The organism is Azotobacter armeniacus, assembly GCF_054779355.1.
Genome location: NZ_BAAGYK010000046.1, coordinates 1 through 46,206, shown reverse-complemented (window position 1 = coordinate 46,206; position 46,206 = coordinate 1). Strand labels below are relative to the sequence as shown.

66 protein-coding genes, 1 pseudogene and 1 riboswitch are annotated in these 46,206 nt (G+C 64.6%); of the genes and pseudogenes, 10 read left to right on the top strand and 57 right to left on the bottom strand.

All coding sequences use genetic code 11. The features are described from left to right. Positions 1-269 precede the first annotated feature (269 nt). From ACYVD0_RS10375 to nrdR, 12 genes are all read right to left on the bottom strand, one after another. A complete protein-coding gene (locus ACYVD0_RS10375; protein ID WP_460426752.1) occupies positions 270-1,067 on the bottom strand; it encodes a cobalamin-binding protein in 798 nt (265 codons plus the stop codon). A gap of 41 nt (positions 1,068-1,108) precedes the next feature. Then, positions 1,109-1,735: a GTP cyclohydrolase II gene (gene ribA, locus ACYVD0_RS10370; RefSeq protein ID WP_460426747.1), complete on the bottom strand. Its 627-nt coding sequence runs from the start codon at positions 1,733-1,735 to the stop codon at positions 1,109-1,111. A 123-nt stretch (positions 1,736-1,858) separates the two neighbouring features. Further along, on the bottom strand, positions 1,859-2,512 hold the full coding sequence (locus ACYVD0_RS10365; RefSeq protein WP_460426746.1) for a retropepsin-like aspartic protease family protein: 654 nt from the start codon (positions 2,510-2,512) through the stop codon (positions 1,859-1,861). Positions 2,513-2,530: 18 nt separating this feature from the next. Further along, the gene (locus ACYVD0_RS10360; RefSeq protein ID WP_460426745.1) at positions 2,531-3,277 is read right to left on the bottom strand and encodes a substrate-binding periplasmic protein; all 747 of its coding nucleotides are present in this window, start codon (positions 3,275-3,277) and stop codon (positions 2,531-2,533) included. Continuing rightward, positions 3,274-3,753: a phosphatidylglycerophosphatase A family protein gene (locus ACYVD0_RS10355; RefSeq protein WP_460426751.1), complete on the bottom strand. Its 480-nt coding sequence runs from the start codon at positions 3,751-3,753 to the stop codon at positions 3,274-3,276. The genes ACYVD0_RS10360 and ACYVD0_RS10355 overlap by 4 nt, the downstream gene beginning before the upstream one ends. A gap of 4 nt (positions 3,754-3,757) precedes the next feature. After that, positions 3,758-4,723 carry a thiamine-monophosphate kinase gene (gene thiL / locus ACYVD0_RS10350; RefSeq protein ID WP_460426744.1) on the bottom strand — a complete coding sequence of 322 codons (966 nt, stop codon included), beginning with the start codon at positions 4,721-4,723 and terminating at the stop codon, positions 3,758-3,760. A 10-nt stretch (positions 4,724-4,733) separates the two neighbouring features. Then, positions 4,734-5,222 (bottom strand): transcription antitermination protein NusB, encoded by a 489-nt coding sequence (gene nusB, locus ACYVD0_RS10345; protein WP_460426743.1) that lies wholly within the window; start codon positions 5,220-5,222, stop codon positions 4,734-4,736. Further along, the gene (gene ribH, locus ACYVD0_RS10340) at positions 5,219-5,695 is read right to left on the bottom strand and encodes a 6,7-dimethyl-8-ribityllumazine synthase (protein ID WP_460426742.1); all 477 of its coding nucleotides are present in this window, start codon (positions 5,693-5,695) and stop codon (positions 5,219-5,221) included. The genes nusB and ribH overlap by 4 nt, the downstream gene beginning before the upstream one ends. A 132-nt stretch (positions 5,696-5,827) precedes the next feature. After that, positions 5,828-6,907 (bottom strand): bifunctional 3,4-dihydroxy-2-butanone-4-phosphate synthase/GTP cyclohydrolase II, encoded by a 1,080-nt coding sequence (gene ribBA, locus ACYVD0_RS10335; protein WP_460426741.1) that lies wholly within the window; start codon positions 6,905-6,907, stop codon positions 5,828-5,830. Between the two features lie 15 nt (positions 6,908-6,922). Continuing rightward, positions 6,923-7,582 carry a riboflavin synthase gene (locus tag ACYVD0_RS10330; protein ID WP_460426740.1) on the bottom strand — a complete coding sequence of 220 codons (660 nt, stop codon included), beginning with the start codon at positions 7,580-7,582 and terminating at the stop codon, positions 6,923-6,925. Positions 7,583-7,698: 116 nt separating this feature from the next. Then, positions 7,699-7,853, bottom strand: a riboswitch (FMN riboswitch). A 75-nt stretch (positions 7,854-7,928) separates the two neighbouring features. After that, entirely contained in the window at positions 7,929-9,032 is a 1,104-nt protein-coding gene (ribD, locus tag ACYVD0_RS10325; RefSeq protein ID WP_460426739.1) for a bifunctional diaminohydroxyphosphoribosylaminopyrimidine deaminase/5-amino-6-(5-phosphoribosylamino)uracil reductase RibD, read from the bottom strand. Next, on the bottom strand, positions 9,029-9,493 hold the full coding sequence (nrdR, locus tag ACYVD0_RS10320) for a transcriptional regulator NrdR (protein ID WP_460426750.1): 465 nt from the start codon (positions 9,491-9,493) through the stop codon (positions 9,029-9,031). Before nrdR ends, ribD begins: the two co-directional genes overlap by 4 nt. 115 nt (positions 9,494-9,608) lie before the next feature. Here nrdR and ACYVD0_RS10315 point away from each other — a divergent pair, with 115 nt between their 5' ends. From ACYVD0_RS10315 to trxA, 3 genes are all read left to right on the top strand, one after another. Continuing rightward, positions 9,609-10,046 (top strand): hypothetical protein, encoded by a 438-nt coding sequence (locus tag ACYVD0_RS10315; protein WP_460426738.1) that lies wholly within the window; start codon positions 9,609-9,611, stop codon positions 10,044-10,046. After that, entirely contained in the window at positions 10,043-10,702 is a 660-nt protein-coding gene (locus ACYVD0_RS10310; protein WP_460426737.1) for a class I SAM-dependent methyltransferase, read from the top strand. Before ACYVD0_RS10315 ends, ACYVD0_RS10310 begins: the two co-directional genes overlap by 4 nt. Positions 10,703-10,793: 91 nt before the next feature. Continuing rightward, on the top strand, positions 10,794-11,663 hold the full coding sequence (trxA, locus tag ACYVD0_RS10305; RefSeq protein ID WP_460426736.1) for a thioredoxin: 870 nt from the start codon (positions 10,794-10,796) through the stop codon (positions 11,661-11,663). A 19-nt stretch (positions 11,664-11,682) separates the two neighbouring features. Here trxA and ACYVD0_RS10300 read toward each other — a convergent pair whose 3' ends face one another. Next, complete coding sequence (locus tag ACYVD0_RS10300) at positions 11,683-12,018, bottom strand: hypothetical protein (protein ID WP_460426735.1); 336 nt, start codon at positions 12,016-12,018, stop codon at positions 11,683-11,685. A 136-nt stretch (positions 12,019-12,154) separates the two neighbouring features. On the opposite strand from ACYVD0_RS10300, the gene ACYVD0_RS10295 reads away from it, so the two are divergent. Genes ACYVD0_RS10295 through ACYVD0_RS10280 form a run of 4 tightly spaced genes read left to right on the top strand, consistent with a single transcriptional unit; the run spans position 12,155 to position 15,271 of the window. Then, complete coding sequence (locus ACYVD0_RS10295; RefSeq protein WP_460426734.1) at positions 12,155-12,727, top strand: DUF2796 domain-containing protein; 573 nt, start codon at positions 12,155-12,157, stop codon at positions 12,725-12,727. 44 nt (positions 12,728-12,771) lie between these two features. Continuing rightward, positions 12,772-13,479: an ABC transporter ATP-binding protein gene (locus ACYVD0_RS10290; RefSeq protein ID WP_460426733.1), complete on the top strand. Its 708-nt coding sequence runs from the start codon at positions 12,772-12,774 to the stop codon at positions 13,477-13,479. Position 13,480: 1 nt separating this feature from the next. After that, the gene (locus tag ACYVD0_RS10285) at positions 13,481-14,746 is read left to right on the top strand and encodes an ABC transporter permease (RefSeq protein ID WP_460426732.1); all 1,266 of its coding nucleotides are present in this window, start codon (positions 13,481-13,483) and stop codon (positions 14,744-14,746) included. A 9-nt stretch (positions 14,747-14,755) separates the two neighbouring features. Next, on the top strand, positions 14,756-15,271 hold the full coding sequence (locus ACYVD0_RS10280; protein WP_460426731.1) for a DUF3299 domain-containing protein: 516 nt from the start codon (positions 14,756-14,758) through the stop codon (positions 15,269-15,271). A 92-nt stretch (positions 15,272-15,363) separates the two neighbouring features. Here ACYVD0_RS10280 and ACYVD0_RS10275 read toward each other — a convergent pair whose 3' ends face one another. Genes ACYVD0_RS10275 through ACYVD0_RS10250 form a run of 6 tightly spaced genes read right to left on the bottom strand, consistent with a single transcriptional unit; the run spans position 15,364 to position 20,304 of the window. Beyond that, positions 15,364-16,455, bottom strand: coding sequence for a tetratricopeptide repeat protein (locus ACYVD0_RS10275; RefSeq protein ID WP_460426730.1), 1,092 nt, complete (start codon positions 16,453-16,455; stop codon positions 15,364-15,366). A gap of 1 nt (position 16,456) precedes the next feature. After that, positions 16,457-17,209, bottom strand: a complete 753-nt coding sequence (locus ACYVD0_RS10270) for an energy transducer TonB (RefSeq protein ID WP_460426729.1) — start codon at positions 17,207-17,209, stop codon at positions 16,457-16,459. Continuing rightward, on the bottom strand, positions 17,209-17,622 hold the full coding sequence (locus ACYVD0_RS10265) for an ExbD/TolR family protein (RefSeq protein ID WP_460426728.1): 414 nt from the start codon (positions 17,620-17,622) through the stop codon (positions 17,209-17,211). Before ACYVD0_RS10265 ends, ACYVD0_RS10270 begins: the two co-directional genes overlap by 1 nt. Positions 17,623-17,649: 27 nt before the next feature. Beyond that, positions 17,650-18,195 (bottom strand): MotA/TolQ/ExbB proton channel family protein, encoded by a 546-nt coding sequence (locus ACYVD0_RS10260; RefSeq protein ID WP_460426727.1) that lies wholly within the window; start codon positions 18,193-18,195, stop codon positions 17,650-17,652. Further along, positions 18,188-19,537, bottom strand: a complete 1,350-nt coding sequence (locus tag ACYVD0_RS10255) for a MotA/TolQ/ExbB proton channel family protein (RefSeq protein ID WP_460426726.1) — start codon at positions 19,535-19,537, stop codon at positions 18,188-18,190. The genes ACYVD0_RS10260 and ACYVD0_RS10255 overlap by 8 nt, the downstream gene beginning before the upstream one ends. After that, complete coding sequence (locus ACYVD0_RS10250; RefSeq protein ID WP_460426725.1) at positions 19,534-20,304, bottom strand: DUF3450 domain-containing protein; 771 nt, start codon at positions 20,302-20,304, stop codon at positions 19,534-19,536. Before ACYVD0_RS10250 ends, ACYVD0_RS10255 begins: the two co-directional genes overlap by 4 nt. A gap of 607 nt (positions 20,305-20,911) precedes the next feature. On the opposite strand from ACYVD0_RS10250, the gene ACYVD0_RS10245 reads away from it, so the two are divergent. After that, entirely contained in the window at positions 20,912-21,592 is a 681-nt protein-coding gene (locus ACYVD0_RS10245) for an OmpW/AlkL family protein (RefSeq protein WP_460426724.1), read from the top strand. A 95-nt stretch (positions 21,593-21,687) separates the two neighbouring features. Here the strand turns inward: ACYVD0_RS10245 and ACYVD0_RS10240 are convergent, their stop codons facing one another. The 6 genes from ACYVD0_RS10240 to ACYVD0_RS10215 all read right to left on the bottom strand — a co-directional run bounded on the left by ACYVD0_RS10240 (position 21,688) and on the right by ACYVD0_RS10215 (position 25,814). Then, the gene (locus tag ACYVD0_RS10240; protein ID WP_460426749.1) at positions 21,688-22,626 is read right to left on the bottom strand and encodes a Rossmann-fold NAD(P)-binding domain-containing protein; all 939 of its coding nucleotides are present in this window, start codon (positions 22,624-22,626) and stop codon (positions 21,688-21,690) included. Continuing rightward, complete coding sequence (locus tag ACYVD0_RS10235; RefSeq protein ID WP_460426723.1) at positions 22,619-23,503, bottom strand: dTDP-4-dehydrorhamnose reductase family protein; 885 nt, start codon at positions 23,501-23,503, stop codon at positions 22,619-22,621. The genes ACYVD0_RS10240 and ACYVD0_RS10235 overlap by 8 nt, the downstream gene beginning before the upstream one ends. Before the next feature lie 412 nt (positions 23,504-23,915). Continuing rightward, positions 23,916-24,158, bottom strand: coding sequence for a hypothetical protein (locus tag ACYVD0_RS10230; protein WP_460426722.1), 243 nt, complete (start codon positions 24,156-24,158; stop codon positions 23,916-23,918). Between the two features lie 47 nt (positions 24,159-24,205). Continuing rightward, entirely contained in the window at positions 24,206-24,538 is a 333-nt protein-coding gene (locus ACYVD0_RS10225) for a DUF3500 domain-containing protein (RefSeq protein WP_460426721.1), read from the bottom strand. Next, on the bottom strand, positions 24,535-25,038 hold the full coding sequence (locus ACYVD0_RS10220) for a DUF1097 domain-containing protein (RefSeq protein ID WP_460426720.1): 504 nt from the start codon (positions 25,036-25,038) through the stop codon (positions 24,535-24,537). The genes ACYVD0_RS10225 and ACYVD0_RS10220 overlap by 4 nt, the downstream gene beginning before the upstream one ends. Before the next feature lie 38 nt (positions 25,039-25,076). Next, positions 25,077-25,814 carry an SDR family oxidoreductase gene (locus ACYVD0_RS10215; RefSeq protein ID WP_460426719.1) on the bottom strand — a complete coding sequence of 246 codons (738 nt, stop codon included), beginning with the start codon at positions 25,812-25,814 and terminating at the stop codon, positions 25,077-25,079. 132 nt (positions 25,815-25,946) lie between these two features. Here ACYVD0_RS10215 and ACYVD0_RS10210 point away from each other — a divergent pair, with 132 nt between their 5' ends. Beyond that, positions 25,947-26,888 (top strand): LysR family transcriptional regulator, encoded by a 942-nt coding sequence (locus ACYVD0_RS10210; protein ID WP_460426718.1) that lies wholly within the window; start codon positions 25,947-25,949, stop codon positions 26,886-26,888. A 34-nt stretch (positions 26,889-26,922) separates the two neighbouring features. Here the strand turns inward: ACYVD0_RS10210 and ssb are convergent, their stop codons facing one another. Beyond that, complete coding sequence (gene ssb, locus ACYVD0_RS10205; RefSeq protein ID WP_460426717.1) at positions 26,923-27,420, bottom strand: single stranded DNA-binding domain-containing protein; 498 nt, start codon at positions 27,418-27,420, stop codon at positions 26,923-26,925. A 9-nt stretch (positions 27,421-27,429) separates the two neighbouring features. After that, positions 27,430-28,818 carry an MFS transporter gene (locus ACYVD0_RS10200; protein WP_460426716.1) on the bottom strand — a complete coding sequence of 463 codons (1,389 nt, stop codon included), beginning with the start codon at positions 28,816-28,818 and terminating at the stop codon, positions 27,430-27,432. 145 nt (positions 28,819-28,963) lie between these two features. Here ACYVD0_RS10200 and uvrA point away from each other — a divergent pair, with 145 nt between their 5' ends. Beyond that, entirely contained in the window at positions 28,964-31,798 is a 2,835-nt protein-coding gene (uvrA, locus tag ACYVD0_RS10195) for an excinuclease ABC subunit UvrA (protein ID WP_460426715.1), read from the top strand. Positions 31,799-31,934: 136 nt separating this feature from the next. On the opposite strand, the pseudogene ACYVD0_RS10190 reads toward uvrA, so the two are convergent. The 30 genes and pseudogenes from ACYVD0_RS10190 to ACYVD0_RS10045 form a co-directional block, all read right to left on the bottom strand. Next, positions 31,935-32,113: pseudogene (locus ACYVD0_RS10190) on the bottom strand (catalase); the annotation flags it as partial. A 152-nt stretch (positions 32,114-32,265) separates the two neighbouring features. Then, the gene (gene rplQ, locus ACYVD0_RS10185) at positions 32,266-32,652 is read right to left on the bottom strand and encodes a bL17 family ribosomal protein (protein WP_460426714.1); all 387 of its coding nucleotides are present in this window, start codon (positions 32,650-32,652) and stop codon (positions 32,266-32,268) included. A 44-nt stretch (positions 32,653-32,696) separates the two neighbouring features. Next, the gene (locus ACYVD0_RS10180) at positions 32,697-33,698 is read right to left on the bottom strand and encodes a DNA-directed RNA polymerase subunit alpha (RefSeq protein WP_460426713.1); all 1,002 of its coding nucleotides are present in this window, start codon (positions 33,696-33,698) and stop codon (positions 32,697-32,699) included. A 22-nt stretch (positions 33,699-33,720) separates the two neighbouring features. Then, the gene (gene rpsD, locus ACYVD0_RS10175) at positions 33,721-34,341 is read right to left on the bottom strand and encodes a 30S ribosomal protein S4 (protein WP_460426712.1); all 621 of its coding nucleotides are present in this window, start codon (positions 34,339-34,341) and stop codon (positions 33,721-33,723) included. Positions 34,342-34,358: 17 nt separating this feature from the next. Beyond that, positions 34,359-34,748 carry a 30S ribosomal protein S11 gene (rpsK, locus tag ACYVD0_RS10170; RefSeq protein ID WP_003093689.1) on the bottom strand — a complete coding sequence of 130 codons (390 nt, stop codon included), beginning with the start codon at positions 34,746-34,748 and terminating at the stop codon, positions 34,359-34,361. A 30-nt stretch (positions 34,749-34,778) separates the two neighbouring features. Continuing rightward, entirely contained in the window at positions 34,779-35,135 is a 357-nt protein-coding gene (gene rpsM / locus ACYVD0_RS10165; protein ID WP_460426711.1) for a 30S ribosomal protein S13, read from the bottom strand. A 133-nt stretch (positions 35,136-35,268) separates the two neighbouring features. After that, on the bottom strand, positions 35,269-35,385 hold the full coding sequence (rpmJ, locus tag ACYVD0_RS10160; RefSeq protein WP_003281814.1) for a 50S ribosomal protein L36: 117 nt from the start codon (positions 35,383-35,385) through the stop codon (positions 35,269-35,271). Between the two features lie 28 nt (positions 35,386-35,413). Continuing rightward, positions 35,414-36,742, bottom strand: coding sequence for a preprotein translocase subunit SecY (gene secY, locus ACYVD0_RS10155; protein ID WP_460426710.1), 1,329 nt, complete (start codon positions 36,740-36,742; stop codon positions 35,414-35,416). Next, the gene (gene rplO / locus ACYVD0_RS10150) at positions 36,743-37,177 is read right to left on the bottom strand and encodes a large ribosomal subunit protein uL15 (protein WP_460426709.1); all 435 of its coding nucleotides are present in this window, start codon (positions 37,175-37,177) and stop codon (positions 36,743-36,745) included. A gap of 3 nt (positions 37,178-37,180) precedes the next feature. After that, positions 37,181-37,357 carry an uL30 family ribosomal protein gene (rpmD, locus tag ACYVD0_RS10145; protein WP_460426708.1) on the bottom strand — a complete coding sequence of 59 codons (177 nt, stop codon included), beginning with the start codon at positions 37,355-37,357 and terminating at the stop codon, positions 37,181-37,183. Positions 37,358-37,359: 2 nt separating this feature from the next. Next, the gene (rpsE, locus tag ACYVD0_RS10140; protein WP_012699319.1) at positions 37,360-37,860 is read right to left on the bottom strand and encodes a 30S ribosomal protein S5; all 501 of its coding nucleotides are present in this window, start codon (positions 37,858-37,860) and stop codon (positions 37,360-37,362) included. Positions 37,861-37,863: 3 nt separating this feature from the next. Further along, entirely contained in the window at positions 37,864-38,214 is a 351-nt protein-coding gene (gene rplR / locus ACYVD0_RS10135; protein ID WP_039806123.1) for a 50S ribosomal protein L18, read from the bottom strand. A gap of 10 nt (positions 38,215-38,224) precedes the next feature. Beyond that, a complete protein-coding gene (rplF, locus tag ACYVD0_RS10130) occupies positions 38,225-38,758 on the bottom strand; it encodes a 50S ribosomal protein L6 (protein ID WP_460426707.1) in 534 nt (177 codons plus the stop codon). A 12-nt stretch (positions 38,759-38,770) separates the two neighbouring features. Continuing rightward, positions 38,771-39,163 carry a 30S ribosomal protein S8 gene (rpsH, locus tag ACYVD0_RS10125; protein WP_460426706.1) on the bottom strand — a complete coding sequence of 131 codons (393 nt, stop codon included), beginning with the start codon at positions 39,161-39,163 and terminating at the stop codon, positions 38,771-38,773. 185 nt (positions 39,164-39,348) lie between these two features. Continuing rightward, positions 39,349-39,654, bottom strand: coding sequence for a 30S ribosomal protein S14 (gene rpsN / locus ACYVD0_RS10120; RefSeq protein ID WP_039806130.1), 306 nt, complete (start codon positions 39,652-39,654; stop codon positions 39,349-39,351). 12 nt (positions 39,655-39,666) lie between these two features. Continuing rightward, entirely contained in the window at positions 39,667-40,206 is a 540-nt protein-coding gene (rplE, locus tag ACYVD0_RS10115; protein WP_460426705.1) for a large ribosomal subunit protein uL5, read from the bottom strand. A gap of 20 nt (positions 40,207-40,226) precedes the next feature. Continuing rightward, the gene (rplX, locus tag ACYVD0_RS10110) at positions 40,227-40,541 is read right to left on the bottom strand and encodes a 50S ribosomal protein L24 (RefSeq protein WP_460426704.1); all 315 of its coding nucleotides are present in this window, start codon (positions 40,539-40,541) and stop codon (positions 40,227-40,229) included. A gap of 12 nt (positions 40,542-40,553) precedes the next feature. Further along, the gene (rplN, locus tag ACYVD0_RS10105; protein ID WP_460426703.1) at positions 40,554-40,922 is read right to left on the bottom strand and encodes a large ribosomal subunit protein uL14; all 369 of its coding nucleotides are present in this window, start codon (positions 40,920-40,922) and stop codon (positions 40,554-40,556) included. A gap of 23 nt (positions 40,923-40,945) precedes the next feature. Continuing rightward, the gene (rpsQ, locus tag ACYVD0_RS10100) at positions 40,946-41,212 is read right to left on the bottom strand and encodes a 30S ribosomal protein S17 (protein WP_012699311.1); all 267 of its coding nucleotides are present in this window, start codon (positions 41,210-41,212) and stop codon (positions 40,946-40,948) included. A gap of 2 nt (positions 41,213-41,214) precedes the next feature. Further along, positions 41,215-41,406, bottom strand: coding sequence for a large ribosomal subunit protein uL29 (gene rpmC / locus ACYVD0_RS10095; protein WP_460426702.1), 192 nt, complete (start codon positions 41,404-41,406; stop codon positions 41,215-41,217). Then, positions 41,406-41,819: a 50S ribosomal protein L16 gene (gene rplP, locus ACYVD0_RS10090; RefSeq protein ID WP_012699309.1), complete on the bottom strand. Its 414-nt coding sequence runs from the start codon at positions 41,817-41,819 to the stop codon at positions 41,406-41,408. Before rplP ends, rpmC begins: the two co-directional genes overlap by 1 nt. A gap of 14 nt (positions 41,820-41,833) precedes the next feature. After that, positions 41,834-42,520 (bottom strand): 30S ribosomal protein S3, encoded by a 687-nt coding sequence (gene rpsC / locus ACYVD0_RS10085; protein WP_039806143.1) that lies wholly within the window; start codon positions 42,518-42,520, stop codon positions 41,834-41,836. Between the two features lie 13 nt (positions 42,521-42,533). Beyond that, a complete protein-coding gene (gene rplV / locus ACYVD0_RS10080; protein ID WP_003304070.1) occupies positions 42,534-42,866 on the bottom strand; it encodes a 50S ribosomal protein L22 in 333 nt (110 codons plus the stop codon). 13 nt (positions 42,867-42,879) lie between these two features. Continuing rightward, on the bottom strand, positions 42,880-43,155 hold the full coding sequence (rpsS, locus tag ACYVD0_RS10075; protein ID WP_460426701.1) for a 30S ribosomal protein S19: 276 nt from the start codon (positions 43,153-43,155) through the stop codon (positions 42,880-42,882). A gap of 16 nt (positions 43,156-43,171) precedes the next feature. Next, entirely contained in the window at positions 43,172-43,993 is an 822-nt protein-coding gene (gene rplB / locus ACYVD0_RS10070) for a large ribosomal subunit protein uL2 (RefSeq protein ID WP_460426700.1), read from the bottom strand. A gap of 11 nt (positions 43,994-44,004) precedes the next feature. Further along, positions 44,005-44,304 (bottom strand): uL23 family ribosomal protein, encoded by a 300-nt coding sequence (gene rplW, locus ACYVD0_RS10065; protein WP_460426699.1) that lies wholly within the window; start codon positions 44,302-44,304, stop codon positions 44,005-44,007. Further along, entirely contained in the window at positions 44,301-44,903 is a 603-nt protein-coding gene (rplD, locus tag ACYVD0_RS10060; RefSeq protein WP_460426698.1) for a 50S ribosomal protein L4, read from the bottom strand. Before rplD ends, rplW begins: the two co-directional genes overlap by 4 nt. Before the next feature lie 14 nt (positions 44,904-44,917). After that, the gene (gene rplC, locus ACYVD0_RS10055; protein WP_460426697.1) at positions 44,918-45,556 is read right to left on the bottom strand and encodes a large ribosomal subunit protein uL3; all 639 of its coding nucleotides are present in this window, start codon (positions 45,554-45,556) and stop codon (positions 44,918-44,920) included. Positions 45,557-45,640: 84 nt separating this feature from the next. Then, complete coding sequence (gene rpsJ, locus ACYVD0_RS10050) at positions 45,641-45,952, bottom strand: 30S ribosomal protein S10 (protein WP_003243886.1); 312 nt, start codon at positions 45,950-45,952, stop codon at positions 45,641-45,643. Positions 45,953-46,101: 149 nt separating this feature from the next. Continuing rightward, positions 46,102-46,206: EF-Tu C-terminal domain-related protein (locus tag ACYVD0_RS10045; RefSeq protein WP_460426748.1), on the bottom strand; the 105-nt coding region annotated here is incomplete at its 5' end.

The following is a 46,206-nucleotide window of genomic DNA, read 5'->3' as shown; positions in this document are numbered from 1 at the left end:
CGCCTGATCGATCCGGCACAGATCATTGCCTGGTCATGTTGGCGAAGGGCTCATCAGGCCGGGGCCAGGCGGGCTCATCTCACTTCCAAAATGCAACTGTAGTGGTAGGTCGGGTTAGCCGCAGGGCGTAACCCGACGCGACGGGCAATGCCGGGCAGGCTGTCGGGTTACGCTACGCTAACCCGACCTACGGAGCGGCCATCCACGTATATCGTTATCCTGATCGCCCCCAAAAGGCGGACTCGAATAAGGTGAAACTGCTCTAGCGCTCAGGGACGGGCCTGACGCAGCAGCTCGCATAGCTTGCGGGTGGCCTCCAACATCTGCAGGCTGGGCCGCTCGAGGCCGCGGTCAGGTATCGCCCAGATCTGCCCGCTGCGCACCGCGTCCAACTGCGGCCAGGCCTGCCACGCGTCGCGCTGCTCCGGCTGGCTGACCAGGATCACTTCGGGATCGCGCGCCAGCACCGCTTCCAGGGAGAGTTGCGGAGCCGCCAGGTCGAGGTCGGCGAAGACGTTCACCGCACCGCAGATCTGCAAGGCGTCGCTGATGATCTGCGAACCGCCAATGCTATACAGCGGCTGGTCCCAGACTTGGTAGAAGACCCGCAGTGGCACCTCGCGGTGATAGTGGCGGCGCAGCTCGGCGAGCTGCAGACGCAACCGCGCCGCCAGTCGCTGGCCCCGTTCGGCGCGGCCGACCTGTGCGCCGAGCGCTTCGAGCTGCCCGGCAATGTCCTCCAGGCGCCGGGGCTGTGCCTCGAAAACGGGAATGCCGAAGCCACGCAGCTGCTCACGCTGGGCCGCACCGATGCTGTCCGGCCAGAGCAGGATCAGGTCCGGGTACAAGGCGAGCAGGCCTTCCATTTCCAGCCGCCCCCAGCGCCCCAGCGAAGGCAGACCGGCCAGCGCCGCCGGCCGCTCGCCGCCGTCGAGCACACCGACCAGACGGTCGCCAGCATCCAGCTCCAGCATCAGTTCAGTGAGCGACGGCGCCAGGCTGACCACCCGCTCGGCGGCCGCCAGTGGCAGGGCGAGACAAAGCAAACTGGCGAGCCACAGGCGCATCGCGCGGGACGGGCGCAACCGGGGACGCGGGAAAGCCAGCCTCAGCCCTCGGTCTCCGCCTCCACCTCGCCCTGGTGCAGGCTGCCGAGCAGATGGCCGAGCTTGCCGGCCTTGGCCTGCAGGTATTTCTGGTTGTGCGGGTTCAGCCCGGTCTGCAGCGGCACCCGCTCGGTCACCTGGATGCCGAACCCCTCCAGCGCTTTGACCTTGCGCGGGTTGTTGGTCATCAGCTTGATCGCGGCGATGCCCAGATGTTCCAGCATCGGCCTGCAGATCCCGTAGTCGCGCTGATCGGCGCGAAAGCCCAGACGCTCGTTGGCCTCGACGGTGTCGGCCCCGGCATCCTGCAGCTTGTAGGCTCGGATCTTGTTCAGCAGCCCGATGCCGCGCCCTTCCTGGCGCAGGTAGAGCAGTACACCGCGGCCCTCGGCGGCGATGGCGCGCAGCGCCGCCTCCAGCTGGAAGCCACAGTCACAGCGCAGGCTGAACAGCGCGTCGCCGGTCAGGCACTCGGAATGCAGACGGCCAAGCACCGGCGCTCCGTCATCCACCTTGCCCAGAGTAAGAGCCACATGCTCCTTGCCAGTGGCCTCGTCGAGAAAGCCATGCATGGTGAAGACGCCGAATGGCGTGGGCAACTTGGATGCGGCGACGAAAACGACGGACACCGGAAGGACTCCTGAAAGATGCGGCAATTCGTCATTGTAACAGCCGTGTCGCCCACCGGCGCAGCCTGAATCGCCGATGATCGACCGGAAGCGGCACGTCGAAGGAGCCGCCAGAATTCGCCGCTACAGCTTCGACTCCAGCATCAGCATCCCCTGCTCATCCCGCCAGCGTACGCGGCTGAGGAAGCTCATGCCGAGCAGGGCGGTGCTCGGCGAGTCGCCCTGCAGGACCACCGCCTCGACGCCGAGCACTTCCAGAGTGCCGACCTTGACCCGGTTCAGCTTGACCTGCCAGCCCTGGGCCGTGCCGTTGGCAGTACTCACCCGCACCGGCCGCCCGCCAACGCGATAGTCGATGCCCAGACGCCGGGCCTGGCTTTCGCTGAGCGCCACCGTGGTGGCCCCGGTGTCCACCAGGAACTGCACCGACTGCCCGCCGATGGAGCCTGCGACCCAGTAGTGGCCGCCCTCGCCACGCGCGACGCCGAGGCGCGCCTTGCCTGGCGGCGCGAAACCATCCCTCTCGCCGTAGTCACGGGTCAGCTCGTAGCGGCGCTCCTCGCCGTCCACCTGCAGCAGCGCGCTGCGACTGTCGGCAGCGATCAGCCGCACGCCTCCCGGCCCCTCCTGGCCAACCTTGAGCAGTTGGCGCCGGCCATCCACGCTGACCACCGCGGCGCCGGGGAACAACCCCACCACTCGGACCTGGAGAGCGGCCGCCAGGCTGGCGGCAAAGGCCAGTGGCAGACTGGCAGCAAACCAACGAAAGCGCAGCATCCCTGCCTCCAGAAGTCTTCAGTCGAAAGGATAAGGCTGTTGCCAGCGGGCGAAGATCGGCCGCAGCTCACCGGAACGCACCAGCTCGGCCATGCGCCGGTCGTACAGCGCGGCCAGCTCGCGCCCGCGGAGCGTATCGGCGAAGCCAGGATACAGCGGCAGCAGGGTCAGGTCGGTGATGCGGTAGGCGTCGGGGACCTCCGCCCAGGCGAGAACGCCCTCAAGTTCTGCCCGGGCGGCGATCAGGTAGTCGGCATGGCCGAGCCGAAGCATCGCCAGCGCGCCGTTGTAGCGCTGGATCTCCTGGTAGCGGCGCAGCCGCGGCAGGTACTTGTCGAAGGCATAGCCGCGTATCCAGGCCAGGCGGAAATTGCCCAGATCCTGCAAGCGCGGTGCCGGCGCCCGGGCCAGGCCAAGGGCACCGATGACCTCGGCAGCATAGTGCCATTTGGGAAACAGAGCCCCCGAGGTCTCCTCCGGATAGGCGCCGACCCAGGCATCGGCATCGCCACGGGCGACCAGACCGACTGCACGGGTATAGGGCACGGTACTGGTGCGCACCTGCAGCCCAGCCGGCTCGAAGACCAGACGCAGGACCTCCCAGACCAGGCCACTGGCATCGGCGCCGGTATGGTCCTTGCGTTCGACACCGACCAGCAGGATCTCCCCCGGCAGACTCGCCCCCGACAGCAGCATCCCCCCCGCCTCGGCGGCCGCGATGCCCAGGCAGCAGCACAGCAGCACGTTCAGCCAAACCAACCTCATAGCCAAGCCAGCCCCCAGATGAGCATTTGCATCGCCAGCCAGGCGAATACCCCGGCCAACACGTCGTCCAGCATGATGCCAACACCGCCGTGCACGTGGCGGTCGATCCAGTGGATCGGCCAGGGCTTGAGGATGTCCATCAGGCGGAACATCGCGAAGCCCAGCAGCAGCCATTGCCAGCCTTCCGGCACCAGCCAGAGGGTGATCCACATGCCGACCATCTCATCCCAGACGATGCCCTCGTGGTCATGCACCTTGAGATCCGCGGCGACCTTGCCGCACAGCCAGAAGCCGAACAGCATGGTCAGCCCGAGCAGCAGCCAGTAGCCCCAGTCCGGCAGTGCCTGCCAGAGCGGCACGAAGGGCAGCGCGACCAGCGAGCCCCAGGTGCCAGGAGCCTTAGGCAGGGTCCCGGAGCCGAAGCCGAAGGCCAGGAAGTGCCAGGGATTGCGCCACACCGATGGCGGCACGCGCACGGATTCAGTCACGCGGACTCCCGAAATGTTGATAGCCCGCGACCGGCGGCTCGAGCACCCGGCCGGCGTCGTCCAGCAGGCGCACCCCCGAGCCGGACTCGACCCGGCCGATCACCCGCACTGGCCACTCGGCTTGCAGGGCGGCGAGGAATCGCTCCGGCAGGGTGAAGGCCAGTACGTAGTCGTCACCACCGCCGAGAGCGCAGGCCAGCGCGGCCTCCTCGTTGAACAGGCCACGCAGCGGCGCCGACAGCGGCACGCGGCGGCGCTCGATACACAGAGCCACGCCGGAAGCCGCGGCGATATGCCCGCAGTCGGCGAGCAGACCATCGGAAACATCCAGCGCCGCGCTCGCCCTGCCGCGCAGCGCCAGCCCCAAGGATAGCTGCGGCCGCGGCGACCAGTAGCGCGCGAGCAGGGGGCTGGCGATCTCTGCGGCTGCCTGGCGCTGGCCGAGCACCAGCGCCAGCGCGCCGGCGGCATCGCCGAGCGGACCGCCGACGCAGACGAGATCGCCGGGACGCGCGCCGTCCCGGCGCAGCGCCAGGCCGACCGGCACCCGGCCGAACACACTCAGGGTGATGCACAGGGGACCGCGGGTGGTGTCGCCGCCGATCAGGGCCAGGCCGCACTCGCGCGCCTTGTAGTCGAGGCCGCGGGCGAAGGACGCCAGCCAGGCCGGATCGGCCGCGGGCAGGATCAGGGCGAGGGTGAAGCCGACGGGCGTGGCGCCCATCGCCGCCAAGTCGCTGGCGGCGGCAGCCAGGGCGCGCTGAGCGAGCAGGAAGGGGTCGCAGGGATCGGGGAAATGCACCCCGGCGACCATGGTGTCGGTGGAGATCGCCAGCTGTTCGCCGGCGGGAACCTCCAGCAGGGCGCAGTCGTCGCCGATGCCGAGGGCCACGCCAGGTGCCGCCTGCGCACAGCCGGCGGTGGCGAAGTAACGGCGGATCAGCTCGAACTCGCCCATCGGCGCCCGCTCAGCGCTTGCCGCCGCGGACTTCGGCCGCGCGCAGCCGCGGCGCCAGCTTGTCCAGCACGCCGTTGACGAACTTGTGTCCATCGGTGGCGCCGAACACCTTGGCCAGCTCGATGCCTTCGTTGATCACCACCCGGTAGGGCACGTCGGGACGGTTACGCAGCTCGTAGGTGGACAGCCGCAGGATGGCCAGCTCCACCGGATCGACTTCCGCCAGCGGGCGATCGAGCAGCGCCGCGAAGGCCTCGTCGATCTCGGTTTTCTGGTGCGGCACGCCGTGCAGGATTTCATGGAAGTAGGCGCCGTCGACCACGTTGAAATCATTGTCGACGCGAAACTGCGCCTCGATCTCGTTGAGCGGCTGCCCCGCCACGTGCCACTGATAGAGCGCCTGCATGGCCAGGATGCGTGCCTGCCGGCGCGCTGCCACCTTGCCCTTGGCCGGTTTGGCGCCCTGCCCGCTCTGGCCACCGTCGCGATTCGCGCTCACTTGGCCTCCAGGGCCGCCAGCAGGCTGACCATTTCCAGGGCGGATAGGGCCGCTTCGGCGCCTTTGTTGCCAGCCTTGGTGCCGGAGCGCTCGATGGCCTGCTCGATGGAGTCGACGGTGAGCACGCCGAAGGCGATCGGCACGCCGAACTGCAGGGACACCTGGGCCAGGCCCTTGGTGCACTCGCCGGCGACGTATTCGAAGTGCGGGGTACCGCCCCGGATCACCGCGCCGAGGGCGATGATGGCGTCGAATTCACCGCGCTGGGCGACCTTCTGCGCCACCAGCGGAATCTCGAAGGCGCCGGGAACGCGAATGATGGTCAGCTCGCTCTGGCTGACGCCGTGGCGCACCAAGGTATCGATGGCGCCCTGCACCAGGCTTTCCACGACGAAGCTGTTGAAGCGGCCGACTACCAGGGCGTAGCGGCCCTTGGAGGCGATGAAGGTACCTTCGATGGTCTTCAAGGTCATGGCGAATCTCGTCTCGTTAAAGAACCGGAGTGCCCTCGGCAGCTCCGTAAATCAATCGGTCCCGGCCTTCCGGGCGGGAACGCCCACCCCCTGCCGACGGGGCATGGGAATGGCGGGCGGTTCCGGCGGGGATCATTCGGCGGGCAGGTATTCTACAACCTCCAGGTCGAACCCGGATATCGCGTTGAACTTCATCGGCGCGCTCATCAGGCGCATCTTGCGCACGCCGAGGTCGCGCAGGATCTGCGAGCCGGCGCCGACGGTGCTGTAGGTGCTCGGCGACTTGGGCGTCCCCTCGCGCAGCAGGGTCAGCACCTCGTTGGCCTCCAGCGGATGGCCGAGCAGCAGCACCACGCCACGGCCGGCCCCGGCCACCTCGGCCATCGCCGCGCGCAGGCTCCAGCGCCCCGGCTGGCGGACCATCAGCAGGTCGCGCAGCGGGTCCATGTTGTGCACCCGCACCAGGGTCGGCTCGTCGGCATGGATCTCGCCCATGATCAGCGCCATGTGCACGTCGCCCTCCACCGCGTCGCGGTAGGTCACCAGGTGAAAACGGCCCAGTTCGCTGTCCAGCTCCTGCTCGGCGATGCGCTGGATGGTGCGCTCGTGGATCAGCCGGTAGTGAATCAGGTCGGCGATGGTGCCGATCTTGATGCCGTGCTGCTCGGCGAAGGCTTCCAGCTCGGGACGGCGGGCCATGCTGCCGTCGTCGTTCATGATCTCGCAGATCACTCCACTGGGTTCGAAGCCGGCCATCCGCGCCAGATCGCAAGCCGCCTCGGTGTGTCCGGCACGGGCCAGCACGCCGCCCGACTGGGCCATCAGCGGGAAGATGTGCCCAGGGCTGACGATATCTTCGGCCTTGGCATTCTTCGCCGCGGCGACCTGCACGGTGCGCGCCCGGTCGGCGGCGGAAATGCCGGTGGTGACGCCCTCGGCCGCCTCGATGGACACAGTGAACTTGGTGCCGAAGCCGGAACCGTTGCGCGGCGCCATCAACGGCAGCTTGAGCAGTTCGCAGCGCTCGCGGGTCATCGGCATGCAGATCAGGCCACGGGCATAGCGCGCCATGAAGTTGATGTGCTCGGCCTGCACGCACTCGGAGGCCATGATCAGGTCGCCCTCGTTCTCGCGATCCTCATCATCCATGAGGATGACCATCTTGCCCTGGCGGATGTCTTCGATCAGTTCGTCAATGCTGTTGAGAGCCATCTGGCCACTCCTTGATTACTTCAGGTAGCCGTGCTCGGCCAGAAAGCCTTCGGTGAGACCGGAGGCGTGGGGCTCGGCGGCCTTGTCGCCGAGCAGCAGGCGCTCCAGGTAGCGCGCCAGGAGGTCGACCTCCAGGTTCACCTGCCGGCCCGGCCGGTAATCGGCCATGATGGTTTCGCCCAGGGTGTGGGGCACGATGGTCAGCTCGAACTCGGCGCCGCTCACCCCGTTGACCGTCAAGCTGGTGCCGTCGACGGTGATCGAGCCCTTGAGGGCGATGTACTTGGCCAGCTCGCGCGGCGCGCGAATGCGAAATTGCACGGCGCGGGCGTTGTCCTCGCGGGACACCACCTCGCCGACGCCGTCGACGTGCCCGCTGACCAGGTGGCCACCGAGACGGCTAGTAGGCGTCAGGGCCTTTTCCAGGTTGACCCGGCTGCCGGCCTTGAGGTCGATGAAGGCGGTGCGCGCCAGGGTCTCACGGCTGACGTCGGCCCAGAAGCCATCGCCGGGCAGCTCCACCGCGGTCAGACAGATGCCGCTCACCGCGATGCTGTCGCCAAGCTTGACGTCGCCAAGGTCCAGCTTGCCGGTCTGGATGTAGACGCGCACGTCGCCACCCTTGGGGGTAAGTGCGCGGACGGTGCCGACGGCTTCGATTATGCCGGTGAACATACAGTCCCCCTGGCGCAATGCTGCAGAAAATGGTGCATGGAACGATCTCCTGTTTCCGAAAAACAGGGCATGCAGATCGAAAGGGATCGCGCGCGCGGACTGCGCGTGGCAGAACATCCCGCTCTCTCTCATCCGGACTCTGACCGTCGGCTCCGGAATCGCACCGGATCTGCTGACCTTGCGTGGGAACGCCCCGTGGCAAGCGCTCGCGGGCTGGACGCCTTGCGTCATCACCGCCGGTGGGGAATTCCACCCCGCCCTGAGAACGTCGGGCCGTGCGGCCCGGAGGCGCTTTTTACCACAAGGTGCGCGCCGCAGGCCACCGGCGTCTGGTCGGGCGGGCGCGCTAGACCGCGGGCACCGCGACGATCTGCCAGTCGTCGCCCACCGCGCGGATGTCGCGGATCTTCAGCTCGCGCGCCTCGGCCATGCGCTCCAGGGGCAGCTCCAGGAGCGGCCGGGCGGTCGAGCCGAGGAACTTGGGCGCGACGAAAATCCGGTACTCGTCGACCAGCCCCAGCCGGGCGAAGGCCCCGGCCAGACGCGGGCCGGCCTCCACCAGCACCTCGTTGGCGCCGCGCGCGGCCAGTTCGGCCAGGAGCGCCGGCAGGTCGACCCGGCCCTCCTCGCCTGGCACGGCCAGCAGTTCATGGCCGGCCGCGCGGTAGGCGGCCTCGCACCCGGCCGCGCAGCCCGCCACCAGCGCCGGCCCGGCCTGGAAGAAGGGCGCGTCCAGCGGCACCCGCAGACGGCCGTCGACCAGCACGCGCAGCGGCGGGCGCTGCAGGGCCAGGGCGGCCTGCTCGGGCGCCAGCCCCAGCTCCTCGCCACGCACGGTGAGCCGGGCGCCGTCGGCAAGCAGCGTGTCGGCGCCGCTCAGCACCACGCTGGAGCGGGCGCGCAGGCGCTGCACCGCGGCGCGCGCCGGCGCCCCGGTGATCCACTGGCTCTCGCCGCTGGCCATCGCCGTGCGGCCGTCCAGGCTCATCGCCAGCTTGACCCGCACCAACGGCAGGCCGCGCTCCATGCGCTTGACAAAACCAGCGTTGAGGGCGCGCGCCTCGGCCTCCAGCACCCCGACGAGAACCTCGATGCCGGCCTGACGCAGGAGCTCCAGGCCACGCCCGGACACCTGCGGATTGGGGTCCTGCATGGCCGCCACCACCCGGCCGACCCCGGCGGCGACCAGTGCCTCGGCGCAGGGCGGCGTGCGCCCGTGGTGGCTGCAGGGTTCCAGGGTGACGTAAGCGGTGGCGCCGCGCGCCCGCTCGCCGGCCTGGCGCAGGGCGTGGACCTCGGCATGCGGCTCGCCGACGCGCACGTGCCAGCCTTCACCGACGACCGTTCCGCCGGCGACAATGACGCAGCCGACCCGCGGATTAGGATGGGTGGAATACAGCCCCTGGCGCGCCAGTTCCAGGGCGCGGGCCATGTATAGAGAATGATTCATGGCTTGGACGGCTCGCGGGAGAGGCGCTCGATTTCCTCGCGAAACTCGTTGAGGTCCTGGAAGCGCCGGTAGACCGAGGCGAAGCGGATATAAGCAACCTCGTCGAGCTTGTGCAGCTCGGCCATCACCAGCTCGCCAAGCACCCGCGACTTGATCTCCCGTTCGCCGGTAGCGCGCAGCTCGTGCTTGATCCGGCCGATCGCCGCCTCCAGGCGCTCGACACTCACCGGACGCTTCTCCAGCGCCCGCTGCATGCCAGCGCGCAGCTTGTCCTCGTCGAACGGCTGGCGGCTGCCGTCCTGCTTGATCAGCCGGGGCATGACCAACTCGGCGGTCTCGAAGGTGGTGAAGCGCTCGCCGCAGGCCTGGCACTCGCGACGACGACGCACCTGATTGCCCTCGGCGACCAGCCGCGAGTCGATGACCTTGGTGTCGTGGGCACTGCAGAAGGGACAATGCATGGGGCAGGTGGCTATCACGGAAAGGGGGTCCATGGTAGCGCATCCCGCCCCCAAGACAAGCTGCGGTCTTTGCGCTATACAGAGGCCCAGCTGCAACCCTCGCCAAGGAACCCCCATGTCGTCGCGCCCTTTCGCCCTCCTCGGCCTGAGCCTCCTGCTCGCCGCCTGCTCCAGCCAGCCCGATAGTCCGCCGCCGCGCCAGCCGGAAACGCCCGCGGCAGCCGCCGTAGAAGCGCTGCCGGCCGGCCAGCGTGAACTGCGCGGCAGCCTGCTCGGCGCCCCGGCGAACAGCGAGGTGGAGCTGGCGCTGCTGGTGGTCGACGAACGCGGTCGTCCGCGCGAGGAGCTCGGCAACACCCGCCTGCTGGGCAACGGTCAGGCGCTGCCGTTCAGCCTGCGCTTCGTCCCGCAGCCCTTCGCCGCCGGCATGCGGGTCGAGCTGCGCGGCCGGGCCAGCCAGTCCGGCCGACTGATCCTGCGCCTGCGGCCACGCACCGTTTCCGCCGCGGACAGCCAGGCGCTGGGCGCCCTGCAGCTGGTTCCCGCGCCGTGAGCGCACCGCCCCTTCTGCAGGCGGCGCTAGCCGGGCTGCTCGGCGACGCCCGGCTAGTCGCGCAGGAGCTGCCGGGCAGCGAACTGCGCCTCTGGCTGATCGATCCGGCGAACATGGACCGCGCCTTCAGCCCGGAGGAAACCCGGCGCATCCTCGAGGAGCCGCCTTACTGGAGCTTCTGCTGGGCCAGCGGCCTGGCACTCGCCCGCTGGCTGGCCGAGCACCCGGAATGGGTGCGCGGCCGGCGCGTGCTGGACTTCGGCACCGGCAGCGGCGTCGCGGCGATCGCCGCGGCCCGGCTGGGCGCTGCCGAAGTGGTGGCCTGCGATCTCGATCCGCTGGCACTCGCGGCCTGCCGGGCGAATGCCGCGCTGAACGGCGTGGCACTTGGCTATTCGGCGGACTTCTTCGGCGAAGCGGACCGCTTCGAGCTGATCCTGGTCGCCGATGTGCTCTACGACCGTGCCAACCTGCCGCTGCTCGACCAGCTCCTCAGCCGCGGCCGCGAGGCCCTGGTGGCGGATTCGCGGGTGCGCGATTTCGCCCATCCGCGCTACCGGCGCCTGGCCACTCTCGATGCTTGCACCTGGCCGGATCTGGCCGAGCCGCCGGAGTTCCGCCAAGTCAGCCTGTATCACGCCCGGCGCAGTGCCTGAGGGCAATCCACCCGCCTCTGCCTTGCTTCCCCCGCCGCGCGCCCCCACTTACCATGCTGGTTTCCGTTCCAGCCCACTGCCGAGAGTTCCGATGAGCGAAACCCCCTACATCTTTGACGTCACCGACGCCAGCTTTGACCAGCTGGTCCTCGACAACTCCTTCCACAAGCCAGTGCTGGTGGACTTCTGGGCCGACTGGTGCGCGCCCTGCAAGGCACTGATGCCGCTCCTGGCGAAGATCGCCGAAAGCTACCAGGGCGAACTGCTGCTGGCCAAGGTCAACAGCGACGTCGAGCAACAGACCGTGATGCGCATGGGTATCCGCAGCCTGCCCACCGTGGTGCTGTTCAAGGACGGCCAGCCGGTCGACGGCTTCGCCGGTGCCCAGCCGGAATCGGCCATCCACGCCATGCTCGAACCCCACGTGCAGGCGCCTGTCGCCCCCGAGACCGACCCGCTGGAAAGCGCCCTGGCGCTATTCGCCGCAGGGCAGTTCAGCGAGACGGAGAGCCTGCTCGTGGCGCTGCTGGGTGAAGACAACGAGAACGGCACCGCCCTGATCCTCTATGCCCGCTGCCTGGCCGAACGCGGCGAGCTGAGCGAGGCCGAGACCGTGCTGGATGCAGTGAGGGGCGATGAACACAAGCAGGCCCTGGCCGGCGCCCGGGCACAACTGACCTTCCTGCGCCAGGCCGCCGACCTGCCGGAAATCGCCACCCTGAAAAGCCGCCTTGCGCAGGATGCTGGTGACGATGAAGCGGCCTATCAGCTGGCAATCCAGCAGCTGGCGCGGCAGCAGTACGAGGCGGCGCTGGATGGCCTGCTGCGGCTGTTCGTGCGCAACCGCAGCTATGCCGGCGGCCTGCCGCACAAGACCCTGCTGCAGGTGTTCGACCTGCTCGGCAGCGATCACCCGCTGGTCGCCACCTACCGCCGCAAGCTCTATCAGGCCCTCTATTGAGGAGCGGCCGCGGTGGTCATCACTCCGCCCAGTGGTAGATCGGTGCGTCCGGACCATTCTCGATGCGGACCTGCGCGCAATGGCGCAGCCGCACCAGAAGACGCTTGCCTGCCTCGGCGCTGCCGGCCAGCGCCTGCAGCTGGTTGAGCAGCGCGGGACCCTCCATCTGCCCTGCACTGCGCAGCAGCTGCTGGGCGGTCTGCCAGAGGCGGTCGGCCGGCTCTGCCGCCGGGGTTGATGGTGCGCCAGGGTTGCCGGCGGCCAGCCGGGCGCTCAGCCGCGCCCAATCCTCGTCATCCAGCTCCAGAGTCAGGTCCACCGGCCATTCGCCGATGTGTCCGCGTATTCTCAGCATGGGCACAGCTCCTCGCGATGAAGAGCATCATGCTCCCACGCCGTCCGCGCCCCGCCAAGCGCGGCTGGCCAAGCGCAGCTGGCGAGACCCGGACAAACTCGTTATAACGTAACGCAAACCCGGCCCGGAGACTGCCATGCCCCGCCTGCTGCTCGCCCTGTCCCTCACTCTGCTGCCCCTGGGCCTCGCCCAAGCCGCGGGATCCCATCACGGCCACGAACACGCTCACGACCACCAGGAAACCCACGGGGAAACCCTCGACGCCCATGAGCACGGCAGCGCTCTGCTCAACCTGGCGCTGGACGGCAGTGTCCTGGAAATCGAATTCGCCAGCCCGGCCATGAACCTGGTCGGCTTCGAGCATGCCGCCCGGAGTGACGCCGACCGGGCCAAGGTAGCCGAGGCCCGCGCCCGGCTGGAACAGCCACTCGAGCTGTTCGGCATCCCAGTCGCGGCCAGTTGCCGGGTGCAGGAGCAAAGCCTGCATGGCGCACTGCTCGAGCCCGGCGCAGCCGCCGGACAGGAGCACAGCGAAATCGAGGCCCGCTACCGCCTGCAATGCAGTGCCGCAGACACGCTGGAGGGCTTGAATCTCGCCGTACTGTTCGGCACATTCCCGGCCATGCAGAAGATCCATGTCCAACTGATCGGCCCGCACGGCCAGCACGGCCTGGAGCTCAGCCCCGAGCGCAGCGGCCTGAAACTCTGAGGCCCGCTGCCAAGCGACACCAAGCGACCACATCAACCGACACCATGAGCACACCTCTGATCGAACTGTCCGACCTCGGCTTCGCCTGGCCGGGCCAGCCAGAGCTGCTGGACATTCCCGAATTCCATCTGCGGCGTGGCGAAACCCTGTTCCTCAAGGGCCCCTCCGGCAGCGGCAAGACCACCCTGCTCGGCCTGCTCGGCGGCGTGCAGAAGCCTGCCCGCGGCCATGTCCACCTGCTCGGCACCGAGCTGGGCGCGCTCTCCGCGACGGCCCGCGACCGCTTCCGGGTCGACCATACCGGCTATATCTTCCAGCAGTTCAACCTGCTGCCGTTCCTCTCGGTACGCGCCAACGTCGAGCTGCCCTGCCATTTTTCAAAGCTGCGCGCCGAGCGGGCCCGCCAGCGCCACGGCAGCGTCGCCCGGGCAGCCGCCCGCCTGCTGGAGCACCTAGGCCTGTGCGAGACGCTGCTGGAGCGCCGCGCCGCGGAACTATCGATCGGCCAGCAGCAACGCGTCGCCGCGGCCCGCGCTCTGATCGGCCAGCCGGAACTGGTGATCGCCGACGAGCCCACCTCGGCACTGGATGCCGACGCTCGCCAGGTGTTCCTCGACCTGCTCTTCGCCGAGTGCCGCGAAGCCGCGGCCAGCCTGCTGTTCGTCAGTCACGACCAGAGCCTGGCGAGGCTATTCGAGCGCAGCCTGTCGCTGCTCGAACTGAACCGCGCCGCCCGGCCACGGGAGATCTGAAATGCACCTGCTGCACCTGGCCCTGGCCAGCTTGGCCAATCGCCGCTTCACAGCCCTGCTCACGGTGTTCGCCATCGCCCTCTCGGTATGCCTGCTGCTCGCCGTCGAGCGGGTACGCACCGAGGCCCGCGCCAGCTTCGCCAGCACCCTGAGCGGCACAGACCTGATCGTCGGTGCCCGTTCCGGTCCGGTGAACCTGCTGCTCTATTCGGTGTTCCGCATCGGCAACGCCACCAACAACATCCGCTGGGAGAGTTTCCAGCACTTCGCCGAGCATCCGCGGGTAAAGTGGGCGATCCCGCTGTCGCTCGGCGACTCGCACCGCGGCTACAGGGTGCTGGGCACCACGGCGGCCTATTTCGAACACTACCGCTACGGTCGCCAGCAGCCGCTGCGCCTGGCCGAGGGCCGCGCCTTCGCCACGGACCCGTTCGAGGTGGTGCTCGGCGCCGAGGTGGCCGCGGCGCTGCACTACCGGCCGGGCGACGAAATCGTGTTGGCCCACGGCGTGGCCAAGATCAGCCTGACCCGACACGACGACAAGCCGTTCCGCGTGGTCGGCATCCTCGGCCGCACCGGCACGCCAGTGGATCGCACCCTGCACATCAGCGTGGCCGGCATGGAGGCGCTGCACGTCGACTGGCGAAACGGCGTGCCGGCCCAGGGCGGCGCGCGCATCGACGCCGCGCAGGCGCGCCGGCTGGACTTGCAGCCGAAGGCGATCACCGCCTTTCTGCTCGGCCTCGACAGCCGGATCGCCACCTTTGCCGTGCAGCGGGAAATCAACGACTACCTGGGCGAGCCGCTGCTGGCGATCCTCCCCGGGGTTGCCCTGCAGGAGCTGTGGAGCCTGATGGGCACGGCGGAGCAGGCGCTGTTCGTGGTGTCGCTGTTCGTCGTGCTGACCGGGCTGATCGGCATGCTTACGGCGATCCTCGCCAGCCTCAACGAGCGCCGCCGGGAAATGGCGATCCTCCGCTCGCTGGGCGCGCGCCCCTGGCACATCGCCGGGCTGCTGGTGCTGGAGGCCTTCGCGCTGGCCCTGGCCGGCGTGCTGCTCGGCCTGGCCCTGCTCTATCTCGGCATCCTGCTGGCCCAGGGCCCGTTGCAGGCGGCCTATGGCCTCTATCTGCCGTTCGCCCCACCCAGCGCCTACGAATGGCTGCTGCTCGGCGCTATTCTGGTCGCCGCCCTGCCGCTGGGCGGGGTGCCGGCCTGGCGTGCCTATCGCCAGTCACTGGCCGACGGCCTGTCCATTCGTCTGTGAGGAACCCCGATGCGCCGCGCTCTGATTGCCTTACTGCTCGCCCTCGCCATACCGCTGTGGGCGGCCGCCCCCCGCGATCTGGCTTGGTCCGAGCTGATCCCGAAAGGTGCGCCGCCGCCCCCGGAGCCGCAACCTCTGCATGACCTCAGCCAGTTGGCCAACGTGCTGCAGGCCGAGTCCGGCCCGCCAGCAGCGCAGAGCTCGCCGACGGCGCCGGTGGTCACGGCGCTGGACGGCCTCCTGGTAAAGCTGCCGGGCTACCTGGTGCCACTGGAAACCGGTAGCGACGGCCGCGTCCGCGAGTTCCTGCTGGTCCCCTACTTCGGCGCCTGCATCCATGTGCCGCCCCCGCCGTCGAACCAGATCGTGCATGTGCGCAACGAGCCGGGCGTGCAGCTCGAAGTGCTGTATCAGCCGTACTGGGTGGAAGGCACACTGCAGGTCGAACACAGCAGCAGCGAGCTGGCCGAGGCGGGTTACCGAATGACCACCAGCAAGGTCTCTCCATACCAACTGGAGGAATGAGCTCGAGCGGGACAGCCGGCGACCGCCTGGGTCGCAGATTGTCCCGTCCGAACCGTGAAGTGCCCCTCGAAAGGGCTGAAAAACTGCAGGCTTCAGTCAGCCTTGGCCAGATGCCGTTCGCGCTCGAACGCCAGCTCGCCTTCCGCCCAGTCGCGCCAGGCACGTACCTGGCTGCGTCCTGCGCCGGCCTGCTCGGCGCGCGTCAGCGCCTCCAGACCGAGACGCCAGTGCGCCTGCTCCAGCTCCAGCTGAGCCAGACTCAGCCAGTGCTTGGGATTGCCGGAGCTGGCGGCGAGACGGCCGAACACCTCGCTCGCCCGCTGCCGGTCGCGGGCCTGCCACCAGAGCCGGCCGAGGCGCTCCTCGCGGGCCGGGGTACGCGCCAGAATCCCGTCCTGCATCAGGGCGGCGAGCAGCTTGGCGCCCTGCCAGGGCTGTCCGGCGCTGTTAGCCAACAGCACCAGGTTGTCCAGCTCGCTCTCGCTGAAGCGCAGGCCCTTGCTGTGGGCCGCGCGCAGGGTCGCCAGCGCCTTGTGCTCGGCACCGCTCATCTGCTGCAGGGCGGCCAGTTGACGCCACTGACCGGCCTCGTTGGGATGGCGGACCAGCAGCTGGCGCTGCCAGCGCTCGGCGGCGGCCCAACGCTTGAGATCGGCGTTGGCGGCGACCAGGAAGCGCAGCCAGTTGTCCGCCGCCGCCGGATTGGCCTGGACGTAGCGCTCGGCCAGCGGCAGGGCCTTGTCATGCTGGCCCAGCCCCTGATAGGCCTGCGCCAGCATCAGCAGGATACCTTCGTCGGCCTTGACGGAAATCGGCGCGAGCAGCTCGACCACCTTGGCGTGGCGCCCCTCGACGGCGTTCAGCCTGGCCAGGTTGAGGCGTTCATTGGCCGCCACCTCCTTGTCCAGCTTGCCGCTGGCCAGGGCCTTGGAGAGCTGCTCGATGGCCCGCCCGTTGTTGCCCTCGGCCCAGGCCAGGTAGCCGCGGCTGCGCCAGAGCAACGCCTCCTCAAGGCTGCCCGAAGCGGCTTTGACGCCCTCCAGGGCGTGCCGTGCCGCCGCGTGGTCGCCTTTCTGCTGCGCCGCCTGCGCCGCCTGCAGGGCCTGGAGCACACCGGGATCGACGTTCTGCGCGGCCTGCACCGAGGCCGTCAGCAGGAGCAGCAAAAGGAACAGGCGACGCATCTCAATCTCCTCGCTGAATTTTGAAATACAGGGTCTTGACCGCCTCGCGATCGACTGCCAGACCGTTCTCGGTACGCGGTGCGAAGCGCCAGCGGGCGGCGGCGCTGCGTGCCTCGCGCTCGAAGACGTTGCGCGGCGAAGCCTCCAGTACGCGGATGTTCTCCACTGCACCGGCGCGGTTGATGGTGAAGGCTAGCTTGACGTGCCCCTCGATGCCGCGCTGCTGAGCCATCCGCGGATAGCGCGGGCGGACATCGTTGAGCGGCATCACCTCGCTTTCCGGACCGCCGACCGGGCCGGCACTGCCCGCCCCGGCCTCGGCGCCGCTGGCCGCCCCGCTGGCACCGGCAAGCGCCCCGGAGGCCGCCGCTGCCGCGGCCGGCGCCGCGCTGGGAGCAGCGGGCGCGGCGGCGAGTCCCTCCAGACTCGGCGCCGGTGCACTGGCGACACTGATCTTGCTGGACAGGACCGGCATTTCCAGGTCGAGGCTGGGCAGCTTGGGCGTAGGCGCGGCGGTGGTCGGCGTCACCGGGGTCGGCGGCTGCGGCGGCGTCTTGGGTTGCGGCATATCCGGCGCCGGCTGCCGGCTGGCGCTCGCGCTACTCTGCTCGGTCGCCCCCATCCGCACGAAATGGCCGACGGTGAGCGGGTCCTCGGGCACCTTGTTGCTTGGCGGGGCGATCAGGCTCAGCATCAACGAGAACAGCGCCAAGGCCACCAGACAGGCCGCGGCGAAGGACAGCGGCAGGCGCATCAGGGCGCTCCCGTTCCGGCAGCCAGCGCCACGTCGGGCACCCCGGCCTGGCGCGCTTGGTCCATCACCTGCACGACCAGTCCGGTCCGTGCATCGCGATCGGCCTGGACCACCACCACGCCTTCCGGCTGGTCGATGCGCAGGCGCTCAACATGGGCGCGCACGCTGCGCACGTCGACGGTCTTCTTGTCGATCCAGACCTGACCGTCAGCGGTCACCGCGATCAGAATGTTGCCTTTATCCTGTGGGCTGGCGGTGTCCGCCTGCGGACGTTGGACCTCGACGCCGGACTCCTTGATGAAGGAGCTGGTGACGATGAAGAAGATCAGCATGATGAAGACCACATCGAGCATCGGCGTCAAGTCGATGCCGGTTTCCTCATCCTGCTGGTAGTGGTGGCGACGCATTCTCATCGTCAATCTCTCTATGAACGAACGGACTCAATCGTGTCGCAACTGGTCGGCCAGCCGCTCGAGGGCCAGACGGGCGGAGCGCTCGAGGCGCGCCAGGCTGAACAGTCCAGTGATGGCCAGCACCATGCCAGCCATGGTCGGTAGGGTCGCCTGCCAGACGCCGGCAGCCATGCCGCGCGGATTGCCGGTACCGCTCAGGGCCAGCACATCAAACACTGCGATCATGCCGCTGACAGTACCGAGCAGGCCGAACAGCGGATACAGCGCCACCAGCGTCTTGCCCAGGCGCAGCGGGCCGGCGAGCATCTGCTGGGCCTGGGCCAGCCAGGCCGTGCGCACATCGCGCTGCCAGGTGCCGGACATGCTGGTCACCTGCTCCCAAACCTGGCAGTGCTCTTCGGCCCAGCGCGGGAAGACCCGGCGCATGAACCACAGGCGCTCGAACACCAGCGTCCAGTAGATCACGCAGAGCCCCGCCAGGGCCCACATCACCACCCCGCCCACGGCCATGAAGTCGAGTAGCGCATGGGCGCTGTCGACCAGACGCAGCCAGAAGGCGTGCAGATCAGTCACGGCGCGGCGCTCCCGACAGGTGCAGGGCGACCAGGCCGGCGCTCTGCTGCTCCAGCAGCTGGACCAGCGTCTTGCTGCGGCTGGCCAGCAGAGCGTGCAGGAACAGTAGCGGAATGGCCACTACCAGGCCCTGTACGGTGGTCACCAGGGCCTGGGAAATGCCGTCGGCCATCAGTCGCGAGTCGCCGCCGCCACTCTGGGTGATGGCCTGGAAGGTGACGATCATGCCGGTCACGGTACCGAGCAGGCCGAGCAGCGGAGCCACGGCGCTGAACAGCTTGAGCAGGCCCTGGCCACGCTCCAGCGGCGGGGTTTCCTGGAGGATCGCCTCGTCCAGCTTGAGCTCCAGAGTTTCCAGATCGGCCAGCTGCGGCTTCGGCCCGAGCACGCCGATCACCCGCCCCAGGGGGTTGTCGTCGCGAGGCGTGCCGAGATCCTGCAATTGCGCCTTGATGCTGCGCGATACGCCACCGAGATAGATCATCCGCCAGGCGGCGAGACACAGGCCGAGCACACCGAGGGCGAGGATCACCCAGCCGACCAGGCCGCCCTGCTGGACGCGATCCCAGAGGCTAGGTTTGCGTTGCAGCTGGGCCAGCAGGGTGCCGCGGCTGGGATCGACGGGCAGCTCGGCGAGAGCATCGCCGCTCTGCAAATAGCTTTTCACCAGACCATCGCCGGAAGGCTGGCGTGGCGGGGCCAGCAGCTCGCCGGCGTCGGCGTCGTAGCGCAGGAAGCCCGCGTCGGCGAAGGTGGAAAAGGTACCGACACGCAGCACCGCTTGAGTCGCACGCTGACCGTCGACTCCCACCACCGGCAGCGCCACCTGTTCGACCCGGCCGCTGGCGGCAAGGTCCTCGAGCAGGGTCATCCAGTAGCCGTCGAGATCCTCGCTGGACGGCAGGACAGCGCTTTCCGCCAGCGCCTTGAGGCGCGCCAGGCGCTCGGGATACTGCACGTTGAGCAGGCTGTCCTGCCACTGCCCGGAGATATCCCCGGCACTCTGGCGGACCACGGCGAACAGCTCGCCGAAATCGCCAACGCGCAGGGCCAGCTGTTTTTCCTGCTCGGCCAACTGGGCCGCCTGGCGGTCGAACTCGGCCTTCAGGCGCTCGGCCTCGGTCTTCTGCGCGTTCAGCTCGGCACGGGCTGCGTCGAGCAGCCTGGCCTGCTCGCCGCGCTCGGCAAGGAAGGCCTTTTCCCGCTCGGCCATGGCGCTGACTTCAGCAGCGCGCTCGCTGCGGATGCGCTTGAGCAGCTGATCGGGATTCAGGGAGTCCGCCGCCAGGACGAGGGCCGGCAACAGGCTCAGGGCAAGGACGGAAGCGAGACGACGAATCATTGCTTGGCCTCCAGGGCCAGGGTCTTGACGGGCAGTTGCAGGTAGGCGGGGGCCTGTTGCTGGCGGGCGATGGCGATGGCTTGGGCCAGGGGACGACGAGCGCTGCCGTCGAGCATCTCCCAACGGCGTGCCTGCGGGTTCCACCAGCCGCTCTCATGACCATCGAGGGTCTGGTAATAAAGCATCACCCGGCCAAGGCGGAAGAATTCGACGCTGCGCAGGCCGCCTTCTGCCTGCTGCTCACCGCGCCATGCCTCCAGGGTGCGGCCATAGTCGCTCTCGATCTGGTAGGCCTCGAGGATCCGCCGATACTTCTCTGCCAGGGAGACATCCGGCTGTGGCAGCAGCTCCTGCAGCTGCGCCAGACGATCGCCGCGCTCCTCGGGGAGGAACGGCAGGTCGGCGGCGATGAACTCGCCAAGCACCTCGACCATGCGCTGCATCTGCGGCGCTACCGCCTGCTGGGTGCGCTCGATGCCGTCCAGCTGCTGCTGATAACCGGCCAGCTCCTTGCTCTGAGCGGCAGTCATTTCGCGCATCTGGGCGTTGTAGCCCTTCAAGGCCTCAGCCTGCTGGAGGGCCGCGCGGTACTCGTTGAGCATGTCCCGGCTGGCATCGTCCAGCGCTTCGATACGGCCTTGCGAGGCCTTCGCCTCCTCGGCCAGGCGCTGGCTTTCATCCAGCGCAGCATCCAGCGACGCCGCCGACAGCGGCAGGCTGGCCAGCAGCAAGACAGCCGTCAGCAGACGATGGGGATAAGGGTTCATACGGAGCGTCCTCGACAAGGCACATCACTAAAAGATAAATATTATCATCTGCAAAAGAACCGCTCAAGGCAACACGCTGCAACGTCTGCCAGAGCTCTGGGAAAGGCCTCTGCCCGAACTGCAACAGAACGCCGCAGCCCCTCGAGTCCCCTGTGGAGGACGCCGCCTCCCGCGAACCACGTCACAACTTTTCCAGAAACCAAAAGGGCCAAGGAGCTTTTCTTGCGCCAGGTCAACATGGTGCCGGTCGGACAAACTACCCTTTGACGCTACTGGAAGTTCATTCAAACCCTAGCCAGCCGCCACATGCAGCATTGGCAGATCAATTCCGCCCTGCTCTTTCTTTCGGTCAATTGTTGTTATTTTCCAACAATGGCAGTCACCCCTGGAAAGTTTCTTGAGATTATTTGCAAAGTAACTTTTCCCTCCCACCAAATGTTATCAACCCAACAACTTCACAGCGTCTTTTTCTCACCAGGAAAAGCACTTTTCATCTACACTCCAGCACCAAACAAAATCCAAGAGTTTTATTGAGACAAATCAGGGTCGGCCTGCTGGGAGTTATTAATATCAACTCCACACGCAAATACTTCTTCGGGAGTTCGCAATGGCCAAGTTCAAATCCCTCTTCGCTCTTTCCCTGGTCGGCATGGCTCTGGCAGTCCCCTACGCCTCTGCGCACGAGCGCGGCGATATCATCCTGCGGGCCGGTGCGGTCACCGTCGACCCCCGCGAAGACAGCGAAGACATCCGCCTCGCCGGCGCCGGCAAGCTGTCCGGTACCAAGGCCACGCTCGACAGTGATACCCAACTCGGCCTGAACTACCTCTACATGCTGACCGACCATGTCGGCATCGAATACCTGGCCGCCACCCCCTTCACCCACGAGGTGAAGGGCAAGGGCCTCCCCGGCAACCTGGATGGCCGCCTGGGCGACTTCAAGCAGTTGCCACCGACCGTCAGCCTGGTCTACTACCCGCTGTCCCCCAGCGCCACCATCCAGCCCTACGTCGGGGTGGGCGTCAACTACACCTACATCTTCGAAACCAAGCTGGGCAAGGCAGCCGAGGGCAAGGGCTTCAGCGGTCTGGACATGCAGAACTCCGTCGGCCTGGCCGCGCAGATCGGTGTGGATTACATGCTGACCGACACCCTCATGCTCAACGCCCAGGTGCGCTACATCGACATCGAGACCAAGGCTACCACCTACCTGAACGACAGCAAGGTCACCGTCGACGTGGACGTCAACCCCTGGGTTTACATGGTCGCCCTGGGCTACAAGTTCTGAGCGCCCCCAACGAGAAAGGCGCCTGCACGGCGCCTTTTTCTTTTGTTTATCCCCGGGCAGCCACGGCGTAGAGCGCTACGGTCAAGCGGTAGCCGTCAGGACTGCGCGTCCCCCAGCAAACGGGCCAAGCCAGTGGCCAGCGGCGTCGGCCCGGACAACGGGTAGCGTTCCAGCAGGCGCCGGTTGTTCGCCTGCGAATGGCGAATATCGCCAGGCCGCGCGGCCTCTCGGCGCACCTCTGGCAGGCCGCCGAACAGCGTCGAGATTTCCTCGAGCAGCCGGTTCAGGCTGACGCTACGGTTCAATCCGACATTCACCGCTCCTGGCAGAAGCTGCGGCGCCGCCAGGGCCTGCAGCAGCACCCCGACGAGATCAGCGATATAGACGAAATCGCGGGTCTGCTCACCATCGCCGAACAAGGTGATGGGCAGGCGCTTCGCGGCGCGCTCGGTGAAGATACTGATCACCCCCGAGTAGGGGGAAGAAGGATCCTGGCGCGGCCCGTAGATATTGAAGAAGCGAAAGACCGCCGGCTCCAACCCATGCTGGCGGCGGTAGAAGTCGAGGTAATGCTCGCTGGCCAGCTTGTCCGCCGCGTAGGGCGTGAGCGGCGCCTTCGGCGTGTCCTCATCGATCGCCTCACCCTCCCCGTTGTTGCCGTAGACGGCCGCACTGGAGGCGAACAGAACGCGCCTGATGTCATGCTCGCGCATCCCCTCGCAGACGTTCAAGGTGCCGATGAAATTGCTCCGGTGGGTACCCACGGGGTCGATCACTGAAGCCTGCACCGAAGCCACGGCCGCCAGATGGATCACGGCCCGGCAACCGCCCAGGACCCTCCGCACCAGAGCGGCATCAGCGACATCCCCCTCGACCAGTTCAAGACGGGAATCGCCGAGTGGCAGATTGTCCGGCTTGCCGCTGGACAGATTATCCAGCACGCGCACGAAATGTCCCTTGGCGAGCAGCGCATCGACCAGATGCGAGCCGATGAAGCCGGCTCCACCAGTTACCAGAACAGGCAGATCAGACATGACGATAATAGCGATCCAGCAGGTTCGGCAAACCGGCACGCCAGGCGCGCGGCTTGATGCCGAAGGTGTTGAGAACCTTCTTGCAGGATAGCACTGCATGCTGCGGCTCTTTGGCTGCATCCGGGCTCGCCCCGTGTGGCTGGGCCTGGATATCCTCGACGACCAGCCGGCGGTGGACGCGCGCCTCGCCGAGGACCGCCTGGCCAAATGCCAGCGCAGTGGTCGCCTCGTGGCCGCCATAGTGGTAGGTACCCCACAGCGGCGCCCGGCAATCCAGCTGTTTCAGCACCGCGAGCATCACCCGCGCGGCATCGTCCACCGGCGTCGGGTTGCCGCGCCGGTCGTCGGCGAGAGCCAGTACGCTTTCCCGTTCGGCACGCAGGAGAAAGCGCCCGAGCAGCCCATAAGGAGTGTCGTCGTACAGCCAGCCGAAGCGCAGCAGCACATGCCAGGGACAGAACGAACGCACGCTCTGCTCGATGCGCAGCAAGGACTGTCCACGCAGCCCGAGTGGCATGGGCTCGTCCTTCTCGCTGTAGGCCGTGGCACGCGCGCCATCGAAGACCCGATAGCTGGAGGGCTGCAGCAGGATGATCTGATGATGCTGGCAGAGCTCGGCGAGGCGCTCGGTCGCGCGCTCCTGGATGGCCAGGCGTGCGGCATCGAGGGTCTCGGCCTGAAACCAGTCGTGGTAGTAGGCGAGATTGACCAGTGCATCGGGGCGGGTTTCGTCGAGCAGGAGGGTCAGGCTAGCTGAGTCCCAGCCCTGCTCCGGGGGACGGGGAGCCAGAAAGCTGATGTCGGCCTCGGCGCCCAGGTGGATCAGGGCCTGGCCCAAAGCGCTGCCACCACCCAGCAGCATCAGACGCATATGCATAGGATGGAACTACCCTGGGTTGGCAGAAGGAATGAAAGCATGGATAGACTGAACACGGTCCGACATCTGCAGTGATCGGCGCCAAGGTGGCCAAACCATCCCCGGCAATTTGGATGGTATTGTGCGGCTTTCAACTGTGCGCGTCACTACTGCCGCACCACGGGCCAGCGCCGAGCCGATCGGCTCCCGTCCGGCCCCGACGAGCAACAGAATGCCGTACCGGCCATGGAAAGCTTGGCGATGGTCTTGGCGATCAGGCTGCGGTCAGGCTCTCTCCTCGGCGGAATGGCTCAGCGCTCGCCGCTCAGGACATGGTCGAGCGAATAGCGTCCCGCCCCCCTGAAGGCGATGTAGGACGCCAGGAACATCATCAGCAGTGGGTATTCGATGCCGCGGTCGATCCACACCTAGGTCAGCCCGAGAATGTAGGCGATCGCCAACATCTGTAGCGCCATGAGGGCGGCCAGCAGCCGGGGGGCGAGGCCAGCGGCCAGCAGAGCAGACCGCCGATGCCCTCCAGCAGCGCCACGCACAGGGCGAAGACGGCCGGTGCCGGCAGGTGGAGCACGATGCGGATCAGGCTGATCGAGGCCGCCATGGGATCGCCCATGGAACCATGGGAGGTGCCCAGCAGCTTGGGCAGGCCGTGACTCATCATGTTGTCTTCGGCGAGCTTCAGACCGCAGGCGCTGAGCGCCTCCCTCAGCAGATCGAAGAGCCGCCCGCACCCGGCCGCATCAGATCGCCTAGGCGCAGGCCGACCCGCCCGGCGGAGCGGTGGAAATTGCTCCAGATGCGCCATTGTTTGCTGTCGATGGCGAAGGACAGCCGGCTTCTTTCCGGCTCGCTCAATCCGGCCAGCAGCCGGTTGGCGGCAGCGGCGATCGGCTCGGTACCGACCCCGCTGGAGGCCAGCCGATGGATCGTGGGGGCGACCTGCTCGCCGAAGGCGATGCCGCGGTATGGCTCGTCGCTCCAGGCGAAGCAGCAATGCAGGAGCAGCGCCCCGCCGAGCCGATGGCGTCGTGTTTTCATTGCCGCGCCTCCCCGGCCGGCTGGCCGCTCCAGCGCTGCTGCACCCGGCTGGCCAGCAAGGCGGCCAGCGCACCCAGGGTTGTGGCCAGCCCCAGCTCGGAGAAGGTCGCCGGCGATGGCGGCAGATGCGAGGCAAAATAGCAGACCAGGCCGAGAAAGAAGCAGAGCAGGTTGTTGAACACCGGCAGCAGACGCAGCGACAGCACCACCAGCGCCACGGCAAACACCACCAGGGAGGTGGTCAGGGCGCCGAAATGCGGCATCAGCGCCGCGCTGGCCGCACCGCCGAGCATGCCGATGGCCAGGCCGACCAGCACGCAGGCCAGATTGATCAGCCCGTGCCGGACCGTGCCGCCGCGGCTGAAGAAAGCAATCCAGCCGATGAACATCGCCCACACGGGCACCTCGACGTGCAGCGCACTGACCGTGGCGGCCAGGATCGCCACCGCCGACTCGCCGGCGGTGACCTTGAAGTGATCGGGAACCAGGGTATAGGGCATCGTATGTCTCCTTGAGTGTCCGGCACCGGGCAATCGGCTCAGGCGAAGCCGCCGTTGGCGCGCAGCACCTGGGAATTGATCCAGGCACCGTCAGGCCCGGCGAGGAAGGACACCACCGCGGCGATGTCCTCGGGCGTGCCGAGGCGTTCCAGCGGCGGCAGCCCGGTCAGTTGGTCGATCTGCTCCGCGCTCTTGCCGGCGAGGAATAGCTCGGTGGCGACCGGTCCCGGTGCCACGGCGTTGACGCTGATCTCGCGCCCGCGCAGCTCGTTGGCCAGGACATGCACCAGGCCCTCGACGCCCGCCTTGCTGGCGATGTAGGGACCATAGCTGGGAAAGGACTTGGTGATCGCACTGGTCGACAGGGCGATGATCCGCCCGCCGCGCTCCACCTGCCGCGCCGCCTCGGCGAGCACGACGAAAGTACCGCGCAGGTTGGTGCGGATCACCCGGTCGAACTGCTCGAGATCGCCGTCGGCGATCTTCAGGTAGGGCATGATCCCGGCGCTGTTGACCACCACGTCGATGCGTTTGAAGGTCGCGCGCGTCCTGGCGAACAGGTGCTCCATGTCGGCCGGCTCGGCCACATCGCCGCGCACTGCGATGGCCCGTCCGCCGGCGGCGACGATTTCCGCCACCAGCGCCTCGGCCAGGGCCTGGCTGCCGGAGTAGTTGACGGCCACCGCGAAGCCGTCCTGTGCCAGGCGCAGGGCGATAGCCCGGCCGATGCCGCGCGAGGCCCCGGTAACGATTGCCGACTTGTTGACTGGCTGCATGATTTCACTCCCGCGTGACGGGGCGACGAAGGCCGTCCCTGTTGGAAGTGATTCTGGTAGCCGGGGGCAGCTTGGATAAATGCGTGGGAATTGTCAGGATTATTCAATAAGCCCTAACAATTGCAGTGACCCATGGATAGATTCGACACCCTGCAGCTCTTCACCCGCATCGTCGAGCTGGGCAGCTTCACCCGGGCGGCCGGCGCCCTGGACATCCCCCGCGCCACGGCCACCCACGCCATCAAGACACTGGAGGAGCGGCTCGGCGCACGACTGCTGGAACGCACCACCCGCCAGGTGCGCCCGACCTTGGACGGACAGGCCTTCTACGAGCGCTGCAAGCGCATCCTCGGCGATCTGGAGGACGCCGAGTCCTCCCTCAGCACCGCAATGGCCAACCCACGCGGCAACCTGCGCCTGGACCTGCATGGCTCCCACGCCAACCTGATCATTCTGCCGCGCATCCAGGAGTTCCACCGCCGCTACCTGCAGATCGAGCTGACCATCAGCAGCGGCGACCGCCTGGTGGACTTGGTGGGCGAAGGTGTCGATTGCGTGGTGCGCGCCGGCAACCCGCGCGACTCCTCGCTGGTGGCGCGGCGCCTGGCGCTGATGCCGGAGGTCGTCTGCGCCAGCCCGGATTATCTGGATCGCCACGGCCGCCCCGCCCACCCCGCCGAGCTGACGGCACACCAAGCGGTCGGCTTCTTCTCCAGCAATCACGACATCCGCTACCCCTTCAGCTTCCTGATCGACGGCGAGGTGGCAGAGTTCGAAGTGGGCGGCTGGATTTCGGTCAACGACGCGGAGTGCTACAGCACCTGTGCGTTGAACGGCTGCGGGCTGATCCAGGTGCCGCGCTTCCGGGTGGAGGAGCATCTGCGCAGCGGAAGGCTGGAGGAAGTGCTGACGGACTGGCCCAGCCCCGGCCTGCCGGTTTCCGTGCTCTATCCCTATCACCGTCAGCTGTCGCCACGGGTCAAGGTTTTCGTCGAGTGGCTATCAGCCATCTATGCAGAGCACTTCGCAACGACCGAGACGCCACAGAGTGCCCGCAAGCGCCGAGGAGAGTGAGTTCCTGCCTGCCACCCGGCAGGCAGGGAAGCGGCTAGAACGGAATGTCGTCGTCGAAGCTGTCGTAATCCGGTGCCGGCGGCTGCCGATCCTGTTGCGGAGCAGGACGTGCCTGCGGAGCCTGGGCCTGCTGCTGCGGCTCGCGCGGGGGACGCGGCGCGCGCGGAGCGTCGTCGCCGCTGCCGCTGCCGCGGCCGAGCAGCTGCAGGGTGCCGTTCATGTCGACGACAATCTCGGTGGTGTAGCGGTCCTGGCCGTCCTGCCCCTGCCACTTGCGGGTCTGCAGACGGCCCTCGACGTAGCACTGCGAGCCCTTGCGCAGGTACTCGCCGGCAATTTCGGCCAGCTTGCCGAAGAACACCACACGGTGCCATTCGGTACGCTCCTGCTGCTGGCCGGTCTGCTTGTCCTTCCAGGCGTCGGTGGTGGCCAGGGTGATGTTGGTGACCGCATTGCCGTTGGGCAGATAACGGGTTTCCGGGTCGCCGCCGACGTTACCGATCAGAATGACTTTGTTAACCCCACGGGCCATAACGTTCTCCTAGGCTTCAGCACGCGCCGGCGCCGGATCGATCAGGCGCTCCAGGGACGTGCGGTCCAGTTTTTGAGTATCCACTTTGATATAGAGGGCGGCCTCCTCAGCCACCACCTCGGCATCTGCCACTCCGGGCACGGCCAACAGACGCTCGCGCAAGGCCGCATCGCGCAGGGCCGCGGGCGACAGCGGCAAGCGCAGGCTGGTCACGTAGGGAGGTTCGCGCATGGTAACAGCTATCGCCAGCCACAGGGCGCAGAGCAGCGCACAGCCGATGAACACCGCGCCCAGCCCGCCCTGCTGGTACAGCCAGCCGCCGAAGATGCCGCCCAGCGCCGCGCCCAGAAACTGGTTGGTGGAGTACACCCCCATCGCCGTGCCCTTGCCACCGGCCGGGGCGACCTTGCTGACCAACGACGGCAGGGAAGCCTCCAGCAGGTTGAAGGCGGTGAAGAACGCCACCGCCCCCAGCACCAGCGCCACCAGGCTGCCGCCGAGCAGCCAGAAATACAGCTCGCAGAACAGCAGGACCGCCACCGCTGCGCAGAACACCCGCTTCATCCGACGCTTCTTTTCAGCGTAGAAGATGAACGGGACCATGCCGAGGAAGCCCACCAGCAAGGCGACCAGGTAGACCCACCAGTGTTCTTCTCTCGGCAACCCGCCCCGCTCCACCAGGGCCAACGGCAGGGCGACGAAGGTGGCCATGAGGATCGCATGCAGCGCACCGATGCCGAAATCCAGACGCAGCAGCTCGGGATGGCGCAAGGTGGCGCCCAGCGCTTGACGCGCCACGCCCGATTCACGATGCTGCAGGACCTGTGGCGCCGTGGGCACCAACGCGACAATGATCAGGATGCAGAACAGAGCCATGCCAGCGGTCGCCCAGAACAGTCCGGACAGCCCGAAAGCGCGGGTCAGCAGCGGGCCGAGCACCATGGCCGCAGCGAACGACAGGCCGATGCTCATACCAATCATGGCCATGGCCTTGGTGCGGTGCTGCTCGCGGGTCAGGTCGGAGAGCAGCGCCATCACCGCCGCCGAAATGGCCCCGGCGCCCTGCAGCACGCGGCCGGCGACGACTCCCCAGATGGAGTCGGCATTGGCCGCAAGCACCGCGCCGGCGGCGAAGATCATCAGGCCGATGTAGATCACCGGACGTCGGCCGATACGGTCGGAGAGAATGCCAAAGGGGATCTGCAATACCGCCTGGGTCAACCCATAGGCGCCGATCGCCAGGCCGATCAGGGTCGGCGTGGCGCCTGCCAGGTCCATGCCATAGGTGGCGAGCACCGGCAGCACCATGAACATGCCCAGCATGCGAAAGGCGAACACGAGCGCCAGCCCGCCTCCCGCCCGGATTTCGCTGCTACTCATGCGCTCGCTGTCGTGCATGCTCCAGTCCTCGTGAAAATGCGCGATTCTACCAGCCGCTGCCCGGCCAGCCCATGCCAAAGGCACGCACCGCCGGCCAAGCGTTGCCCGCCCTCCTGCAGCGCGCCGTATACTCGCGGATTTCCGCCCGCCATGCGAGGCCGCTTTGGACAAGATCCTGATCCGTGGGGCGCGCACCCACAACCTGAAGAACATCGACCTGACCCTGCCCCGCGACAAGCTGATCGTCATCACTGGCCTGTCCGGCTCAGGCAAGTCCTCGCTGGCCTTCGACACCCTCTATGCCGAGGGCCAGCGCCGCTACGTCGAATCCCTCTCGGCCTACGCCCGGCAGTTCTTGTCGATGATGGAAAAACCCGATGTCGACGCCATCGAGGGCCTGTCGCCGGCGATCTCCATCGAGCAGAAGTCCACCTCGCACAACCCGCGCTCCACTGTCGGCACCATCACCGAAATCTATGACTACCTGCGCCTGCTCTACGCCCGCGTCGGCACCCCGCGCTGCCCGGAACACGACGTACCGCTGGAGGCACAAACCGTCAGCCAGATGGTCGACCAGGTGCTGGCGCTGCCTGAGGGAAGCAGGCTGATGCTGCTGGCGCCGGTGATCCGCGAGCGCAAGGGAGAGCACCTGTCGGTATTCGACGAGCTGCGCGCCCAAGGCTTCATCCGCGCACGGGTCGACGACAAGCTCTACGAGTTGGACGATCTGCCGAAACTCGACAAGCAGAAGAAGCACAGCATCGAGGTGGTGGTAGACCGCTTCAAGGTGCGCGGCGACCTGCAGCAACGCCTGGCTGAATCCTTCGAGACCGCCCTGAAACTGGCCGACGGCATCGCCCTGGTGGCTCCAATGGAGGGCGAGGCCGCCGATGAGCTGATCTTCTCCGCGCGCTTCGCCTGCCCGCACTGCGGGCACTCGATCGGCGAACTGGAGCCCAAGCTGTTCTCCTTCAACAACCCGGCCGGCGCCTGCCCTTCCTGCGACGGCCTGGGCGTCAAGCAATTCTTCGATCCGCGCCGGCTGGTCAATGGCAAGTTGTCCCTCGCCGGGGGCGCGATCCGCGGCTGGGACCGGCGCAACGTCTACTACTTCCAGATGCTCGGCTCACTGGCCGCGCACTACGGTTTCAGCCTCGAAGAGCCGTTCGAGGAGCTGCCGGCCGCCCTGCAGAAGGTCCTGCTGCAGGGCAGCGGCCGCGAGAACATCGAGTTCCGCTATCTCAACGACCGCGGCGATATCGTCGTCCGGGCCCATCCGTTCGAAGGGATCATTTCCAACCTCGAGCGTCGCTACCGCGAGACCGAGTCCGCCAGCGTGCGCGAGGAGCTGGCCAAGCTGCTCAGCAGCCAACCCTGCCCGGACTGTCGCGGTACCCGCCTGCGCCGCGAGGCGCGACATGTCTGGGTCGGCAAAAAGACCCTGCCGGCGGTCACCGCGCTGCCCGTGGGCGATGCTTGCGGCTATTTCGCCGACCTGCATCTGAGCGGCCGGCGCGGCGAGATCGCCGAGAAGATCCTCAAGGAAATCCGCGAGCGCCTGCAGTTCCTGGTCAACGTCGGCCTCGACTACCTGACCCTGGATCGTAGTGCCGACACCCTGTCGGGCGGCGAGGCACAGCGTATCCGCCTGGCCAGCCAGATCGGCGCCGGCCTGGTCGGGGTGATGTACATCCTCGACGAGCCGTCCATCGGCCTGCACCAGCGCGACAACGAGCGTCTGCTGGCCACCCTCACCCATCTGCGCAATCTGGGCAACACGGTGATCGTGGTCGAACACGACGAGGATGCCATCCGTCTGGCCGACTATCTGGTTGACATAGGCCCCGGCGCCGGAGTGCACGGTGGGCGCATCGTCGCCGAGGGTACGCCAGCCGAGGTAATGGCCCACCCCGACTCGCTGACCGGCAAGTACCTCTCCGGCCGGGTGAAGATCCCCGTGCCGGGCAACCGTACACCTCGCGATGCCAAGAAACTGCTGAAGCTCAAGGGCGCGTGCGGCAACAACCTGCAGAACGTCGACCTGGAAATCCCGGTGGGCCTGCTGACCTGCATCACCGGGGTATCCGGCTCGGGCAAGTCGACGCTGATCAACAACACCCTGTTCCCCCTCACCGCCACTGCACTGAATGGCGCCAGCGCGCTGGAAACCGCCCCGCACGACAGCTTCGACGGCCTGCAGCATCTGGACAAGGTCGTCGACATCGACCAGAGCCCGATCGGCCGTACGCCGCGCTCGAATCCGGCCACCTATACCGGATTATTCACGCCGATCCGCGAGCTGTTCGCCGGGGTGCCGGAGTCACGCTCGCGCGGCTACAACCCCGGGCGCTTCTCCTTCAATGTCAAGGGCGGACGCTGCGAGGCCTGCCAGGGCGACGGCGTGATCAAGGTAGAGATGCACTTCCTCCCGGACATCTATGTCCCCTGCGACGTCTGCAAGGGCAAGCGCTATAACCGCGAGACACTCGAGGTGAAGTACAAGGGACGGAATATCCATGAGGTGCTGGAAATGACCATCGAGGAGGCCCGCGACTTCTTCAACGCCGTGCCGGCGGTAGCGCGCAAGCTGCAGACGCTCATCGACGTCGGTCTTTCCTATATTCGCCTGGGCCAGAGCGCCACGACGCTGTCCGGAGGCGAGGCACAGCGCGTCAAGCTGTCGCGCGAGCTGTCCAAGCGCGACACCGGCAAAACGCTGTACATCCTCGATGAGCCCACCACCGGCCTGCACTTCGCCGACATCCAGCAATTGCTGGATGTGCTGCACCGCCTCCGCGACCACGGCAATACCGTGGTGGTGATCGAGCACAATCTGGACGTGATCAAGACGGCCGACTGGATTGTCGACCTCGGCCCCGAGGGCGGCTCGCGAGGCGGCAAGATCATCGGCACGGGGACGCCCGAAGATATTGCGCAGATGGAGCAATCCCATACCGGACACTTTCTCAAGCCTTTGCTGAAGCGTGACCGGGCCTGACCTTGGCACTCAAAGCAAAAAGCCGGCCCCTTGCGGGGCCGGCTTTTCATTCGCTCATTCGCTCGGGCCGATACCCAGACCACGGGCGATAGCCTCACAGTAGACCGGATCGGCCTTGATGACGGGAGCCAGCTGGCGCAACGGAACGCTTCGCATGCACGCGGCGCTCGGGTATTACTTCCTGATTGAAGTGAGTGAGTTTCTCGACGAGATGGACGTCGTCCAGAAGCAGAGCCGCTCCCCTGCGGAGCGGGAGTTCTGGTTATCGGCGACCGGGATATCACTGGCGGTGGTCAGTATGTTTGCTTCGCTCACGTTATTCTCCTTTCGTTCAAGTCCTGCCGCCGGGCGAAAGAATAGCGAAGCGGCCCGATAGCTGATAATTCATTAATTTAAGCAGTGGTATAGGAAACGACAATCAATAAAAAACCGGGCCTTAGCCCGGTTTTTCTTCAACTGCGAAACGCTTATTCGGCAGCTTCGATCTCACCAGCGACTGGACGGTCAACTAGTTCGACGTAGGCCATGGGCGCGTTGTCGCCAGCGCGGAAACCGCATTTCAGGATGCGCAGATAGCCACCCTGACGGTTAGCGTAGCGCTTGCCCAGATCGTTGAACAGCTTGCCGACGGCAGACTTCGAGCGGGTACGATCGAAAGCCAGGCGACGGTTGGCGACGCTGTCATCCTTGGCCAAGGTGATCAGCGGCTCGGCAACCCGACGTAGCTCCTTGGCCTTGGGCAGGGTAGTTTTGATCAGTTCGTGCTCGAACAGCGACACCGCCATGTTCTGGAACATGGCCTTGCGGTGTGCGCTGGTGCGGCTCAGGTGACGGCCACTTTTACGATGACGCATGGTTTAATTCCTTACCAAACTTGTGCGTTCGGTGGTTATGACGTTCAGGCCGTAGCCTTGTCGTCCTTCTTCAGACTTGCCGGCGGCCAGTTGTCGAGACGCATACCAAGGGACAGACCACGGGAAGCCAGAACGTCCTTGATTTCGGTCAGGGACTTCTTGCCCAGGTTCGGAGTCTTCAACAGCTCCACTTCGGTGCGCTGAATCAGGTCACCGATGTAGTAGATGTTCTCCGCCTTCAGGCAGTTGGCTGAACGTACGGTAAGCTCCAAGTCGTCGACCGGGCGCAGAAGGATCGGATCGATCTCGTCTTCCTGCTCGACCACGACCGGTGCAGTGTCACCCTTGAGGTCGACGAATGCGGCCAGCTGCTGCTGCAGAATGGTCGCGGCACGGCGGATGGCCTCTTCGGGATCCAGGGTACCGTTGGTCTCCAGATCGATGACCAGCTTGTCCAGGTTAGTGCGCTGCTCGACGCGGGCGTTTTCCACCACGTAAGCAACACGACGGACCGGGCTGAAGGAGGCGTCAAGCTGCAGACGACCGATACTACGGCTTTCGTCTTCGTCGCTCTGGCGGGCATCGGCGGGCTCATAGCCACGACCGCGAGCCACCTTGAGCCTCATATTCAGTACACCGTTGTCCGCCAAGTTGGCGATTACATGGCCACCGTTGATGATTTCGACATCATGATCCAGCTGAATATCGGCAGCGGTGACCGCGCCAGAGCCCTTCTTGCTCAAGTTCAGCGTGACTTCGTCGCGACCATGCAGTTTGATGGCGAGGCCCTTCAGGTTGAGCAGGATCTCGATGACATCTTCCTGCACGCCTTCGATGGCACTGTACTCATGAAGCACACCGTCTATCTCGGCCTCGACTATTGCACAGCCGGGCATGGAGGACAGCAGGATGCGACGCAGGGCGTTGCCCAGGGTATGCCCAAAACCGCGCTCCAAGGGCTCGAGCGTGATCTTGGCGCGGGTCGGACTGACCGCCTCCACATCGATGTGACGGGGGGTCAGGAACTCATTTACCGAACTCTGCATGGATATACCTATTTTCTAGCCCTTACTTGGAGTAGAGCTCGACAATCAGGTTTTCGTTGATGTCGGCGGACAGGTCGCTGCGAGCCGGCACGCTCTTGAACACGCCAGACTTCTTCTCCGTATCCACTTCAACCCACTCGACGCGACCGCGCTGGGCGCAGAGTTCGAGAGCCTGGGCGACGCGCAGTTGGTTCTTGGCTTTCTCGCGAACGGCTACGACATCACCGGCCTTGATCTGATAGGACGGAATGTTCACGGCCTGACCATTGACAGTGATAGCCTTGTGCGAAACCAACTGACGGGACTCGGCGCGAGTGGCACCGAAGCCCATGCGGTACACGACGTTGTCCAGACGGCACTCAAGCAGCTGCAACAGATTTTCGCCGGTGGAACCCTTGCGACGGCTGGCTTCCTTGTAGTAACCGCTGAACTGGCGCTCCAGCACACCGTAGATACGGCGGACTTTCTGCTTCTCGCGCAGCTGGGTACCGTATTCGGACAGACGACTACGGCGCTGACCATGAATACCGGGAGCCGACTCGACGTTGCACTTGGATTCGAGTGCACGGGAGCCGCTCTTCAGGAACAGATCAGTGCCTTCGCGACGGGACAGTTTGCATTTGGGACCAATGTAACGTGCCATTCTTCACTGTCTCCTAATTACACGCGACGCTTCTTCGGCGGGCGGCAGCCGTTATGCGGGATCGGGGTCACGTCGGTAATGCTGGCAATCTTGTAACCACAGGCATTGAGGGCACGTACGGCGGACTCGCGACCCGGGCCGGGCCCCTTGACGTTCACGTCGAGGTTCTTCAGGCCGTACTCCAGAGCAGCTTGACCGGCACGCTCGGCAGCCACCTGGGCAGCGAACGGGGTGCTCTTACGCGAACCACGGAAGCCGGAACCGCCGGATGTTGCCCAAGAAAGGGCATTACCCTGGCGGTCGGTGATGGTCACGATGGTGTTGTTGAAAGATGCATGGATGTGGGCAATGCCATCCACCACGGTCTTTTTGACTTTCTTACGAGGACGAGCAGCAGGTTTTGCCATGATTAGATTCCTGTCGATTCGCGAACGCGATTACTTGCGGATCGGCTTGCGCGGGCCCTTGCGGGTACGGGCGTTGGTCTTGGTACGTTGACCGCGAACCGGCAGGCCACGGCGATGGCGAAGGCCACGGTAGCAGCCCAGGTCCATCAGGCGCTTGATCTTCATGTTGACTTCGCGGCGCAGGTCACCCTCGGTAGTGAGTTTGGCCACTTCGCCACGTAGTTGCTCGATCTGCTCGTCCGAGAGATCCTTGATTTTCGCTGCCGGATTGACGCCGGTAGCGGCACAGATAGCCTGTGCACTGGTGCGACCGACACCATAGATGTAGGTCAGCGAGATAACAGTATGCTTGTTATCCGGAATGTTGACGCCTGCGATACGGGCCATTCACTGGAACTCCAATTGACAGCTACCCACGCCCTGGAAGCCAAGAAATAGGGCGCAGGATACTAGCGCTGTAATAAAAAAGAATCAACCCGGCAGCGCACTAGCTGCCGGGCTCATTACGCGAGGATCACACTCAGCCTTGGCGCTGCTTGTGACGCGGCTCCGCGCTGCAGATCACGCGCACGACGCCGTCGCGACGGATGATCTTGCAGTTGCGGCACAGCTTCTTCACCGATGCACGAACTTTCATCACCAACTCCTCGAACCTTATGGACCGATCAGCGGAGCATGCCGCCACCATAGCCCTTCAGGTTACTTTTCTTCATCAGGGATTCGTACTGGTGCGAAACGAGGTGCGACTGTACTTGCGACATGAAGTCCATCACAACCACCACTACGATCAGCAACGAGGTCCCGCCAAGATAGAACGGCACGTTGGCTGCCACCACCAAGAACTGCGGTAGCAGACAGACCGCCGTCATGTAGAGAGCGCCAAAAACGGTCAAGCGGGTCAGCACGCCATCGATGTAGCGCGCCGACTGCTCACCCGGCCTGATACCAGGAATGAAGGCACCGGATTTCTTCAGGTTTTCCGCCACATCCTTGGGATTGAACATCAGTGCAGTATAAAAGAAGCAGAAGAAAATGATCCCTACACTGAACAGCAGAATGTTCAACGGCTGACCGGGAGCAATGGCCTGAGCTATATCCTGCAACCAGCCCATGCCTTCCGACTGACCGAACCAAGAGCCCAGCGAAGCTGGAAACAGCAGGATACTACTGGCAAAAATGGCCGGGATGACGCCTGCCATATTCACTTTCAGTGGCAAGTGGCTGGTCTGCGCAGCGAAGATCTTGCGGCCCTGCTGACGCTTGGCATAGTGCACCGCGATGCGTCGCTGGCCACGCTCAACGAAAACCACGAAGCCGATGATCGCCACAGCCAGCAGCGCGATGGCAAGCAGGGCCATGATATTAATATCGCCCTGACGAGCAGACTCGAAGGATTGGCCGATCGCCGCAGGCAGACCGGCCACGATACCGGCAAAGATCAGCATCGAGATGCCGTTACCAACGCCTCGCTCGGTAATCTGCTCGCCCAGCCACATCATGAACATCGCGCCAGCCACGAAGGTGCTCACAGCCACGAAGTAGAAGCTGAAATCGGAGGCGAAGGCGACACCCTGACTGGCCAGGCCGACGGACATGCCGAAGGCCTGGATGACTGCCAGAGCAAGCGTCCCGTAACGGGTATATTGGCTGATCTTACGGCGCCCGGCTTCGCCTTCCTTCTTCAACTGCTCCAACTGAGGACTGACCGCAGTCATCAACTGCATGATGATCGACGCCGAGATGTACGGCATGATCCCCAGCGCGAAGATGCTCATCCGCTCCAGCGCACCACCGGAAAACATGTTGAACAGGCTAAGAATGGTTCCCTCGTTCTGTTGGAACAGTTCCGCCAGCCTGTCGGGATTGATTCCTGGCACCGGGATATGCGCGCCTATGCGATAGACGATGATCGCCAGGAATAGGAATCGCAGCCGAGCCCAGAGCTCGGACAGCCCGCCATTGCTGAGTGCGGAGAGAGCACCTTGCTTAGCCATTTAGTCCTCGATCTTACCGCCAGCTGCTTCGATGGCCGCACGTGCACCCTTGGTGACGGCGATCCCCTTCAGAGTAACGGCCCGGCCTACCTCGCCAGACAGCATGACCTTCACGCGACGGACGTTCTGATTGACCAGATCGGCATCTTTCAGCGTCTGCAGGGTCACGACGTCACCTTCCACCTTAGCGAGCTCGGAGGTACGGATTTCCGCACGATCCATGGCTTTCAGAGAAGTGAAGCCGAACTTCGGCAGACGGCGATGCAGAGGCTGCTGACCGCCCTCGAATCCGGGCGCGATCCTACCACCAGAGCGGGATGTCTGCCCTTTGTGGCCACGGCCACCGGTCTTGCCGAGGCCGCTGCCGATGCCACGACCCGGACGCAGCTTCTCGCGCCGTGCACCCGGCGCGGAACGCAGATCGTTCAGTTGCATGGATTAACCCTCCACACGAAGCAGGTAATGGGCCTTGTTGATCATCCCGCGATTCTCAGGGGTATCCTGAACCTCAACAGTGTGACCGATGCGGCGCAGGCCCAGGCCCTTGACACAGGCCTTGTGATTGACCAGACGGCCATTCAAACTCTTGACCAGAGTGACTTTGACAGTTGCCATGATCAGAGAATCTCCTCGACGCTCTTGCCACGCTTGGCGGCCACTGACTCAGGGGACTGCATTTCCTTCAGACCCTTGAAGGTGGCGTAAACCACGTTCACCGGATTGGTCGAGCCGTAGCACTTGGCCAGAACGTTCTGCACACCCGCGACCTCGAGAACGGCACGCATGGCACCGCCAGCGATGATCCCAGTACCCTCACTGGCAGGTTGCATATAAACCCGGGAAGCGCCATGGGCTGACTTAACCGGATATTGCAGAGTAGTACCACTCAGATCGACCTGGATCATGTTGCGGCGGGCAGCCTCCATGGCCTTCTGGATGGCAGCCGGGACCTCGCGGGACTTGCCGCGACCGAAGCCAACACGGCCCTTACCATCGCCAACGACAGTCAGCGCGGTAAAGGTGAAGATGCGACCACCCTTGACGGTCTTGGCAACGCGATTGACCTGGACCAGCTTCTCGATGTAGCCCTCGTCGCGCTTTTGCTCGTTATTCGCCATAACTTAGAACTCCAGCCCGCCTTCACGAGCAGCATCGGCCAGTGCCTTGACACGACCGTGGTACTTGAAGCCAGAACGGTCGAATGCCACCTGGGTTACGCCAGCGGCCTTCGCACGCTCGGCTACCAGTTGGCCAACCTTCTTGGCCGCATCGACGTTGCCGGTGGCAGCGTCACGCAGTTCTTTGTCCAAGGTCGAGGCAGAAGCCAGAACCTTGCCGCCGTCGGCCGTGATGACCTGGGCGTAGATATGCTGGGAAGAGCGGTACACGCAGAGGCGTACGGTTTCCAGCTCGCGCATTTTCAGGCGTGCCTTGCGAGCGCGACGCAGACGAGTTTCTTTCTTTACGCTCATTTGCTATGCCCTACTTCTTCTTGGCTTCTTTGCGATGGACCACTTCGCCGGCATACCGCACACCCTTGCCCTTGTACGGCTCGGGACGGCGGAAGTCGCGAATCTCAGCCGCCACCTGACCAACCAGCTGCTTGTCGATGCCCTTGATCAGGATATCGGTCTGACTCGGGGTCTCTGCGGTGATGCCTTGCGGCAGCTCGTAATCCACCGGATGGGAAAAGCCAAGCGCCAGAGACAGGACTTGCCCCTTGGCCTGCGCCTTGTAACCGACACCAACCAGCTGCAGCTTGCGCTCGAAGCCCTGACTGACACCGATCACCATGTTGTTGACGAGTGCACGGGTGGTACCGGCCATGGCTCTGTTCTGCTGATCGCCATTGCGGGCAGCGAAGCGCAGCTCACCAGCATCCTGAATAACTTCGACGGAAGGATGCACATTCAATTCGAGGGAGCCCTTGGCCCCCCTCACCGAAAGCTGCTGACCGGCCAGATTGATCTCTACGCCAGCGGGCAGCTTGACGGGGTTCTTAGCAACGCGAGACATGCTGTTCCCCCCTTAGAACACAGTGCAGAGCACTTCGCCGCCAACACCGGCAGCACGGGCCGCACGATCAGTCATCACACCCTTGTTGGTGGACACGATCGAAACGCCCAGACCGCCACGCACTTTCGGCAGTTGATCGACGGACTTGTACTGGCGCAGGCCAGGACGACTCACGCGCTTGAGCTCCTCGATGACCGGACGGCCCTCGAAATACTTGAGCTCGATGGACAGCAGCGGCTTGATGTCGCTGCTGATTTGATAATCCGAAATGTAGCCCTCGTTCTTGAGAACATTGGCCACAGCCACCTTCAGCTTGGAAGACGGCATACTCACGACGGTCTTCTCAGCCATCTGGGCATTACGGATACGAGTTAGCATGTCCGCTAACGGGTCCTGCATACTCATGGGCTAATTGCTCCTGATACAGAAAGAAAGCCTTGCGGCCTGAGCCCCTGACCTTGACTCCAGATAGAAATCAAGAATCAGGAGAGCCGAGCATCCTAGAGGCTGTCCAAAAAAGAATCAAGCCCCAGAGGGGCTTGATTCAGGTAACACAGACTCAGCGAAAGTTTCGCGAGCCCGAGATGTACTTACCAGCTGGCCTTGACCAGACCGGGCACATCACCGCGCATGGCAGCCTGGCGCAACATGTTGCGAGCCAGACCGAACTTGCGGTAGACGCCATGGGGACGACCGGTCAGACGGCAGCGGTTGCGCAGGCGCGAAGCGCTGGCGTCACGCGGTTGCTTCTGCAGAGCGATCTGGGCTTCCCAACGCTGCTCCGGAGCGGAGTTCGGGTTGGCGATGATCGCTTTCAGCTCGGCACGCTTCTTGGCGTACTTGGCAACCGTTTGCTGACGCTTCAGCTCGCGGTTCTTCATACTCTGTTTGGCCATTGCCTGCTCCAGTCAGTTGCGGAACGGGAAGTTGAAGGCACGCAGCAGAGCGCGACCTTCATCATCGGTACTGGCAGTGGTGGTCAGGGTGATGTCCAGACCACGCAGCGCATCGATCTTGTCGTAATCGATTTCCGGGAAGATGATTTGCTCTTTGACACCCATGCTGTAATTACCGCGACCATCAAAGGACTTGGCATTCAGGCCGCGGAAGTCACGCACGCGCGGCAGGGAGATGGAGAGCAAGCGATCCAGGAACTCGTACATGCGATCGCGACGCAGCGTCACCTTGACACCGATCGGCCAGCCTTCGCGAATCTTGAAACCAGCGATGGACTTGCGGGCATAGGTGACCACGGCCTTCTGACCAGTGATCCTCTCCAGGTCAGCAACAGCATTCTCGATGATCTTCTTATCACCGACTGCCTCGCCAAGCCCCATGTTCAGAGTGATTTTGGTAATGCGCGGAATTTCCATCACGTTGGCCAGCTGAAGTTCGTTCTTCAGCTTGGGCGCGATCTCGTTCCGGTAAATCTCTTTTAGTCGTGCCATGGTTATCTACCTAGCAGTGCTCAAGCATCAACCGGCTTTTGGGTCGACTTGAAGACACGAATTTTCTTGCCGTCTTCGACCTTGAAACCGACGCGATCAGCCTTGTTGGTTTCGGCATTGAAGATGGCCACGTTGGAGACGTGCAGGGGCGCCTCCTTCTCGACGATACCGCCCTGGACGCCCAGCATGGGGTTCGGCTTGCTGTGGCGCTTGATCAGGTTGACCCCAGTGACGACCAGACGGTCGTCAGCGAGAACCTTGAGCACCTTGCCGCGCTTGCCCTTGTCCTTGCCGGCGATGACGATGATCTCGTCGTCACGACGAATCTTTTGCATGACGGCTTCTCCTTACAGCACTTCAGGGGCGAGCGAGACGATCTTCATGAACCTCTCGGAACGAAGCTCACGAGTGACCGGCCCGAAGATGCGAGTGCCGATCGGCTCCTGCTTGTTGTTCAGCAGGACTGCCGCATTGCCGTCGAAGCGGATGATGGAGCCATCGGGGCGGCGCACGCCGTGCTTGGTGCGAACCACCACAGCCGTCATGACTTGGCCCTTCTTGACCTTGCCGCGCGGAATCGCTTCCTTCACAGTCACCTTGATAATGTCGCCGATACCGGCGTAACGGCGATGCGAGCCGCCCAGCACCTTGATGCACATGACGCGACGGGCACCACTGTTGTCGGCCACGTCGAGCATGGATTGAGTCTGAATCATAACTTTCTCCGACCCTTAGTCTCTTAGACTTCCACCGCGCGCTCGACGACTTCCACCAGCATCCAGGACTTGGTCTTGGCCAGCGGACGGGTCTCGCGAATGGTGACCGTGTCGCCGATACGGCACTGGTTGGTTTCGTCGTGGGCGTGCAGCTTGGTCGAACGCTTCACGTATTTACCGTAGATCGGGTGCTTCACGCGGCGCTCGATCAGGACGGTGATGGTCTTGTCCATTTTGTCGCTTACGACACGGCCGGTCAGCGTGCGAACGGTTTTCTGAGCTTCAGCCATGATCACTTACCTGCTTGCTGGTTGAGCACAGTCTTGACGCGAGCGATATCACGCCTCACTTGCGAGAGCAGGTGAGACTGCCCCAGTTGGCCAGTCGCCTTCTGCATGCGCAGATTGAACTGGTCGCGCAGCAGGCCAAGCAATTGCTCGCTCAGCTGCTCAGCCGATTTTTCACGAAGTTCATTCGCTTTCATCACATCACCGTCCGCTTAACAAAAGTGGTGGCGAGCGGCAGCTTGGCTGCTGCCAGGGCGAAAGCCTCGCGCGCCAGCTCTTCGGAAACACCCTCGATTTCGTAGAGCACCTTGCCCGGCTGGATCTGGGCTACCCAGTACTCGACGTTGCCCTTACCCTTACCCATACGCACTTCAAGGGGCTTCTTGGTAACCGGCTTGTCGGGGAATACGCGGATCCAGATCTTGCCGCCACGCTTGACGTGACGGGTCAGGGCGCGACGTGCGGCCTCGATCTGGCGAGCGGTGAGACGACCGCGACTCACGGACTTAAGAGCAAACTCGCCGAAGCTGACCTTGCTACCACGGTGAGCCAGACCCCGGTTGTGGCCGGTCATCTGCTTGCGGAATTTTGTACGCTTGGGCTGCAGCATGTTGCGTACTCCTCTTACTTAGCAGCTTTTTTGCGAGGCGCAGGCGCTTGCGGCTTGAGCTCTTCGTGCTGGCCACCAATGACCTCGCCCTTGAAGATCCAAACCTTGACGCCGATCACACCATAGGTGGTGTGTGCTTCGTAGGTGGCGTAATCGATATCCGCGCGCAGAGTGTGCAGCGGCACACGACCCTCACGATACCATTCGGTACGGGCGATCTCGGCACCACCCAGACGACCACTCACCTGGATCTTGATGCCCTTGGCACCAATGCGCATGGCGTTCTGTACCGCACGCTTCATGGCACGACGGAACATGACGCGACGCTCGAGCTGCTGAGCTACGCTCTGAGCAACCAGCATACCGTCGAGCTCCGGCTTGCGGATCTCTTCGATATTGATGTGCACCGGCACACCCATTTGCTTGGTCAGGTCCTGACGCAGCTTCTCAACATCCTCACCCTTCTTGCCGATCACGATGCCGGGACGAGCGGTATGGATGGTGATGCGTGCGGTTTGAGCCGGACGAGCAATATCGATACGGCTCACGGACGCGCTTTTTAGTTTGTCTTGGAGGTACTCACGGACCTTCAGATCGGCAAACAGATAATCCGCGTATGTGCGCTTGTCTGCATACCAAACTGAAGTGTGCTCCTTGACGATTCCCAGGCGGATGCCAACGGGATGTACTTTCTGACCCATCTGATCGACTCCGTTACTTGTCCGCAACCTTGACAGTGATATGGCAAGACCGCTTGACGATGCGATCAGCACGGCCCTTGGCGCGCGGCATGATGCGCTTAAGCGAACGCCCTTCGTTGACGAAAACGGTGGAGACCTTCAGATCGTCCACGTCTGCGCCCTCGTTGTGCTCGGCGTTGGCAACGGCCGACTCCAGCACTTTTTTCATGATCTCGGCGGCTTTCTTGCTGCTGAAAGCCAGGAGATTGAGCGCATCGCCCACCTTCTTCCCGCGGATCTGGTCGGCGACCAAGCGGGCTTTCTGGGCGGAGATTCGAGCGCCCGACAGCTTAGCGGCTACTTCCATCTTTCCTTACCCCTTAACGCTTGGCTTTCTTGTCTGCCACATGACCACGATAGGTACGGGTAGCGGCAAATTCGCCCAATTTATGACCAACCATGTCCTCGCTGATAAGCACCGGGACATGCTGACGGCCGTTATGCACGGCGATGGTCAGACCGACCATCTGCGGCAGGATCATTGAACGACGCGACCAGGTCTTAACCGGCTTGCGATCATTCTTTTCCACCGCCACTTCGACCTTCTTCAACAGGTGAAGATCAATGAAAGGACCTTTTTTCAGAGAACGCGGCACAGTCGTATCCCTCTAGTTACTTACGGCGGCGGACGATCATGTTGTCGGTGCGCTTGTTCGACCGGGTCTTCGCACCCTTGGTCGGGAAGCCCCACGGCGACACTGGATGACGACCACCCGAGGTACGACCCTCACCACCACCATGCGGGTGGTCTACCGGGTTCATCGCCACGCCACGGACGGTCGGGCGAACACCACGCCAACGCTTGGCACCGGCCTTGCCCAGCGAACGCAGGCTGTGCTCGGAGTTGGAGACCTCACCCAAAGTCGCACGGCAGTCGGCCAGAACCTTGCGCATCTCGCCGGAGCGCAGACGCAGGGTCACATAGGCACCCTCGCGAGCGACCAGCTGGGCAGAAGCACCGGCGGAGCGGGCCATCTGGGCGCCTTTGCCGGGCTTCAGCTCGATACCATGAATGGTGGAACCGACCGGGATGTTGCGCAGTGGCAGGGTATTGCCCGCCTTGATCGGTGCGTTCACGCCGGAAATCAGCTGGTCTCCAGCGGCGACGCCCTTGGGAGCGATGATGTAGCGGCGCTCGCCATCAGCGTACTTCAGCAGCGCGATGTGTGCAGTGCGGTTCGGGTCATACTCGATACGCTCGACGACGGCCGGGATGCCATCCTTGTTGCGACGGAAGTCGACCAGACGATAGTGCTGCTTGTGACCACCACCGATGTGGCGAGTGGTGATGCGGCCGTTGTTGTTACGACCACCAGACTTGGACTTCTTTTCCAGCAGCGGCGCATAGGGAGCACCCTTATGCAGCTCCTGGTTGACAACCTTGACCACAAAGCGGCGGCCAGCGGAAGTCGGTTTGCACTTAACGATTGCCATGATGCACCCCTTTACTCAGCGCTGCTGGCGAAATCGAGATCTTGGCCGGCCTGAAGAGCGACGTATGCCTTCTTCCAGTCGTTGCGCTTGCCCAGACCGCGAGCGGTGCGCTTGGTCTTGCCCTGGACATTCAGGGTGGTGACACGCGCGACCTTCACGTCGAACAGGGCTTCGACAGCCTTCTTGATTTCCAGCTTGGTTGCATCGGTGGCAACCTTGAAAACGAATTGTTTCTTGCTTTCCGCCAGCACGGTGGCCTTCTCGGAGATGTGCGGACCAAGCAGTACTTTGAATACGCGTTCCTGGTTCATCCCAGCAGCTCCTCGAATTTCTTCACGGCCGACACGGTAATCAGCACCTTGTCGTACGCGATCAGGCTGACCGGATCGGAACCCTGGACGTCGCGAACGTCGACGTGCGGCAGATTGCGCGCGGCTAGGTACAGGTTCTGATCGACAGCATCGGAGACGATCAGCACATCGTTCAGACCCAGGCTGCCCAGTTTGCTTACCAGGCTCTTGGTCTTGGGTGCATCTACGGCGAAGTCCTCAACAACGACCAGGCGCTCCTGACGCACCAACTCACTCAGGATCGAGCGCAGAGCGGCACGATACATCTTCTTGTTGAGTTTTTGCTCGTGGTTCTGCGGGCGAGCAGCAAAGGTCATGCCACCGCCACGCCAGATCGGACCACGGCTGGTACCGGCACGCGCACGGCCGGTGCCCTTCTGCCGCCAGGGACGCTTGCCGCCGCCTCTGACATCGGAGCGATTCTTCTGCTGCTTGCTGCCCTGGCGACCACCCGCCAGATAGGCAACGACAGCCTGATGCACGAGGGTCTCGTTGAACTCACCGCCAAAGGTGCGCTCGGAGACTTCGATCGCCTGAGCGCCATTCACATTCAATTGCATCTCAGCTTCCCCTCTTAACCGCGAGCCTTGGCCGCCGGACGCACGATCACATCGCCGCCAGTAGCGCCGGGAACGGCACCCTTGACCAGCAGCAAATTACGCTCAGCATCGATACGAACCACTTCCAGGGACTGCACGGTCACGCGCTCGGCGCCCATATGACCGGACATTTTCTTACCCTTGAACACTCGGCCAGGAGTCTGGCACTGGCCGATAGAGCCCGGAACACGGTGGGAAACGGAGTTGCCGTGGGTATTGTCTTGACCGCGGAAATTCCAGCGCTTGATGGTACCGGCGTAGCCTTTACCCTTGGACTGACCGGTAACGTCCACCAGTTGTCCAGCCTGGAAAATCTCGGCGGTGACCAGGTCACCGGCGTGGTACTCGCCCTCTTCTAGGCGGAACTCCCAGACACCGCGGCCGGCTGCGACATTCGCCTTGGCGAAGTGACCGGCCTGAGGCTTGGTCACGCGCGAAGCCCGGCGCTCGCCAACAGTGACCTGCACCGCACGATAGCCGTCGCTTTCTTCGTTCTTGAATTGGGTCACACGATTCGGCTCGATCTCAATGACCGTAACCGGAATAGAGACACCTTCTTCGGTGAAAATGCGGGTCATGCCGCACTTACGACCGACTACACCAATAGTAGTCATTTCTTGAACCTCTCCAGTGTACGGGGCTTTCACCCGCTATGGCCGCCCATTTCAGAGCGTTACACGACCAAAACCTGGACGGTTTTAGCCGAGGCTGATCTGCACTTCCACGCCAGCCGCCAGATCGAGCTTCATCAGCGCATCGACGGTCTTGTCGGTCGGCTGTACGATATCCAGCACGCGCTTGTGGGTACGGATCTCGTACTGATCACGCGCATCTTTATTGACGTGCGGCGAGATCAGAACGGTATACCGCTCTTTGCGGGTAGGCAGAGGAATCGGACCACGCACCTGAGCACCAGTACGTTTCGCGGTTTCCACGATTTCCTGGGTAGATTGATCAATCAGGCGATGGTCAAAAGCCTTCAACCGAATACGGATTTGTTGGTTTTGCATTTTGACCTCAGACTCGAAGTTGCACCCTACCGAGCGGAATACGCCCGATAAAAGGAGGCGCAATTGTACGGATGCCCCCCTGGGGTGTCAACAAAAGGATCAGCAATAGAAAAAGCCCCATAAGGGGCTTTTTCCTATCGCCGCATCGATTACTCGATGACTTTGGCAACCACGCCGGCGCCAACGGTACGACCGCCTTCGCGAATGGCGAAGCGCAGACCGTCTTCCATGGCGATCGGAGCGATCAGGGTGAC

What these genes read in the sequence shown, in the direction of transcription:
- rplP (WP_012699309.1), bottom strand. Translation starts at nt 41,819, where the DNA reads ATGCTGCAGCCCAAGCGTACAAAATTCCGCAAGCAGATGACCGGCCAC.
- rpsM (WP_460426711.1), bottom strand. Translation starts at nt 35,135, where the DNA reads ATGGCCCGTATCGCAGGCGTCAACATTCCGGATAACAAGCATACTGTT.
- nrdR (WP_460426750.1), bottom strand. Translation starts at nt 9,493, where the DNA reads ATGCATTGTCCCTTCTGCAGTGCCCACGACACCAAGGTCATCGACTCG.
- rplR (WP_039806123.1), bottom strand. Translation starts at nt 38,214, where the DNA reads ATGAGCGTAAAGAAAGAAACTCGTCTGCGTCGCGCTCGCAAGGCACGC.
- rplQ (WP_460426714.1), bottom strand. Translation starts at nt 32,652, where the DNA reads ATGCGTCATCGTAAAAGTGGCCGTCACCTGAGCCGCACCAGCGCACAC.
- rplE (WP_460426705.1), bottom strand. Translation starts at nt 40,206, where the DNA reads ATGGCACGACTAAAAGAGATTTACCGGAACGAGATCGCGCCCAAGCTG.
- rplW (WP_460426699.1), bottom strand. Translation starts at nt 44,304, where the DNA reads ATGAACCAGGAACGCGTATTCAAAGTACTGCTTGGTCCGCACATCTCC.
- ACYVD0_RS10245 (WP_460426724.1), top strand. Translation starts at nt 20,912, where the DNA reads ATGGCCAAGTTCAAATCCCTCTTCGCTCTTTCCCTGGTCGGCATGGCT.
- rpsH (WP_460426706.1), bottom strand. Translation starts at nt 39,163, where the DNA reads ATGAGTATGCAGGACCCGTTAGCGGACATGCTAACTCGTATCCGTAAT.
- ssb (WP_460426717.1), bottom strand. Translation starts at nt 27,420, where the DNA reads ATGGCCCGTGGGGTTAACAAAGTCATTCTGATCGGTAACGTCGGCGGC.
- ACYVD0_RS10295 (WP_460426734.1), top strand. Translation starts at nt 12,155, where the DNA reads ATGCCCCGCCTGCTGCTCGCCCTGTCCCTCACTCTGCTGCCCCTGGGC.
- ACYVD0_RS10290 (WP_460426733.1), top strand. Translation starts at nt 12,772, where the DNA reads ATGAGCACACCTCTGATCGAACTGTCCGACCTCGGCTTCGCCTGGCCG.
- rplF (WP_460426707.1), bottom strand. Translation starts at nt 38,758, where the DNA reads ATGTCTCGCGTTGCTAAGAACCCCGTCAAGCTGCCCGCTGGCGTAGAG.
- ACYVD0_RS10235 (WP_460426723.1), bottom strand. Translation starts at nt 23,503, where the DNA reads ATGCATATGCGTCTGATGCTGCTGGGTGGTGGCAGCGCTTTGGGCCAG.
- ACYVD0_RS10375 (WP_460426752.1), bottom strand. Translation starts at nt 1,067, where the DNA reads ATGCGCCTGTGGCTCGCCAGTTTGCTTTGTCTCGCCCTGCCACTGGCG.
- ACYVD0_RS10280 (WP_460426731.1), top strand. Translation starts at nt 14,756, where the DNA reads ATGCGCCGCGCTCTGATTGCCTTACTGCTCGCCCTCGCCATACCGCTG.
- ACYVD0_RS10315 (WP_460426738.1), top strand. Translation starts at nt 9,609, where the DNA reads ATGTCGTCGCGCCCTTTCGCCCTCCTCGGCCTGAGCCTCCTGCTCGCC.
- ACYVD0_RS10250 (WP_460426725.1), bottom strand. Translation starts at nt 20,304, where the DNA reads ATGAACCCTTATCCCCATCGTCTGCTGACGGCTGTCTTGCTGCTGGCC.
- secY (WP_460426710.1), bottom strand. Translation starts at nt 36,742, where the DNA reads ATGGCTAAGCAAGGTGCTCTCTCCGCACTCAGCAATGGCGGGCTGTCC.
- ACYVD0_RS10210 (WP_460426718.1), top strand. Translation starts at nt 25,947, where the DNA reads ATGGATAGATTCGACACCCTGCAGCTCTTCACCCGCATCGTCGAGCTG.
- ACYVD0_RS10200 (WP_460426716.1), bottom strand. Translation starts at nt 28,818, where the DNA reads ATGCACGACAGCGAGCGCATGAGTAGCAGCGAAATCCGGGCGGGAGGC.
- rpmC (WP_460426702.1), bottom strand. Translation starts at nt 41,406, where the DNA reads ATGAAAGCGAATGAACTTCGTGAAAAATCGGCTGAGCAGCTGAGCGAG.
- rplV (WP_003304070.1), bottom strand. Translation starts at nt 42,866, where the DNA reads ATGGAAGTAGCCGCTAAGCTGTCGGGCGCTCGAATCTCCGCCCAGAAA.
- ribBA (WP_460426741.1), bottom strand. Translation starts at nt 6,907, where the DNA reads ATGGCTCTCAACAGCATTGACGAACTGATCGAAGACATCCGCCAGGGC.
- ACYVD0_RS10215 (WP_460426719.1), bottom strand. Translation starts at nt 25,814, where the DNA reads ATGCAGCCAGTCAACAAGTCGGCAATCGTTACCGGGGCCTCGCGCGGC.
- rplD (WP_460426698.1), bottom strand. Translation starts at nt 44,903, where the DNA reads ATGCAATTGAATGTGAATGGCGCTCAGGCGATCGAAGTCTCCGAGCGC.
- rpsC (WP_039806143.1), bottom strand. Translation starts at nt 42,520, where the DNA reads ATGGGTCAGAAAGTACATCCCGTTGGCATCCGCCTGGGAATCGTCAAG.
- ACYVD0_RS10270 (WP_460426729.1), bottom strand. Translation starts at nt 17,209, where the DNA reads ATGCGCCTGCCGCTGTCCTTCGCCGCGGCCTGTCTGGTGGCCTTGGCG.
- ACYVD0_RS10255 (WP_460426726.1), bottom strand. Translation starts at nt 19,537, where the DNA reads ATGATTCGTCGTCTCGCTTCCGTCCTTGCCCTGAGCCTGTTGCCGGCC.
- ACYVD0_RS10285 (WP_460426732.1), top strand. Translation starts at nt 13,481, where the DNA reads ATGCACCTGCTGCACCTGGCCCTGGCCAGCTTGGCCAATCGCCGCTTC.
- ACYVD0_RS10360 (WP_460426745.1), bottom strand. Translation starts at nt 3,277, where the DNA reads ATGAGGTTGGTTTGGCTGAACGTGCTGCTGTGCTGCTGCCTGGGCATC.
- rplC (WP_460426697.1), bottom strand. Translation starts at nt 45,556, where the DNA reads ATGACTACTATTGGTGTAGTCGGTCGTAAGTGCGGCATGACCCGCATT.
- rpsJ (WP_003243886.1), bottom strand. Translation starts at nt 45,952, where the DNA reads ATGCAAAACCAACAAATCCGTATTCGGTTGAAGGCTTTTGACCATCGC.
- ribH (WP_460426742.1), bottom strand. Translation starts at nt 5,695, where the DNA reads ATGACCTTGAAGACCATCGAAGGTACCTTCATCGCCTCCAAGGGCCGC.
- rplN (WP_460426703.1), bottom strand. Translation starts at nt 40,922, where the DNA reads ATGATTCAGACTCAATCCATGCTCGACGTGGCCGACAACAGTGGTGCC.
- rplO (WP_460426709.1), bottom strand. Translation starts at nt 37,177, where the DNA reads ATGCAACTGAACGATCTGCGTTCCGCGCCGGGTGCACGGCGCGAGAAG.
- thiL (WP_460426744.1), bottom strand. Translation starts at nt 4,723, where the DNA reads ATGGGCGAGTTCGAGCTGATCCGCCGTTACTTCGCCACCGCCGGCTGT.
- trxA (WP_460426736.1), top strand. Translation starts at nt 10,794, where the DNA reads ATGAGCGAAACCCCCTACATCTTTGACGTCACCGACGCCAGCTTTGAC.
- ACYVD0_RS10265 (WP_460426728.1), bottom strand. Translation starts at nt 17,622, where the DNA reads ATGAGAATGCGTCGCCACCACTACCAGCAGGATGAGGAAACCGGCATC.
- ACYVD0_RS10365 (WP_460426746.1), bottom strand. Translation starts at nt 2,512, where the DNA reads ATGCTGCGCTTTCGTTGGTTTGCTGCCAGTCTGCCACTGGCCTTTGCC.
- ACYVD0_RS10275 (WP_460426730.1), bottom strand. Translation starts at nt 16,455, where the DNA reads ATGCGTCGCCTGTTCCTTTTGCTGCTCCTGCTGACGGCCTCGGTGCAG.
- rpmD (WP_460426708.1), bottom strand. Translation starts at nt 37,357, where the DNA reads ATGGCAACTGTCAAAGTCACTCTGGTCAAGAGTTTGAATGGCCGTCTG.
- rpsQ (WP_012699311.1), bottom strand. Translation starts at nt 41,212, where the DNA reads ATGGCTGAAGCTCAGAAAACCGTTCGCACGCTGACCGGCCGTGTCGTA.
- rpsN (WP_039806130.1), bottom strand. Translation starts at nt 39,654, where the DNA reads ATGGCCAAACAGAGTATGAAGAACCGCGAGCTGAAGCGTCAGCAAACG.
- ACYVD0_RS10230 (WP_460426722.1), bottom strand. Translation starts at nt 24,158, where the DNA reads ATGAGTCACGGCCTGCCCAAGCTGCTGGGCACCTCCCATGGTTCCATG.
- rplX (WP_460426704.1), bottom strand. Translation starts at nt 40,541, where the DNA reads ATGCAAAAGATTCGTCGTGACGACGAGATCATCGTCATCGCCGGCAAG.
- rpsE (WP_012699319.1), bottom strand. Translation starts at nt 37,860, where the DNA reads ATGGCGAATAACGAGCAAAAGCGCGACGAGGGCTACATCGAGAAGCTG.
- ribD (WP_460426739.1), bottom strand. Translation starts at nt 9,032, where the DNA reads ATGAATCATTCTCTATACATGGCCCGCGCCCTGGAACTGGCGCGCCAG.
- ACYVD0_RS10180 (WP_460426713.1), bottom strand. Translation starts at nt 33,698, where the DNA reads ATGCAGAGTTCGGTAAATGAGTTCCTGACCCCCCGTCACATCGATGTG.
- rplB (WP_460426700.1), bottom strand. Translation starts at nt 43,993, where the DNA reads ATGGCAATCGTTAAGTGCAAACCGACTTCCGCTGGCCGCCGCTTTGTG.
- ACYVD0_RS10300 (WP_460426735.1), bottom strand. Translation starts at nt 12,018, where the DNA reads ATGCTGAGAATACGCGGACACATCGGCGAATGGCCGGTGGACCTGACT.
- rpsK (WP_003093689.1), bottom strand. Translation starts at nt 34,748, where the DNA reads ATGGCAAAACCTGCTGCTCGTCCTCGTAAGAAAGTCAAAAAGACCGTG.
- ACYVD0_RS10240 (WP_460426749.1), bottom strand. Translation starts at nt 22,626, where the DNA reads ATGTCTGATCTGCCTGTTCTGGTAACTGGTGGAGCCGGCTTCATCGGC.
- rpmJ (WP_003281814.1), bottom strand. Translation starts at nt 35,385, where the DNA reads ATGAAAGTTCGTGCATCGGTGAAGAAGCTGTGCCGCAACTGCAAGATC.
- ACYVD0_RS10225 (WP_460426721.1), bottom strand. Translation starts at nt 24,538, where the DNA reads ATGAAAACACGACGCCATCGGCTCGGCGGGGCGCTGCTCCTGCATTGC.
- ACYVD0_RS10330 (WP_460426740.1), bottom strand. Translation starts at nt 7,582, where the DNA reads ATGTTCACCGGCATAATCGAAGCCGTCGGCACCGTCCGCGCACTTACC.
- rpsD (WP_460426712.1), bottom strand. Translation starts at nt 34,341, where the DNA reads ATGGCACGTTACATTGGTCCCAAATGCAAACTGTCCCGTCGCGAAGGC.
- ACYVD0_RS10220 (WP_460426720.1), bottom strand. Translation starts at nt 25,038, where the DNA reads ATGCCCTATACCCTGGTTCCCGATCACTTCAAGGTCACCGCCGGCGAG.